Origin of the sequence: Naasia sp. SYSU D00057 (genome assembly GCF_017916505.1) — a bacterium.
Classification (GTDB): Bacteria; Actinomycetota; Actinomycetes; order Actinomycetales; family Microbacteriaceae; genus Naasia.
On sequence record NZ_JAFMSZ010000002.1, the window covers coordinates 112588 to 168646 of the forward strand.

Sequence of the window (56059 nt, forward strand, 5' to 3'; positions counted from 1 at the left end):
ACGAGGGCGAGCTCGTCCCCGTCGACGTCCGCGGGTGGGAGCGGGACGGCCGAGCGGCCCCCGCGTGGCGGCACCGCGACGCGCGGGTCCCGCGCCGGATGGACGCGGCGGCCCTGCTGTCGCCGTTCGATCCGGTCGTGTGGGAGCGCAGCCGCACCGAGCGCATGTTCGGCTTCCACTACCGCATCGAGATCTACACTCCGGCCCCCCAGCGCCGGTTCGGCTACTACGTCCTCCCCGTCCTCATCGGCGACGAGCTGGTGGGCCGGCTCGACCTCAAGAGCGACCGGCAGGCGGGCGTGCTCCGCGTGCAGGCCGCCTGGTCGGAGGACGGGCTCGCGGAACCCGCGGCCGACCGCATCGCCGCGCTGCTCGCCGACGCCGCCGCCTGGCAGGGGCTCGGCGACGTGGTGGTCGAGCCGCGCGGCACCCTCGCGCCGGTCCTCGCCGCCGCCGTCGCCTCCGCCGCCTGACCGGGGAGAACCGCAACCGCCGGTGCAAAACGCAACCGGGGAGCGTTGCGGATTGCGCCGGACGTCGCGTTTCGCCGCTAGAAGCTGCCGCCCATCCGCTCGAGGCGGGCCACGCGCTCCGCGATCGGCGGGTGCGTGCTGAACAGGCGCTCCAGGGCGCCGGGCTTGAGCGGGTCGGCGATCCAGAGGTGGGCCATCGACGAGTTCTGGCGGCGCAGCGGCCTCCCGTACGCCTCGAGCTTCTCGAGCGCGTTGGCGAGGGCGTCCGGGTGGCGGGTGGTCAGGGCGCCGGTGGCGTCGGCGAGGTACTCGCGCTGGCGGGAGATCGCCATCTGCACGAGGGTCGCGACGAGCGGCGCGACGATCATCGCGACCAGCCCGAAGACGAGCACGATCGGGTTCGAGTTGCGGCCACGGCCGAAGAACGCCATCCGCAGCAGGATGTCGGAGAGGATGCCGACCGCGACGACGAGCCCGTAGACGACGAGCGAGACGCGGATGTCGTAGTTGCGGACGTGCCCCAGCTCGTGTGCCATGACGCCCTCGAGCTCGTCGTCGTCGAGCAGCTCCAGCAGGCCGGTCGTCGCGGCGACCACGGCGTGCTGCGGATCCCGGCCGGTGGCGAACGCGTTCGGCGCGGGGTCCGGCACGATGTAGACCTTCGGCATCGGCGTGCCGGTCGCGATCGAGAGGTTCTCGACGATCCGGTACAGGCGCGGCTCGTCCGCCTTCTGGATCGGCCCGATCGCTCCGCTCATCGCGATGGCCTGCCGGTCGGCGAGGAAGTACTGGAAGGCGGCGAACAGGAGGGCGCCGACCACGACGAACACCGTGATGGAGTAGTCGCCCGGCCGCCCGTAGGCGTAGTTCGCGAGCAGGCCGAGTCCGCCGATGAGCAGGACGAAGAACAGCAGGATCAGGACCGTGTTGCGCTTGTTGCGCGCGATCGCTCGGTACACGACGACCTACCGGCCGCGACGCTGCGGGGTCAGAACTGGACCCGCGGCGGCTCTGCGATCGCCGCCGGCTCGGTCACCTCGAAGAACTCGCGCTCGCGGAACCCGAGGGAGCGCGCGAACAGGTTGTTCGGGAAGATCTTGATCTTCGTGTTCAGCTCGCGGACGCCGCCGTTGAAGAAGCGGCGCGACGCCTGGATCTTGTCCTCGGTGTCGACCAGCTCGCTCTGCAGCTGGAGGAAGTTCTGGCTCGCCTGCAGCTGCGGATACGCCTCCGCCACGGCGAAGATGCTCTTCAGCGCGGCCTGCATGTGGTTCTCGGCGGCGGACGCCTCGCCCGGCGTCGATGCGCTCAGCGTCTCCGCCCGCGCACGCGTCACATCCTCGAAGACCCCGCGCTCGTGAGCCGCGTATCCCTTCACCGACTGGATGAGGTTGGGGATCAGGTCGGCCCGACGTTTCAGCTGCACCGTGATGTCGCTCCACGCCTCGTCGACCCGCACCCCGAGGCTCACCAGCGAGTTGTAGGTGGCCCAGAGGTAGATGCCGACGATGAGGACGAGCGCGACCACGATGAGAATCGGGATCAGGATTTCCATGAGCGTCACTATAGCGACGCTCACTTCTGCGGCCCCCGACTCTCAGGGGCCGCGCGGCCAGTGCGCGGCGGGCCCGCAACCCCGGCGATGAGGCGCGGTGCGATCCACCGAGTGCGCCTCGCAGCACCGAGTGCGCCCGTTGCACCGGGTGCACTCGGTGCTTCAGGGAGCACTCGGTGGATGCAGAAAGCGACCGTCCTGCGGACGATCGCTTTCTGCGTACCCCCGGTGGGGTTCGAACCCACACTCGGACGATTTTAAGTCGTCTGCCTCTGCCGGTTGGGCTACGGGGGCGGACGCTACTTGCCCTGGTTCGGCGTCGCGTAGACCGGCGCCGACACGCCCTCCGCACCGGGCAGCTTGTCCTTCGACGTGTCCTTCGCGATCTTCGACTCCTGCGCGACCGGCCCGGGCGCGGCGGCGTCGGCCGCAGGCTTCGGGCGGGAGGCGAACGCCTCGAAGAACGCGCGGGGGTTGTCGAGGTTCTCGATCGGCGCGATGTCGCGGCCGAGCACGAACCCGAACACCCAGTTGCCGATGACGCGGATCTTGCGCTCCCACGTCGGGATGGCGAGACCGTGGTAGCCGCGGTGCATCAGCCAGGCGATCGGACCGGTCAGGCCGATCTTGCCGGACTGGAACGCACCGTGGCCGGGCCCGAGGCCTGCGACGGCGCCGAGGTTCTGGTGGTAGTAGTCCCGCGGCTCCTCGCCGCGGAGGACCGCCGCGATGTTCTTCGCGAGCTGCTTGCCCTGGCGGACCGCGTGCTGGGCGTTCGGCACGCAGAAGCCGCCGACGCCGCCACCCGTGAGGTCCGGGACGGCCGACACGTCGCCGGCGCCCCAGGCGCCCTCGACGATGCCGTCGTCGCCCTCGACCCGGAGGTCGGCGCGGACGCGGAGTCGGCCGCGCTGCTCGACGGGCAGGTCGGTGTTCTTCAGCATCGGGCTCGCCATGACGCCGGCGGTCCAGACGATGACGTCCGACTCGAGGGTCTCACCGGTGGAGAGCTGGCAGACGCCGCCCTCGGCCGACTGGAGCTGGGTGTCGAGGTGCACGTACGCGCCGCGCTCCGCGAGGTTCTTCAGCACCTTGTGGCTGGTCTTCAGCGAGACCTCCGGCATGATCCGGCCCATGGCCTCGATCAGGTGGAAGCTCGTGTCCTCGAAGGTCAGCTGCGGGTAGAACTTCAGCAGCGCGCTGGCGAGGGAGCGCATCTCGGCGAAGACCTCGATGCCGGCGAAGCCGCCGCCGACGACGACGAAGGTGAGGAGACGCTGGCGCTCCGGCCCCGGAGGAAGGGTCGCGGCCTTGTCGAAGTTGGTCATGATCCGGTTGCGGATCTCGACGGCCTCCTCGATCGCCTTCAGGCCGATCGCCTGGTCGGCGACGCCCGGGATGGGGAAGGTGCGGCTCACCGAGCCGGCGGTGACGACGATGACGTCGTAGGTGATGTCCCACGGGTCGCCGACCTCGGGGGTGATCGTGGCGGTGCGCGCCGCGTGGTTGATCTGGGTGACCCGAGCGGTGATGACCGTGCTGCGCTTCAGGTGCTTGCGCTGGGCGACGATCGCGTGGCGGGGCTCGACGTTGCCGCCGACGACCTCGGGCAGGAAGGGCTGGTAGGTGAGGTACGGCAGCGGGTCGACGACCACGATCTCCGCCTCGCCCTTGGCGAGCTGCTTCTCGAGCTTCCACGCGGTGTAGAAGCCGGCGTAGCCGCCGCCGACAATGAGGATTCTGGGCACCGGCCTGCTTCTCCTTGGTTCTGTTCACCCCTACAGGAACTGTCCAAGGGTACTACCTGCGTTCCGCCCGCCTCGCCGCCCGCACCGTGCCGACGACCCCGCCCGCCAGCAGGAGGCCGAATCCGGTGAACAGCCCCGCCGGGAGCACCGCCTCGGAGAGGAGCGATGTGCGGGGCAGCGCCTGCCGCAGCCACTCGGGCAGCAGTTCGACGGGGTCGCGCGGGCCCTGCGGCTCGGCGGGGGCGGGCGCCGCTCCGGCCGTCTCCGATGGCTCGGGCATCGGCGTCTTCGCCTGCCGGTAGAGCTCGACCCACTTCTTCAGGTCGTAGGGCACGGCGAGGGGGTTCGCGTCGACGGCGGGCACCTCGGCGGTGACGGCCGCCTCCGCATCGATCAGGCCGTGGCCGTAGATCGGCCCCGGCACGGGATCGCCCTTCGGCGTCGCGGTGCGGATCAGCCGGTTGATCACGTTGTTCGCGTCCAGCTCCGGATGCGCGGACCGGATGAGAGCGACGACGCCCGAGACGATGGGAGCGGCGCCGCTCGTGCCCGACCAGTACACGGGGTCGCCCTCCGGCACGACGCCGACGAGCTCCTCCGAGGGCGCGGCGACGGCGATCGTGATGCCCTGACTGGACGCGTCGAAGCTCGCGTCGCCCTCCCGGTCGACCCCGGCGACCGCGACGACGCCCGGGATGGTGGCCGGGGCGCCCACCTCGGTGGTGCCCGACCCGCGGTTCCCGGCGGCGGCGACGACCACCACGTCCTTCTCGAACGCGTAGAGGAACGCGTCGTCCCAGCTCTCCGGCCAGTCGAGCGTGTTCGTGGTGAGCGACATGTTGATGACGTCGGCGCCATTGTCGACGGACCAGCGGACCGCCTGCGCGATCTGGTCCTCCACCTCGAGGCCGGCGCCGAAGCCGACCGAGACGGAGAGCAGCTTCGCCTCCGGGGCGACGCCGATCATCCCGGCGCCGGGCGCCGTGCCCCGTCCGGCGAGGATCGTGCCGACGAGGGTCCCGTGCTCCTTCCCGTTGCCGACGGGGGTGCGGCCGTCCGGGCTGCCGGCTCCGGACACGTCGATGCCGCCGACGACCGCCCCCTCGAGCTCGGGCACGTCCGCGATCCCGGAGTCGATGACCGCGACCGTCACGCCGGCGCCGCGCGTGGTCGACCAGGCGTCGCTGATGCCGTAGTCGTCGAGCCAGTACTCGAGGTCGCGCACCGTGTCGGCGTGCGCGGGCAGCGGCGCCGCGAGCAGGAGCGCCGCGGCGCAGACGGCGGCCGCGAGCGCGCGGGGGCCTCGTCTCACGCCTCCATCCTCCCCTCCTCGCACCGGTGGCGGCTCCCGCCTCGCGGGGCGCACTGTTCACGAAGCCGCGCGGTGGCCAGGATGGCGGCATGAGCTTCCCGTTCTTCGACATGGGCGACGGCTACGACCTCGTCCTGCGCGACCTCCACACCGTCGACGCTCTGCACGACCGCATCCGGCGCAACCGTCCTCGCCTGCGACTCATCGAGCCGTGGGCGGCGGAGGAGACGTCCCTCGACGCCGACCGTGCGCACACGCGGGCGCAGCTGGAGGAGTGGATGGAGGGCCGCGCGCTCCCTCTCGCCATCCGCTACCTGGAGGTGCCGATCGGGGCCGTCGGCCTCCGGATCGACCGCGAGATGGGCACCGCGACCCTCGCCTACTGGGTCGACGCCGCTGTGGAGGGACGCGGGGCCGTCACGCGCGCGGTGTCGGCCGTGGTCGCCTACGGCTTCAGCACGCTGGAGCTCGCGCGGATCGAGATCCGCACGTCCGCGTCGAACGAGCGGGCGCGAGCGGTCGCGGAGCGGGCCGGCTTCACTCTCGAGGGGGTGCTCCGCAGCGCCGCGGTGGTCGGCGACGAGCGGCAGGACGTGGCCGTGTACGGTCGGCTGGCGGGAGCCGCCGTGGCCGAGGAGGCGCCGCCCGAGGGCGACTGATCAGGCGGGCCGCCGGTCCCCCGTGGCCGGGTCGCCGGCGCGGCCGTCGTCCGGGCTCCAGTCGGCGAGCTCGAGGGCGAGATCCCCGATCGGGTTCACTCCTGGACCGGCCGCGAGGGAGTGCGCGGCGAGGGCGTGCAGGCATTTCACGCGGTTCGGCATGCCGCCGGCGCTGATGCCCGCCAGCTCCGGGACCACCTGGATGCTGTCGCGGTCGGCGAGGTACGCCTCGTGCGCCGCGCGGTAGCGGTCGCGGAGGTCCTCGTCCTGCTCGAGCCGCTCGTTGAGCTCGCGCATCAGCCCGTCGGCCTCGAGCTGCGAGATCGCGGCCGTGGCGCCCGGGTGGCTGAGGTAGTAGAGGGTCGGGAACGGCGTGCCGTCCGACAGCCGCGGCGCGGTCGCGACCACGGTCGGCGTGCCGGACGCCGTGCGCGCGGCGATGCCGAGCACGTCGCGGGCGGGCCGGCCGAGCTGCTCGGACACCAGCTCGATGTCGATCGGCTCCGGCGCCGGGAACGGCGGCCGGGTCATCCCTGGCCCCCCACCGGGGCGTCGCTGAGCCCCGCCGCGAAGTACGACGACAGCAGGGACGATGCCCAGTCGACCTTCGTCTCCTCGATGCCGGTGCTCGCCGGCTCCGGGTCGACGGCCTCGCCGGCGGCGACGTCGTCGATGATCAGGTACGGGTACTCGCCCGGCATCACGTAGAACAGGCGGTCGCGGGCCTGCGCCTTGATGTAGGCGGGATCGTCCCAGCGGGCGCGCTGCTCCTGCAGGTCCTCGACCGTCTGCCGCTGCTGCTCGAGGCTCGCCTCGAGCTGCGCGATCTCCTGGCGCTGCTCGATGAGCATCCGGAGGCTCGGCGCCAGGACCACGATCGACAGCACGACGAGCGCGAGCACGAGGATCGAGAACCCGGACAGCCGGATGCCGCGGAGCCAGGACTCCGCCGCGCTCTCCCGGGGAAGAGCGGGCGGGACCACGACGCGGGGCTTCGAGCGCTGGGGCATCGATCCCCCTTCTCGCCTCAGGCGGTGTAGCGCGGGAAGGCGGAGCGCCCGGCGTAGACCGCCTGCGTGTCCAGCTCCTCCTCGATCCTCAGCAGCTCATTGTATTTCGCGACCCGCTCGCTGCGGGCAGGCGCACCGGTCTTGATCTGACCGGCGTTCGTCGCGACGGCGAGGTGCGAGATGGTGGTGTCCTCGGTCTCGCCGGAGCGGTGCGACAGGATCGCGGAGTAGCCGTTGCGGTGCGCGAGGGAGACGGCGTCGAGCGTCTCGGTCAGCGTGCCGATCTGGTTCACCTTGACGAGGATCGAGTTGCCGACGCGCTCGCCGATGCCGCGGGCGAGGCGGGTCGGGTTGGTGACGAAGAGGTCGTCGCCGACGATCTGCACCTTCGAGCCGAGCTCGGCGGTGAGGGCGGCGTAGCCCTCCCAGTCGTCCTCGGCCAGCGGGTCCTCGATGGTGACGAGCGGGTAGTTCGCGACGAGGTCGACGAAGTAGGCGGTCATCTCGGCGGAGGACAGCTGCTTGCCCTCGAAGCGGTACGAGCCGCCCTCGAAGAACTCGGTGCTCGCGACGTCGAGGCCGAGCGCGATCTGCGTGCCGGGCGTGTAGCCGGCCTTCTCGATGGCGCCGAGCAGCAGGTCGAGCGCGTGCCGGTTGCTCGGCAGCTCGGGGGCGAAGCCGCCCTCGTCGCCGAGGCCGGTGGCGAGGCCCTGCGACTTCAGCTCGCTCTTCAGCGCGTGGTAGGTCTCGACGCCCCAGCGGAGGCCCTCCGAGAAGGTCTCGGCGCCGAGCGGCACGAGGAAGAACTCCTGGATGTCGAGCGCGGTGTCGGCGTGCGCGCCGCCGTTGATGACGTTGAGCTGCGGCACGGGCAGGATGTGCGCGTTCGGGCCGCCCAGGTAGCGGAAGAGCGGCAGGTCGGAGGAGTCCGCGGCGGCCTTCGCGACGGCGAGGCTGACGCCGAGCATGGCGTTCGCGCCGAGGCGCTGCTTGTTCTCGGTGCCGTCGAGCTCGATCAGGGTCGCGTCCACGAGGCGCTGGTCGGTGGCGTCGAGCCCCTCGATGGCGGGGCCGATCTCATCGAGGACGCCCTCGACGGCCTTCTGCACGCCCTTGCCGAGGTAGCGGCCCTTGTCGCCGTCACGCAGCTCGTACGCCTCGAAGGCGCCGGTCGACGCTCCCGACGGGACGGCGGCGCGGGAGACGGTGCCGTCCTCCAGCAGGACCTCGACCTCGACGGTCGGGTTGCCCCGGGAGTCGAGGATCTCGCGGGCTCCAACGGCGTCGATGCTGGCCACGGTGCGCTCCTTCAAGTCGGTTTCTCTGGCGGTCGCCCGCCCGACACAGCAGTCTAGTGACGGCGCCCCGGGCGCCGCGGCCGAGGGAGGCGCTGATGGCCCACCCGCTGATGTACGGCGAGGACGACTTCGGCCTCGCGGAGGTGCGCCGCATCTGCCTGACGCTGCCCGAGGCGCGGGAGACGATCTCGTTCGGCCGGCCCTGGTTCCGCGTCACGACGGCGTTCGCGATCTACGGCGGTGGCACGAGCGGCCCCGAGAAGCGCGATCTCCCGGCGAGCATCCTGTTCCTGCCGGAGGAGAACACGCGGCGGGCGCTCGACCAGGATCCGCGGTTATACGTGCCCGGCTACCTGGGGCCGAAGGGCTGGCGCGGGCTCGACTTCCGCGCCGCGCCGGTCGACTGGCAGGAGGTGGCCGAGCTCGTCGACGAGTCCTACCGCAACACCGCGCCCCGGCGGCTGGTCGCCCTGCTCGACTCCCCCGCCACCGAGCGCGAGTAGCGCAGCTCTCCGGCCCTGCTCCGCCTGAACGGGATGCCGGCCGGGAGCCGCGAGGATGGGAAGGATGCGCCGATCCCCCCTGCTCATGCTGGCTCTGCTGATGGCGGTGGCGGGGATCGTCCTGCTGCACGCGGTGGGCGCGCCCCCGCTCTTCGTCCTCGGGTTCGCGGCGGTCGTGGTCGTGCCCGCCCTCGTCGTCACCGTCCGGCGCCGTCGCGCGCGCTGAGCGGCCGGGGCCGCCGGGCCCCTCTGCGTCAGCCCCGCTGCGAGAGCCCGCGCAGGGCGCCCAGCGCGTCGTCCGCCCGGTCGAGGGGGACGAGCAGGTGGTCGTGGTGGTAGCCGGCGAACATGTTGCAGGGGATGCCGGCGCCGGCGAGCGCGGCGCTCACCGCGGCCGCCATGCCGACCGCCTCGAGGGACGAGTGCACCGTGAGGGTGATCCAGGCGCCCGTGAAGGCCCCGGCGAGCCGGCGCCGGTCGGCCTCCGGCTGCGTCAGCACGAGCGTGACGCCCTCGGCCTCACGGATCACCGCCGTGGCGGCGGCGAGGTCCTCGGGCGCCGGCTCGCGCACCGTGACGAGCACGTGCGGGTCGGGATGGCGCACCGGCTCGAGGGAGTTCAGCAGCTCGTCGAGGTCGGTGATGCCCGCCATCAGCCGATCGGGCGCTGCTCGCCGAGGTTCCCCTCGGCGTCGAGGGTCGCGAACGACGTGTACCCGGTCGCCGCGACGGTGTCGAGCAGGCCCTTGAGGTTGCGGGGGCGGCGCTCCAGGCGCACCCGGGGCGCCGCGGCGAGCAGCTCGCGCTTGGCCGCGAGAAGCCGATCCGGCGGCACGTCGGCCCCGTGCACGAGCACGACGCCGCCGGCGACCGAGCCGGCGTCGTCGGGCAGGAGATCGAGGATGCGCTCGAAGCCGATGGAGAAGCCGACGGCGGGCACCTCGGCGCCGAGGAATCGGCCGATCATGCCGTCGTACCGGCCCCCGCCCGCGACCGAGCTGCCCGAGCCGGGGTGCGCGATCTCGAAGATCGTTCCCGTGTAGTAGCCCATCCCGCGCACGAGCGTGGGGTCGAACACCAGCTCGGCGGACGGGACGGCGGCGCGGAGCGCGAGCAGGTGCTCGTAGGCGGGGACGTCGAGCCACTCCGGCGTGGCGCCGTCGAGGAGGCTCCAGCCGGCCGACTCGATCAGCCGGAGCGAGTCCGCGATGCCGTCGGTCGGAACGCCGAGGTCGGCCAGCTCGGAGACGACGCCGTCGACGCCGACCTTGTCGAGCTTGTCGATCGTGATGAGGGCCCGCTCGCCGAAGTGCTCCGGGATGCCCCACGAGGCGAGAAGCCGGCTGAGGATGCGCCGGTCGTTGATGCGGACGCTGCTCCCGGTGAGGCCGAGGGCGTCGAGCGCGGCGGTGGTGGCGGTGATGAGCTCGAGCTCGGCGAGGGGACCGGGCTCGCCGAGGATGTCGATGTCGCACTGCACGAACTGGCGGTAGCGGCCCTTCTGCGGGCGCTCCGCGCGCCAGACCGGCCCGGTCTGCAGCGACCGGAACACGGTCGGCAGCTCCGCCCGGTGCGACGCGTAGTAGCGGGCGAGCGGCACGGTCAGGTCGTAGCGGAGGCCGAGGTCCGCGAGGCGCAGCGGATCCGAGGCGGTGGCGGCCTCCGTCAGGTCCTCGGCGGTGAGTCCGCGCTTCAGGACGCTGTACGCGAGCTTCTCGTTGTCCCCGCCCACGCCCGAGTGCAGGCGGGCGATGTCCTCGAGGGCCGGCGTCTCGATCTCGTCGAACCCGTGCTGGGCGTAGACGCGCTTGATGACGCCCAGCGCGCGCTCGCGGCGGGCCTTCTCGACGGGGAGGAAGTCGCGCATGCCGCGCGGCGGATTGACGGGGGAAGCCACCGTCCGATTCTTCCATCCCGCCGGAACGCGCCCTCGCGCGGGTCGTGCGGACGACTGCACCCCGCAGACCGCCGCAGCCCCGCGGCGCGCCGCGAACGCGGTGCCGCGCGCTCCCCGGCGGACCGCTAGCGTGACGCCGTGACCACGGACGCAGCCGCAGCCGGCCCCGCCGAGGGCGCGGCGTCAGCCGGCATCGTCGTCGCCGGGGTCGCCCGCAGCTTCGGCAAGGTCCACGCCGTCCGTGACGCGACGCTGACCGTCCCGTACGGATCCGTCACCGCGCTCGTCGGCCCCAACGGCTCGGGCAAGACGACGCTGCTGCTGATGCTCGCGTCGCTGCTGCGGCCCGACGCGGGACGGATCCTGATCGCCGGCTCCGACCCGGTGACCGATCCGCGGGCGGTGCGGGCGGCGATGGGCTGGATGCCGGACATCCTCGGCTCGTGGGCGAGCCTGACCGTGCGAGTCACCCTCGAGCTGACCGGCCGCCTGCACGGCATGCCGCGCGAGCGCGCCCGGCGCCGGGCGGACGAGCTCGTCGCCCTGGTTGGCCTCGAGGCGCTCGCCGACCAGCCCACGCGGGTGCTCTCCCGCGGCCAGAAGCAGCGGCTCAGCCTCGCCCGGTCGCTCGTGCACGACCCGCGCGTCCTCCTCCTCGACGAGCCGGCGAGCGGCCTCGATCCCGCGGCCCGCGTCGAGCTGCGCACGCTCGTCCGCCGCTTCGCCGACGAGGGGCGCAGCGTCCTCGTCTCGAGTCACGTGCTCGCCGAGCTCGAGGAGATGGCGGATGCGGCCGTCTACCTCGACGCGGGCACCACTGTCAGCGCGGAGCGCATCCGCCGGGCTCGGACCAGCCTGCGGGACTGGCGCATCCGAGCGCTCGACGCCGCCGCCCTCGAGGCTGCGCTCACCCGCCTCGGCGTGCCGGCTCGGCGCGACCACCTCGGCACGCTCGTGGGCGTCCGCTCCGAGACCGACGCCGCGGGGCTGCTCACCCGGCTGGTCGGCGAGGGCGTGCCGGTGGCGGTCTTCACTCCCGCGGTCGGCGAGCTCGAGCACACCTTCCTCGACCTCACCCGCGACGCCGGCGCTCAGCCCGAGATCGGGAGCGAGTCGTGAGCCGCTTCCTCTCCGGCGTCGGCACCGTCCTCGCCCTCGAGCTCCGGCAGCGGGTCCGCGCGCGCGGCTGGTACATCCTGCTCGGCGTCTACGTGCTGCTCATCGGCATCGTCACGCTGCTGCTGAGCCTGTCGCTCGGCACCTTCGCCGGCGGTGACGCCGGCAGCGGAGTGCTGTCGACGATCATCTACTTCGTGCTGCTGCTCGGCACGCTGGTGACGCCCGCCCTCAGCGGCAACGCGATCAACGGCGACCGGACCGACGGAACGCTCGCGACGACACAGGTCACCCAGATCAGCACCGGTCAGCTGGTGGTCGGCAAGTTCGTGGCGGCCTGGGTTTCGGCGCTCGCGTTCCTCGCCGCGAGCGTTCCCTTCCTTCTCGGCGCCGTGCTGCTCGGCGGGGTCCGGGCGGACACTGCGCTCGTGTCGATCGTCGTGCTCGCCGTGGAGCTCGGCGTGGTGGCGGCGATCGGCGTCGGCCTGTCCGGGCTGCTCGCGCGGCCGCTGTTCTCGATCGTCGTCACCTACCTCGTCGTGGCGGCGCTGAGCATCGGCACGCTCATCCTCTTCACCCTCGCGGGGCTCGCCACGCAGAGCACGGTGACGAGCACCTACCGCTACGCCGAGTCGATCGACGAGGACGGCGATCCCGTCTGCAGCGCCGTGCAGGAGGACACCTACACGATCCCGCGCTTCGACCCCTACTGGGGCGTGCTCGTCGCGAACCCCTACGTCGTCCTCGCCGACGCCGTGCCCACGGCCTTCGACGACGACGGGAACCCCGTCGACCTGTTCGGCTTCCTCAAGACGGGGGTGCGACAGGCGCAGATCCCGCCGGACCTCGACGTCGAGTACGACGACTGCGCCGGCGAGTTCCCGCCCTCCCCCACCGCCCAGGAGATCATCGAGCGCACCGTCCCGGGCTGGTTCGTCGGGCTGGGCCTCCACGCCCTGCTGGCGGGCGGCCTGCTGGCGGCCGGCTGGTCCGCGACGCGCACCCCGGCTCGGCGCCTGGCCCGCGGCAGCCGCATCGCCTAGCGCGCGGCGCGGGTCGCGCGGACAGCTGCACACCCCGCAGACCGTCGCGAGTCGTCCGCAGGGCCCGCGCGAGCGGTCAGGAGGCGGCGGGCTCCCCGGCGCGGATCTCGTCCTCGAGGCCGCGGAGCGTGGTGCGCAGTGCCCGCTCGGCGTCGAGTCCGCGAGCGCGGGCGGACAGCACGAGCGCGAGCAGGAGCGGGCCGAGCTCGTCCTCCGACTCGAACGGGACGGCGGCCGCCTCCCCCGCCTCCACGACGCCGACCTGCTCGGCGCGGCCGAGGAGCTTGTCGGCGAGCGCGAGGGCGGACATGCCGCGCGGGATGCCGTCGAGCACGCTCGTCCGGGACGCCTTCTCGCGCGCCTTGACCTCGAGCCACTGCTCGCGGATCTCGTCCGGCGTCGACGCGGCGGAGTCGCCGAACACGTGCGGATGCCGGCGCTTCATCTTCTCGGCGGTCGCGGCGGCGACGTCCTGGATGTCGAAGCCCTCCTCGGCGGCGGCGATGTCGGCGTGGAAGAGCACCTGGTAGAGCACGTCGCCGAGCTCCTCGCGCATGCCGGGCACGTCGTCGGTCTCGATGGCGTCGACGAGCTCGGCGCTCTCCTCGAGCAGGTAGGGCACGAGCGAGCGGTGGGTCTGCTCGCGATCCCAGGCGCACTCGGCACGCAGCCGGGACATGACGGAGACGAGGTCGTCGAGGGCGGTCACTCCCCCATCCTCCCCCGCCTCTCGGCGCCGGTCGCCGTCAGCGCCGCCGCGAACGGTAGGAGTAGCGCGCCGCCTCCGTGAAGCCCGCCCTTGCGTACAGGGCGCGGGCGGGCGCGTTGTCGCCCTCGACCTGCAGGTAGAGCCCCTGAGCGCCCCTCTGCGCGGCCCAGTCGGCGAGAGCTCGGAGGACGGCGCGCGCCGACCCCGTCCGGCGCTCCCCGGGCAGGGTCGCCATGCCGAAGACGCCGGCCCAGCCGTCGTCGAGGACGGCGCGCCCGACGGCGACCGCTTCCCCAGCCGGGAGCGCGGTGGCGTAGGCGGTCGGAAGATCGACCCGCGCCAGCATGGCGGCCTCAGCGATCCGGTCCCCACCGTTCACGGCGTGCCAGGTGTCCAGCCAATCCGGCGTCGGCGCGGTGTCGAGGCGGACGCGACCGGCGTCGCCCGCGCGGAGGCGATCGGCGGGCGCCGTGAGCAGGTGGAGCGGCGCGCCGAGCTCGTAGCCGCGCTCCGCGAGCAGTCCGTCGAGCGCGGCGGCGCAGACGCCGGGCGTGAGCTGGAACGCCGTCGCGGCATCGAAGCGGGCGTAGAAGCGCTCCGCGGCGTCGATCCGCCGGATCAGCTCCCCCTCGGACGCCTCGCCGTGCGCGAGGACGGTGCCCGTCCACCAGGACGGCCCGCCGGTGTGCCGCAGCCACCAGTCCCCGACCCGCTCGACGTGCTCGGCCGGCTGCGCCCGCGCCGCCCGCTCCTGCAGCGCGCGCGCAAGGCCCGCGTCGACGACCTCAGAGGACATGCACTTCCGCGTCCCCTCGCCGAGCCGCCCACTTCTGCGGCGACTCGACGCCGAGTTGCCGCAGAACCGGGCGGGTCACTTCACGGGCGCGGCGAGGAGGGCGACCGTGTAGGCGCCGCCCTTGGTGTGCTGCTCGCCGACGCGGGAGAAGCCCATCCGCTCGTGGAATGCGAGGGACTGCGGGTTCGGCGGCTGCAGGTTGACCTCGCAGGTCACCTCGGGACGGCCGTCCGCCTTCGCCTTCGCGAACACCGCGTCGTAGAGCGCGCGGCCGATGCCGGCGCCGCGGATGTGCCCGTCGACGACGATGCGGTCGATGTAGAGCGACGGCCCGCGCTCGGCGAAGAACCGGTAGTTCTCGCTCTCGTAGTCCGCGCCCGGGTCGAGCGCGAGCAGGAAGCCGACGATCGCCCCCTCGTGCTCGGCGACGAGCGCGAGGCTCGTGTAGCCGGCGAGGCGCGTCAGCTCGGCGACGTCCGCGTTCGGCACGGCGGGGAAGGCGGCGTTGTTGAGCTCGACGACGCGGCCGTAGTCGGTGGGGCGGAGGGGGCGCAGGTGGACCGTGGGCACCGATCGACCCTATCCGGCCCGCCAGGCGGCGAACGCCGCGTCGAAGCCGGCGATCATCCGCTCGAACGACGCGCCCGGGGGACGGCTCAATCCGAAGCCGCCGCCCGCCTCGAGCAGCACGAAGCCGTGCAGGGCGGCGCGAAGGGCGCGAGTGGCGTCGATCGCGTCGTCGCCCTCGAGGCCGTACCCGCGGAGGGCGGCGAACACCGCGGAGGCCGCCCGCTCCGCCTCGGCCTCGTGCTCCGCGTCGCCGGCAGCCGGGGCGACCTGGGTGAGCGGATACCCGCCCGGATGCTCGACCGCGTATCGCCGGTAGGCCTCCGCCATCGCCGTGAGGGCGTCGAGGCCGGAGCGTCCCGCGACCGCCTCGCCGAGGCGCCGCGCGAGCTCGGCGGTGGCGGCGACGGCCATCCGGCGGCGGAGGTCGTCGAGTCCGCCGACGTGCTTGTAGAGGCTCGGCAGCGCGACGCCGAGGCGTGCGGCGAGCGCCGCGAGCGTGAGCCGCTCGAGCCCGCCCTCGTCGGCGAGGTCGAGCCCTCGTTCGACGACGATCGCGGGAGTGAGTCCCGCCCTAGGCACGCCGGGTCACCGCCCGGGCGAAGCGCACCACGGCCGGCCCGACCTGCTCCGGCGCGTCGACCATCGGGTAGTGCCCGGAGCCCTCGACGAGCAGCACCTCCGCCGACAGCCGCTGCCCGATCCAGGCGGCCTCGGCGGCCGGATCCTTCCAGTCGCGGTCGGCTGTGCCCATGACGACGAGGGCCGGAGCCTGCACCTCCGCGATGCGCCGCTCGGCCGGCTCGTGGCTCGTGCGCGTGGTGCGCTGGAAGGACCGCCAGTGCCGGGCGAGGCTGCGGCTCATCGCCTCCCGATGCTCGGCGAAGTCGGCGGGCACCGCGCCCGGGTAGAGCGAGCGGTGGTAGGCGCCCCACACCGCCGGCCCCCACGGCCGCAGCAGAGCGAGGCGGAGCGCTGCCGACCCCAGTGCGGAACCCGGCGGGTTGCGGACGAAGGGGGCGAGCAGGACGAGGCCCGCCACGGCGTCGGGGCGCTCGGCGGCCGCGAGAACGGCGGCGCCGGCGCCCATCGAGTTGCCGACGAGGAGCGCCGGGCCCCCGAGCTCACCGATGAGGGCGAGCACGTCGGCGGCCGCCGCCTGGTCGTCGAAGGAGTCGAAGCCGTCGTCGCTGTCGCCGTGGCCGCGGAGGTCCATGGCGGCGACGCGGAAGCCGGCGGCCGCTAGGTCGGCGGCGAGGAAGCGGAAGGAGCTGCGGAGTTCGCCCATTCCGGGCACGGCCACGACGAGGGGGCCCTCGCCGGTGACCTCGTACGCGATGCGCCGCCCAGCGGCGCCGACGAAGCTAACGTTCATAGCCACCAAGCTAATGCTATTAGCCGCACCTGTCAACCGGCTAGGGTGGCAGGAGGAGAGCCGGGAAGTCTGGTCGGCACCACGCCACCGACCCTTCGGGAGCCTCCGTGCACATCTTCCGCTCCGAGCGCTACGCCGCCGCCCTCCTCCTGGGCGCCGCCGCGCTCGCGCTGCTGCTCGCCAATCTGCCGTTCGGCGGAGCCCTGCTCGGGGCGAGAGACGCGCATCTGCCGATCCCCGCGCTCGGCCTCGACCTCTCGATCGGGCACTGGATCAGCGACGGCCTGCTCGCCGTGTTCTTCTTCCTCGTCGCGATCGAGCTGCGGCACGAGGTGACGAAGGGCGAGCTCGCATCCCCGGCCAAGGCGCTGGTCCCCGCGATCGCCGCCCTGGGCGGCGTTCTCGTCCCCGCGGCGCTCTACCTCGCCTTCGCGGGCCGCAGCGGCTATGCGGAGGGCTGGCCGATCCCGACGGCCACCGACATCGCGTTCGCCCTCGGGGTGCTCGCGATCTTCGGTCCCCGCCTGCCGTCCCGAGTGCGGGCGTTCCTGCTCGCGCTCGCGATCCTCGACGACCTCATCGCGATCCTCATCATCGCGGTGTTCTTCGCGCACGAGCCCGACTTCGTGCTGCTCATCGGTGCCGTCATCGCCGTCGCCGCCTTCGGGCTGCTGAGCCGCCTGGCGTCGCGCCCGGTCCGGGTCCCCGTCGCGATCGCCATGGTCGTCGTCGCCCTGATCACCTGGTACTTCGTCTACGAGTCCGGCATCCACGCGACGATCGCCGGCGTGGCACTGGGGCTCGTGATGAGCCCCAAGCCCGCGCACCGCGCGCACCACGCCATCGAGCCGTGGTCGAACGGCGTCATCCTGCCGCTGTTCGCGTTCTCGGCGGCGCTCGTCGCCATCCCTCAGGTGAGCCTCGCCGAGCTCTCCCCGCCCTTCTGGGGGATCCTCGTCGGCCTGCCGGTCGGCAAGCTGCTGGGGATCACCCTGGCCGGCGCGATCGCGGTCGTGATCGCGCGCCGCCGCGGCAGCCGGGTGCTGGAGCGCGGCGAGATCCTGATCGTCGCGACGCTCGGCGGCATCGGCTTCACCGTGTCGCTGCTCATGAACGAGCTCGCCTTCGCCCGGAGCGAGGAGGTCTCCGACGAGGGGACGCTCGCTGTGCTGCTCGGGTCCGCCGTCGCGATCGTGGTGTCGGCGCTCGTGGTCAGCGCGGCGTCGCGGCGGGCTCCTGCGCGAAGAGAGCGTTCAGAAGGTCCCCCGCCCATCGTATGAGCTCGTCGTCGGCGGGGGTCCGCCCGTCCACCTCGGGCAGCGGCACGAGGATGACGCCGCCCTGGGCGAGCATCCGCGCGCGCGGGTAGAGGCGCTTGAGGCGCACCTGCCGCGAGTCGGCCAGCTCGGCCGGGGCGATGCGGAGGTTGCCGCCCAGCACCACGACCTCGCTGAGCCCGGCCTTCTGGGCCAGGCGCCGCAGCCGGGAGACGGCGAGCAGGTTGACGACCTCGACGGGCGGCTCGCCGTAGCGGTCGGTCAGCTCCTCCAGCACGAGGTCGAGGGCGTCGTCCGCGGCGTTCGGACCGCTCGCCGCCGAGAGCTTCTGGTACGCCTCGAGGCGCAGGCGCTCGCTGTCGACGTAGGACTCGGGGATGCGCGCGTCGACGGGCAGCTCGAGCCGCAGCTCGGTCTGGCCCTCGGCGACCTCGCCGCGGAAGGCGCTCACCGCCTCGCCGATCATGCGGAGGTAGAGGTCGAAGCCGACGCCCGCGATGTGTCCGGACTGCTCGCCGCCGAGCAGGTTGCCGGCGCCGCGGATCTCGAGGTCCTTGAGCGCGACCTGCATGCCGGAGCCGAGGTCGTTGTTCGCCGCGATCGTGGAGAGGCGGTCGTGCGCCGTCTCGGACAGCGGCCTCGTCTCGTCCCAGAGGAAGTACGCGTACGCGCGCTCCCGGCCGCGGCCGACGCGGCCGCGCAGCTGGTGCAGCTGGCTGAGGCCGTACTTGTCGGCCCGGTCGATGATGAGCGTGTTCGCGTTCGGGATGTCGAGGCCGGTCTCGATGATCGTCGTCGACACCAGCACGTCGAACTTCCGCTCCCAGAAGTCGACGATCACCTGCTCGAGCGCCTGCTCGTTCATCTTGCCGTGGGCGACCGCGATGCGCGCCTCGGGGACGAGCTCGGCCAGCTGGGCCGCGACCCTGTTGATGCTCGACACCCGGTTGTGCACGTAGAAGATCTGGCCCTCGCGCAGCAGCTCGCGCCGGATCGCGGCACCGACCTGCTTGTCCGAGTAGGGGCCGACGAAGGTGAGGATGGGGTGCCGGTCCTCGGGCGGGGTGGCGAGAGTCGACATCTCCCGGATGCCGGTCACCGCCATCTCGAGCGTGCGCGGGATCGGGGTCGCACTCATCGCGAGGATGTCGACGTTGGTCTTCAGCTTGGTGAGGGCGTCCTTGTGCTCGACGCCGAACCGCTGCTCCTCGTCGATGATGACGAGGCCGAGATCCTTGAACACGAGGCTGTCGGTGAGGATCCGGTGGGTTCCGATGACGATGTCGACGCTGCCGTCGGTGACGCCCTTGAGCGTCTCCTTGACCTCCTTCTCCGTCTGGAAGCGGCTGAGCGGCCGCAGGTTGACGGGGAAGCCGGCGAAGCGCTCGGAGAACGTCTCGAGGTGCTGGCGGACGAGGAGCGTCGTCGGCACGAGGACCGCGACCTGCTTGCCGTCCTGCACGGCCTTGAACGCGGCTCGGATGGCGACCTCGGTCTTGCCGAAGCCGACGTCGCCCGCGATGAGGCGGTCCATCGGGATGGGCCGCTCCATGTCCGCCTTCACCTCGTCGATGGTGGTCAGCTGGTCCGGCGTCTCCGCGAACGGGAACGCCTCCTCGAGCTCGCGCTGCCAGGGGGTGTCGGGGGCGAACGCGTGGCCCTTCGACGCCATGCGCGCGGAGTAGAGCTTGACGAGCTCCACGGCGATGTCGCGGACCGCCTTGCGGGCCTTGCCCTTCGCGGCGGCCCAGTCGGAGCCGCCCATCTTCGACAGCTGCGGGGCCTCGCCGCCCACGTAGCGGGTGAGCAGGTCGAGCTGGTCGGTGGGCACGTAGAGCTTGTCGCCCGGGTAGCCGCGCTTCGACGGCGCGTACTCGAGCTGCAGGAACTCGCGGCTCGTCTTGACCGCGTTGCGGCCGCCCGTGCTCACCTCGCGGGAGACGAGCTCGACGAACCTGCCGATGCCGTGGGTCTCGTGCACGACGTAGTCGCCGGGCTTCAGCTGCAGCGGGTCGACGACGTTCTTGCGGCGGCTCGCGAGCTTCTTCACCTGACGGGAGTCGTAGCCGGCGGCCCGGCCGAAGAACTCGCGCTCCGTGATCAGCGCGATCTTCGCCTCGGCCTGCTCGAAGCCGAGGTCGATCGCGCCCTGGATCAGGTAGGCGACGCCGGGCTCCGGCTTCTCCGGGAACTCGTCGGCCATCCGACCGGCGAGCTCGCGCTCGGCGAGCACATCTCGGCTGCGCTCGAGGAGACCGGGCCCGGCAGCGGCGACCGCGAGCGACCAGCCGGCGGAGAGCAGTGCGGCGACGTGGTCGAGGGCCGTGCCGCCCTGGGCGACCGGCACCGCCTCCCCGCGGACGCGCACGTAGGCGGCCTCCTCGACGGCGGCGGCGTCGTCCTCGGGGCCCGACTCGAACGAGGTGAACGTCCACCAGGGGCGGCCGTCCGCCGTGGCGTGCAGCTGGTTCAGGGTGAGGAAGTCACCGGCGGCGAGGTCGATCGGCGCCTGCGCGCCCGCGGTCGCCGCGCTCCACGCGGCGGTCAGGAACTCGCGGTTCGTCTCGGCGAGGTCCACGGCGCGGCTCGCGACCCGCTCCGGCGAGACGACGGCGACCGCCGCGCCGGCGGGCAGGTAGGCGGTGACGGGGACGAGCTCGTCGACGAGGGCCGGGGTCAGCGACTCCATGCCCTCGACGGGGATGCCCTCGGCGAGCTTCGCGAGCATTCCGGCGAGGCTCGGGAACTCGTGCTGCATCTCGGCGGCGCGCTGGCGCACCGCGGGTCCGAGCAGCAGCTCGCGGCTCGCGGGCAGCTCGACCTCGCGCACCTCGTCGGGGAGGGAGCGCTGGTCGGCGACGGAGAAGAGGCGCATCGCGTCCACCTCGTCGCCGAAGAAGTCGACGCGCACGGGGTGCTCGGCGGTGGGCGGGAAGACGTCGAGGATGCCGCCGCGGACGGCGAACTCGCCGCGGCGGGTGACCATGTCCACGCGGGCGTAGGCGAGCTGCGGGAGGCGCTGGGCCAGCTCGGTGAGGCCCGCGCCGCGGCCGCCGAGAGTGAGGACGATCGGCTCGAGGTCGGCGAGGTCGGAGGCGAGCGGCTGGAGGGCGGCGCGGACGGCGCCCACGACGACGAGGGGCCGGGAGCCGTCCCACGCGCGCATCCGGCGGAGGGCGTGGATGCGCTGGCCGACCGTCTCGGCGCTCGGGCTGAGCCGCTCGTGCGGGAGGGTCTCCCAGGCGGGGAAGGCGAGGATCTCGGCCTCCGGCAGCAGGCAGCCGAGGGCGGTGCGGAGCGCCTCGGCCTCGCGGCCGGTCGGTGTGATCGCGAAGAGGGCCGCCGGATCGCCCGCCTGGCGCCGGGCGTCGAGGAGCGCGGCGATCAGCGCAGGCTGCAGCCCGGCCGTGGCGGAGAAGTCCGCCTCACGGGCGGCGTAGCGCAGGGCGCCGGAGAACGAGTCGGCGCGGGTGAGGGCATGGGTGAGCCCGGAGAGAGTCACTCACGCGATTCTACCGGCGCGCCCTCGCAGGGACGCGGTGTCCGCCGAGGGCTGACGCAACCCGGCCCTCCGCCGCCGAATTGCCACTTCTCGCCCTCACTCAGGCGGAATAGGGGCGGAAAGTGGCAACTCGGGGGACTCAGGGGACGCGCTCGACGGGAAGCGGTCCGGCTCGAGCGAGGAGGAGCCGAGCGAGGGGAGCGACCCGGCCGCCAGGAGCACCCTCGGGAAACGGGGGTGGAAGGAGATGCTTGCATCGGCTCGTTTTATCGATAACATCGTCCGCGTCGGTGCCCGAGCCGCCGGCGGCAACCCCAACAACCTGTTCAACGGCGAACCTGCGTAGGCGAGCCGGACTGGAGACACGATGAAGTTCTCGAAGCGCACGACCGCCGCGGCGGCCGCCGCGGGTGCGGCCCTCCTGCTGACCGGCTGCGCAGGCGGCGGCGGGAACGCCGCCCAGGATGGCGTGACCACCATCAACTACTGGAGCTGGGACGGTGCGCCCGGGCGCGACATCGTCGAGGCGGTGATCGAGGCCTGCGAGGCCGAGCACCCCGACATCAAGGTGAACTACACCGAGCTCGCCCAGACCGACTACAAGCCGAAGGCGGCGCAGTCCCTGGGCGCCGGTGAGGAGATCGACGTCCTCACCGTGCAGCCCGGCTCCTGGGCGATGGAGGTCGAGGACTACCTCCTGCCGGTGTCCGACTGGTCGAACGGCGACCTCGTCGGGAAGTTCGGCGAGCAGTCGATCACCCAGGCGGAGCGCAACTTCACCGACGGCCTCCTGTCGGCCGTCCCGGTGTACTCGACCGGCTCCGCCGTCGGTGTCTACAACGCGGACATCCTCGCCGAGCTCGGCCTCGAGGCGCCGACGACCTGGGACGAGTTCAAGGCGCTGAGCGACGCTCTGGCGGCGCAGGGCAAGGGCATCCTCCCCGTCACCATGCCCGCGGACGACTGGTTCCAGGACGAGATGGCGCTCACCTTCGTGGGCCAGGAGGACCCGGAGTTCTTCAACTCGGTGCGCTACGACGACGGCTCGTGGGACTCCGACGCCTACGTGACGGGCCTCAGCAACTACGCGGCGATGTTCGAGAACGGCACGTTCGACGCCGCGACGCTCGACATGGACTACACGACCGCGATGACCGCCTTCGACGAGGGCAAGTCTGCGGTCGTGTTCAACGGCTCCTGGGAGGCGGGCCGGATCCTCACCGGCAACTACGGCGTGATCCCCGTGCCGGCCGAGACGGCGGACAAGGCGTCGCTGCGCGCGTTCCTCGACGTGATGCTCGGCATCCCGGCCGAGTCCACCAAGCAGGAGGCCGCGGCCACGTTCATCGACTGCATGTCGACCGGCGCGGGCGTCGACCCCTGGGCCACGGCGCTCAAGGGCATCCCCGCGGTGAGCGACTACGAGCTCCCGGAGGGCACGCTGACCACCGAGCTGCAGCAGCAGAGCTACGACACCCTCGTCGAGCTCATCTCCAACCCGGCGAGCGACCGGAACAACCTCGGCGCGTTCTCCGACCACGTGGGCGCGAACGTCAAGCAGGTCCTGTTCGGCACGATGACCCCGGAGGAGGCCGCGAAGGACGCGCAGGCCGAGTTCGAGCGGGGCACGTTCTAGTAGAACCCCTCCCCCACGTTCGGCGGGCCGCCGCAGCCCGGTGGCTCGCCGAACGCCTTCGACAGGAGTGAAAGAGCCGTGACCACTGACACCCGCACGAGGAAGCGCCGTCGCCGCAGCGACTGGCTCGTCGCCCTCGTCTTCCTCGCCCCGCTGCTCGCCATCTACGCGGTGTACTACCTGTACAGCATCGTCTTCCTCGGCCAGACCAGCATGCAGCGCATCGGCATCTCGCTGCTCCGGCCCGTGCAGGTCGGCTTCGAGAACTTCGCCCTGCTCGCCACCGATCCCGTCTTCCTGGGCTCGATCGTCAACAATCTCGTCTTCGCCGCGGCGAGCATCGTGGTGGCGCTGACGATCGCCTTCTTCATCGCCGTGGCCCTCTCGACCGGGGTCCGCGGCCGCAAGCTGTTCTACCTGGTGTTCCTGCTGCCGGCGCTGATGCCGCTGTCGCTCGTGGCCACCATCTTCGGCTCGATGCTGCAGGAGCGCTTCGGCATCCTGAACGAGACGCTGCGCGCCGTCGGCCTGGGCGACCTCGCACAGTCGTGGCTCACGACCCCTGGCCTCGCCTACACGGCGGTGATCCTGGTCTTCTGCTACCTGATCGGCCTGCCGATCATGTACTACACGGCCGACCTGTCGGCCCTGCCGACCTCCGCACTCGAGGCGGCACTGCTCGACGGCGCGGGCACCTTCCGGATCATGACCCAGGTCATCTACCCGATGATGCGGACCACCCACATCACGGTGATCCTGGCCCTGCTCCTCGGCGCGTTCCGCGGCCTCGAGCAGGTGCTGTTCTCGACCGGGGGCGGCCCCGGCGACACCACCGAGATCGTGGGCACCTACGTCTACGGCTACGTCAACTCCGGGGGCAAGACGATCGGCTACGCCGCCGCCGCGTCGATCGTCGTGCTCCTGATCGGTCTCGTCATCTCGCTCGCGCAGATGTTCGCGACCCGGACGAAGAGGAGCGCACGATGACGACGACCGACCTCCTGCCGCCGGACGTCGAGGCGGACCCCGGCCAGCCCCGTCGGGGCACCGTGCCGAGTCGTGGCGAGGACAACCCCATGCGCGCCGTGATCACCTCGCGCGGCGACAGGATCCTCGTGTACGTGCTCCTCATCGCGATGGGGCTGGTGTTCGCGTTCCCGCTCTACGCCATGGTGGCGAAGTCCCTGCAGGGCGCCGGCATCGCGAACTACACGACGCTGCTCACCCAGCCGGTCGCGGGTGTCAACGTCCTCACGACGTACCTCAACTCGTTCGTCATCGGACTGCTGCACGCCGCCCTCGTGGTCGGGATCGGGTCCATGGCGGGCTACGCGCTGTCGAAGCTCCACTTCCGCGGCCGTGAGCTCGCCTTCGCGCTGATCATCCTGTTCCTGGCCGTGCCCGGCACGGCGCTGCTCATCCCCGTCTTCCACATCACGAACGAGGCGGACCTCTTCAACAACTACCTCGGGGTCGCCCTGCCCGAGGCCGTCCTCACGATCCCGTTCGCGGTGCTGCTGCTCCGCAACTACGGGCACAACCTCGACGACTCCCTGTTCGAGGCGGCGCGGATGGACGGCGCGGGGCACTTCCGGGTGTTCTGGCACATCTTCCTGCCGATGACGCGGCCGGCGATCGCGAACCTGCTCGTGCTCTGCATGATCTGGTCGCTGCAGGACTTCCTGTGGCCCTCGATGCTGTTCACGAACCCCGGCATGACCACCGCGGCGCAGGCGGTGTCCTCGTTCGCGAATGCGCTCGGCCGCAGCGCCGAGGACTTCGGGCGCTACAACGCGAGCCTCGTGCTCCTCGCCGTCCCCGCCGTGCTGTTCGTCCTGTTCGGCCTCCGGTTCATCGTGAACGGCTTCGCCAGCGGAAGCAGCAAGGAGTGACCGGCGCGCACGAGCTCTGGTTCTCCCGCCCCGCCGCGGAGTGGACCGAGGCGCTTCCCCTCGGCAACGGCACGCTGGGCGCGATGGTGTTCGGCGGGCCGCACACGGAGCGGCTCCAGCTGAACGACGGCACGGCCTGGTCGGGCAGCCCGGCGAGCGAGGACGTCCCGCCACGCGTGGATCCCGCGACCGCCGCGGCCGCGCTCACCGAGGCGCGGGAGGCGATCGAGCGAGCGGACTACGCCGCGGCGGATCGCGCGCTGCGCAGACTGCAGCACCGCCACAGCCAGACCTATCTCCCCTTCGCGGACCTCGTCGTCGCGCTCTCCGGCGAGGGGGCGGTCGGCGACTACCGGCGCTCCCTCGACCTCGCGACGGCGACGCACACCACGGCCTACCGGCTGGACGGGGCGGAGGTGCGGCACCGCACCTTCATCAGCCACCGCGATGCGGTGCTCGTGCACGAGCTCGTGTCGGCTGCACCGGGCGGCGTCGCGCTGACCGTGGCGCTGTCGAGCCTGCTCCGTGCGGAGGCGGCCCCGGCCGGCGACGGGACCCTCGGGCTGCTGCTGACGATGCCCGCCGACGTCGCGCCATCGCACGACGACTGGGCCGAGCCTGTGGTGTACTCGGACGCGCCGGGCGCCTCGCTCCGGGGCGCCGTCGCCCTCTCGGTCGAGCACGACGGAACGGCCGTCCCCGCCGCCACGGACGCGGCGGCGCCGGCGCTCCGCATCGAGGGCGCCAGCCGGGTCGTCCTCCGGCTCGCCACCGCGACGACGTTCGCCGGCATCGCCCGCACGCCGGAGGGCACCGCCGAGGGCGCGCACGCCGCGGCCGCTGAACGGGTGCGCCGTGCCGGCTCGCGGACCGTCGACGAGCTGCACGAGCGCCATGTCGCCGAGCATTCGGCGCTCTACGCGCGGACGGAGCTCCAGGTGGGCTCGCCCGTCGACGCACCGCTCGACGAGCGGATCCTCAGTGGCAACGCCCATCCCGGCGGGCCGATCGCCGCGGACCCCGCGCTGGCCGCACTCGCGTTCAACTTCGGCCGCTACCTCCTCATCTCGAGCTCACGCCCCGGGGGCGCCCCCGCCAACCTGCAGGGCATCTGGAACGACTCCCTGCAGCCGCCGTGGAGCTCCAACTACACGACGAACATCAACGTCGAGATGAACTACTGGCTCGCCGAGGCGACCGACCTCCCGGAGTGCGCGGAGCCGCTCTACGACCTCATCGACGGTCTCGCCCGCACCGGGCGCCGGACCGCTCGTGAGCTCTACGCCGCTCCCGGCTGGGTGGCGCACCACAACACCGACGTCTGGGGGTACACGCTCCCCGTCGGCTACGGCACCCACGACCCGAAGTGGGCGTTCTGGCCCATGGCGGGTCCGTGGCTCGTCCGCCACCTGTGGGAGCGGGTGCTGCACGGCGGGAGCGACGAGTTCGCGTGCACGCGAGCGTGGGAGCCGGTGCGCTCCGCCGCCGAGTTCGCGCTGGCCTGGCTGGTGGAGCAGCCGGACGGGACCCTCGGGACGAACCCGTCGACGTCCCCCGAGAACCAGTTCACGACCCCGGACGGCGGGATCGGCTCGGTCGCACGCTCGTCGACGTACGACCTGGTCGTCCTGGCCGACCTGTTCGACATCCTGGTCGGGCTCGCCGACCGCCTGGGACGATCCGACGACCCGATCGTGCGGCAGGCGCGCGCGGCGCGCACCCGGATCCCCGGCCCGCGGATCGGGCGCGAGGGCCTGGTGCAGGAGTGGGCGGACGACTTCGACTACCCGGATCCGACCCACCGGCACGTCGCCCACCTGTACTTCCTGCACCCGAGCGACTGGCGGCCGGACCCGGCGCTGCACGCGGCGACGTCGCGCAGCCTGGACGCGCGCGGCGACGAGTCGACCGGCTGGGCGCTCGCGTGGAAGCTGCTCATGCGCACGCGTCTCCGGGAGCCCGAGAAGGCCTCCGCGCTGCTCAGGCTGTTCTTCCGCGACATGACCGTGGATCGGGGGCCGTGGATCGGCGGCGTCTACCCGAACCTCTTCTGCGCCCACCCCCCGTTCCAGATCGACGGCAACTTCGGGCTCGTCGCCGGACTCGCGGAGTGCCTCGTGCAGTCGCAGTGGGGGACGCTCGACCTGCTCCCCTCGGTGCCCGCCGAGCTCGGCACGGGGCGCGTCCGGGGGCTCATCGCCCGCCCCGGGATCCGGGTCGACCTGGAGTGGAGCGACGAGAGCGGAGAGCCGCGCCTCGTCGAGGCCCGCCTCCAGGCGACGGGACCGTCCGGGGAGGGGACCCACGTCGTGCGCTGCGGCGGGGAGGAGAGGATCATTACTCTCGGGGGCGACGCCGTCCTCCTCACGCCGGACCTGTTCCAGCCGGAGCTCGCCGACGGCACCCGGCGGACGTGACGGCGCCGCCGAAGAGGGGATGCACGTGACCGGCACCGAGCGCACGCGGGCGAAGCGGGCGACGATCTACGACGTCGCCCGGCACGCCGGCGTCTCCCATCAGACCGTCTCCCGCTATCTCCGGGGCTACGAGAACATCCGGCCGGAGACGCGGGAGCGTGTGGAGGCTGCGCTCGGCACGCTCGACTACCGGGCCAACATCCCCGCGCGGAACCTCCGCCAGGGCCGCACGGGCGCCATCTCGCTCGCGGTGCCGAGCCTCAACCAGCCCTACTTCGCGGAGCTCGCCCAGTCGGTGATCAGCGCAGCACGGGAGCAGGGGCTCACCGTGTTCGTCGAGACGATGGAGAACGATCGGCAGAGGGAGCTCGAGGTGCTCTCCCGCTCGCGGGGCAACCTCGTGGACGGGGTGCTCTTCGCACCGACCGTGGTCACCGCCGAGGAGCTCCGGCAGCAGGAGGTCACCTTCCCGCTGGTGCTGCTCGGCGACCGCATCTTCCACAGCGACTTCGACCACGTCGCGATGGCGAACGCCGCCGGCGCCCGCGCGGCGGTTCAGCACCTGATCTCACTCGGCCGCTCGCGGATCGCCGCGATCGGGGTCGAGCCGCCCGGCAGCGCGGGAGCCGCCCAGCTTCGACGGGACGGCTATCGGCAGGCGCTCGAGGAGGCCGGCCTGCCCCTCGATCCCGCGCTCGAGCGGGAGGGCGGCAGCTGGATCAAGGAGAGCGGCGTGCGGTCGGCCGAGGCGCTCCTCGCCTCCGGCGTCGAGTTCGACGCCGTGTTCGGCTTCAACGACGCTCTCGCGCTCGGCGCGCTGCGCGCCCTGCTGCGGGCGGGCGTGCGGGTGCCGGACGACGTCGCAGTGGTCGGCTTCGACGACACGGAGGACGGGCTCTTCTCGACCCCCTCCCTCACGAGCATCTCCCCCGGCCGGGATGAGATCGCCCGCCTCGCGGTCGAGCTGCTCACGCGTCAGTTCGACGGCTCCCCGCACGAGCCGGCACGCGAGGTGGAGGCCTCGTTCTCGCTCAGCGTGCGCGAGAGCACGATGGGGATCGCCGCCGCCTGAGCGGGCCGGCGCGACGAGGCGGGCGAGCCGCACCTAGTCGGTGTGGAAGACCTCCGGGAGCTCCTTCCACCACTCGCCCTCGGCACGGTCGTCGAGGGGGCGCTGCAGAGGCATCTGCACCGCCCACCAGCGCTGCGTCTCGGGGTCGGCCGCGATCGCGGCCATGTCCGCCTCGTAGTCGTCGCCCGTGTACTCGAAGTACGAGAACAGCAGCTCGCCGTGCCGGTAGATCGAGTAGTTGTGCACGTTGCTCCGGGCGAGCCGGTCGAGCACGGCCGGCCACACCGCGGAGTGGTACCGCTCGTACTCCGCTCGGTTCTCGGCGGGCAGGCCGATCACCGAGGCGACGCGCTTCACGCCTGCCTCACCCGGAGGTGGGTGACACCACCGTCGACCTCGAGAGCGGTGCCCGTGGTGGAGCCGGAGGCGGGGCTGGCGAGGTAGAGGATCGCCCCGGCCACCTCCTCCGGCGTCACCATGCGACCGGTCGCCTGCCGGGCGTCGAGCGCCGCGCGCTCGGCGGCCGGGTCGGCGAATCCCTGCAGCATCCGGTCGACGAACGGGGTCGACACCGTGCCGGGGCTCACGCAGTTGACGCGGACGCCCTCCCGCACATGGTCGGTCGCCATCGCGTAGGTGAGCGCGAGGACCGCCCCCTTCGAGGCGGCGTACAGCGCGCGCTGGGGCAGCCCGTTGAGCGCCGCGATCGAGCACAGGTTCACCACGGCGGCGCTGCTCGACTCGCGGAGGAAGGGCAGGGCGGCGGCGGTGACGCGGGCCATGCCGGTCACGTTGATGTCGAGGACCCGCGCCCAGTCCTCGTCGGGCGTCTCCTCCACCGTGCCCACCGCACTGATGCCGGCGTTGTTGACGACGATGTCGATGCCGCCGAACGCCTCGCCGACCTGCGCGATGGCGGCGTCCACCGAGGCGCGGTCGGAGACGTCGGCGACGAAGCCGGTGAGGCGCTCGTCCAGTCCCTCCGGGTTCAGGTCGAGCACGGCGACGCGGGCGCCCCGGTCCGCGAAGGCGAGTGCAGTGGCGAGTCCGATGCCGGAGGCGCCACCGGTGACGACGGCCGTGAGGCCGGCGAACTCGCCGCTCATGCCGGCACCAGCTCCTGCCGCGCCCGGCCGAGGCCGTCGATCTCCAGCTCCACCACATCCCCGCTCCGCAGGTACGGGTTGCCCGGCAGGCCGAGCGCGACGCCCGCGGGCGTCCCCGTGTTGATGACGTCGCCGGGGTGCAGCACCATGAACTGGCTGAGGTACCAGACGACGTGACGCACGCCGAAGATCATGTTGGCGGTGGAGCCGTCCTGGCGGAGCTCGCCGTTCACCCACAGCCGCAGGCCGAGGTCCTGCGGGTCCCCCACCTCGTCGGCGGGCTTCAGCACCGGTCCGAGCGGGTTGAAGGTCTCGCAGCTCTTGCCCTTGTCCCACTGGCCGCCGCGCTCGAGCTGGAACTCCCGCTCGGAGACGTCGTTCGACATCGCGTATCCGGCGATGACGTCGTCCGCGTCCTCGGGCGAGCCGAGGTAGCGGGCCTCGGCGCCGATCACGACCGCGAGCTCCACCTCCCAGTCCGTCTTCTCGGAGTTGCGCGGCACGCGCACCTCGTCGAAGGGGCCGACCATCGTCGACGGGTCCTTCATGAAGACCACCGGCTCTGCGGGAACGGCGGCGCCGGTCTCCTCCGCGTGATCGGAGTAGTTGAGGCCGATGCACACGATCTTGCCCGGCCGCGCGATCGGGGCTCCCACTCGGAGGCCGGCGTCGTCGAGCACGGGGAGCCCGCCCTCGGCCAGTGCTCGGCGCGCGGCGGCGAGGCCGCCCGACGCGAGGAACGCCCCGTCGATGTCGCTCGTGAGCGACCTCAGGTCGTAGTTGACCCCGTCCTGCTGGAGGACGGGGATCTCCGATCCGGCGGGGCCGAGCCTGGCGAATGTCACTGGGACTGCTCCTTGATCCCGAGGGCGACGCCCTCGTGTTCCTGTGATGTGTAGGCGGCCTCGACGACCGCCATCGTGTGCAGCACGTCGTCGACCGCCGTCGGCAGTGTCGGGACGGACCCTTCGACGAAGCGCTGCAGTGCCCCCATGGACCCGATGAACGCATCGGGGAACCACGACCCCTCGAACGGCACCGGCTGCCAGCCGCGCTCCTTCTCGTCGAGCAGCGCGAGCTCGAGGGCGTCGGGGCCGCCCGTCGGGTAGTCGAGCAGGAGTCCCATCTGGGCGCGGATCGCGCCCTTGGTGCCCTCCCACTTGATGAAGCTCTCCTCGTGCCCGGGACCGAAGGCATGGTCGTGGTTCGTGCTCACGGTCACCCGGATCGGCCGGTCGCGGTAGCGCAGGAGGATGGTCGAGCGGGTGTTCGCCACGTCCGTCTTCAGCGGGTGGCGGACGGTGACCGCGCTGACGCCGTCCGGATCGCCGAGGAACGAGCGGACGAGGTCGAGGTAGTGCACGCTGTGCATGTTGATCTCGAGCCGGTCGAGCCCGAACACGTGCGGGAACAGGTGCCACGGGGTGTCGACCGAGACCCGGATCTCGAAGTCGTACAGCTCGCCGATCACGCCCTCGGCGATGAGGCGGCGGGCGGCGGCGACGTAGGGCGCGAACCGCAGCTGCGTGTTGACCGCGGCGACGAGGCCCTTGCTGCGGCAGAGGTCGCGCAGCTCGATGCCCTGCTCGAGGGTGTGCCCGAGCGGCTTCTGGATGAGCACGGGTGCGCCGTCCGGCAGCGCCCGGAGGGTGTCGAGGTACTGCTCCGGCATGAGGGCGATGTCGTAGACCGCGTCCGCCGGCGCCGCCGCGACCGCCTCCGAGACCGACCCGAACACGTTCTCGATGCCGTACTCGTCGGCGAGGGCCTGAGCTCGGGGCACCGTGCGGTTGACGAGCCCCCAGACCGGGTAGCCGGCCTTGCGGTACGCGGGCAGGTGGGCGTCCTTGACGATCCCGCCCGTGCCGAGGATGACGATCGGACGCGGGCTGTTCGGCAGCTCGAGCGTGTAGGCCTTCGCCGGCCGGCGCTCGGGGTAGTCCTCGGGGCTCATCCCTTCACCGCCCCGACCGTCTGACCCCGGATCAGGAATCTCTGAGCGGTGAGGAACACGACCAGCAGCGGAAGCATCGAGATGAACGTCGCGAGGGCGAGCTGCGGCATGTAGAGCTTCACGTCGAGGCCGGCGGCGACGGTCGCGTTGAACAGCGGGCTCGCGCCGATGAGCTCCTGGATGCCGATCGACACCGTCTTGTTCTGCTGACTCGAGGTCAGCAGCGCGAGCGGCAGGAAGAAGTTCGTCCAGTTGGCCACGAAGGAGAAGAAGGCGACCAGGGCCGTGACCTGCTTCGAGATGGGCAGACCCACCTGGAGGAAGATCGCGACCTCGCCGAGACCGTCGATCCGGGCCGCCTCGACCAGCTCCGGCGGCATCGTCGTCATGAAGTGGACGTAGCTGAGGTACACGCCGAACGGGAAGAAGCCCATGATGATCGCGACGGGCCACAGCTGCCCGATCGCCCCGATCGCGTTGACCTCGAGGAACAGCGGGATGACGAGCACCGTGTTCGGCATGACCATCGCGAGCAGGGTCGCGAACAGCCACGCCTTCCGGAGGCGGAACCGCAGCCGGGCCAGCGCGTAGCCGGCGGGCAGCGCCGCGACGAGGCCGAGGACGCCTCCCACGACCGAGACGATCAGCGAGTTCAGAATCCAGCGCGGGAAGAGCCCGCCCCCGCCCGGGCCGAAGCCGACGATCTGGCTCCAGCTGTAGACGGCGTTCTCCCACGACATCCCGCCCAGGCCGAGGAAGCCGTCGGAGCCGGCGGCCACGTTCTCCTGGTTGCGGAACGCCATCGCGATGAAGCCGATGATGGGGATGACGAAGAAGGCGGCGACCAGCAGCATGACCGACACCCGGGCGATCCGACCGGCGCTCCATCGCCTCGATCCGACGACCCGATGCATCTCGACGGCGCTCATCGCCGCTCCTCCTTCTCTCCGAAGAGGCCGCTGCGGAACACGATGACGATGCCGATGGCCAGGGTGATCACGAGCAGGATGATCGACATCGCGGCGGCCGCCGGGAAGTTGCGGTTCGTGAAGGCGAAGGCGTAGCCGAGCTGCGTCGGCGCCCATTCCGCATCCACCGAGCCGGCGGAGATCTGCCGCAGCAGGTAGGGCTCGAGGAAGAGCTGGAATCCGTAGGCCAGGTTCATGAGGGCCGCGTAGCCGATCCACGGGCGGATGAGCGGCAGCTTGACGCGCCAGGCCATGTGCCAGGCGTTCGCGCCGTCGAGGGCCGCGGCCTCGAAGATCTCGTCCGAGATGCCGTTGAGCCCGCCGTTGACGATGACGATCCAGGTGCCGACGCCCTGGAAGAAGAGCATGGCGGTGAGGATGCTCGGCAGGTTCTCGGTGGTCACCACCTCCTTGAGGTTGTCGAGTCCGGCGCCCTGCCAGAGGAAGGCGATGGGCGACTGCGACGGGTTCAGGAGGTAGACCCACAGCACGAAGTTGGCGATGCCGGCCAGGGCCCCGGGCACGTAGTAGATGAAGCGCATGGCGCCGCCGAAGCGCCCCGGGCTGGCGTGCACCAGCAGCGCGAGGCCGACGATGCCGATGATCATCAGCGGCAGCCAGACGATCATGACCGTGAAGATGTTGATGAAGGTGTCGACGAATCGGTAGTCGCTGATCACCGTCACGAACGAGTCCAGGCCGCCGAACCCGGACTGCGGGTTCACGAGGGTCGGCGCCTTCTGCAGGGAGATCCAGAAGGCGTAGCCGATCGGGATCGCCGCGGCGACGAGGAACAGCAGGATGTAGGGGCTCAACAGGATGAGAGCGCCGCGGGCTTCCACCCGGTGGGGGGCCCTGCGCCGCGCTGCCCGCGGTGGCGGCGCGGTGCGCTTCTCTTCCTTCACCAATGTCGTCGTCATGCCTTCATCCTCGAATCGCACTCTGGCCGGGGGAGGTCGCGCTGCGGGGCGCCTGTCGGCACCCCGCAGCGCGATGAGGGTCATTCGGTGACGGTGTACCCGACCGACTTCGCCTGGTTGACGAGCTCCTCGCCGAAGGCCGTGATGGCCTCCTCGACGGAGGAACCGCCGATCAGCGCGGGGCTGACGGTCTCCGTCCACACCGAGCCCGTGTCGTACAGCATGTACGAGTAGGGGCTCACCGCGGACGCGGCCGCCTTGAACGCCTCCTGCGTGGTGGGGATGTCCGCGAAGTAAGCCTCAGCGGCCATGTTGTCGAGCCACGCGTCCTGCACCGGGCCGTAGCCGGGCAGACCGGTGCTCAGCTCGACCTGCCACGCGGGGTCCGTCGCGACGAAGGTCGCGAAGGTCAGCGCGTTCTCGAGCTGCTTGCCCTTGATGTGGGACGAGACGCCCCACAGGCCGCCGCCCTCGTTGCCCGTCGTCGGCTCCGACTCGCCCTCCCAGGCGAGCGGGGCCACCGCGGTCATCTGACCGGCCGGGATCTTCCAGGTGTCGCGGAACAGGTAGTTGCCCCACCACACGGCCCCGGGGCTCATGACGAGGTTCACGCCCGTGCCGGCCGCGTCGCCGTCGAAGATGCCCTGGGTCGACAGCGCCCCGGCGTCGTACATCTGGGTCAGCAGCTCGGTGGCGCGCACGCACGCCGGGTCGCTGAGGTCGATGCGGGCCTCGGACTCCGACACGCGCTCGTTGGTCGGGCAGCCGGAGCCCTGCAGGTACCGGTTGACGGCGTAGGCGTCGCCGAGGAACCCGCTGATCTTGCCGGGGTGCTCCTGCGCGATCTGCACGGCGAGCTCGCCGTACTCCTCCCACGTCGTCGGCAGCTGGTAGCCGTTCTCGTCGAAGAACGCCTTGTTGTACCAGAACACGTCGGGCGCGGCGTCGTTGCGGAGGCACCGGATCCTGCCGTCGATGTCGCAGAAGGACAGGACCGCCGGGTCGTATCCCTCGATGACCTCGGGCAGCAGGTCGGTCAGGTCGGCGGCGTAGTTGCTCGTCGAGTTCGTGGCCCAGGCGATGTCGTCGTTGGACGGGAAGAAGATCGCGTCCGGCCAGCCGGAGCCGGCGGAGTCGAAGTTCGCGAACGCCTGCTTGACGGTCTTGCCGCCGACGGTGCCGTCGATCTGCACGACGTCGATCTCGATCTCCGGGTGCGCCTCCTGGAAGGCCTCGGCCGCGGGGACGCGGGGCGGGTCGACCCAGACGGTGATCTTGCCGCCGGAGTCGGTCTGCTCTCCCCCGCCCGTGCTGCCGCCGCCGCCTTCGCCGCCGCCGCCGCCGGAACAGCCGGACAGGACGAGGGCCGCGCCGGCGACGAGCGCCGAGGTCGCGGTGATGTACCTCTTGGTCTTCATTGACACTCCTTGTGTGAGGTGGCGCTGGATACGCCGTTGTTGTTCTGCCGTGGGTCTGCAGCTGTGCACTGCCACGAGCCACCGCGGTGGCTCTGCGTCCGCCCCGTCCGGAGGACGTCGCGGGCTCGGCGCCGCCGAGGAATGAGTTGCGGCTCGATGGTACTAGAGATCAGATGAATCGGCCTCCGTTTGTCGTCAGTGGTTGCGGGATCGACTGTTATAGGCGGCAGTGGTTGGATTATTGCGCCGCGAGGCTGATGCGGGACGGGTCGATCGAGTAGAAGTCCGCGGCCGTCCTGCCGAGCACCTGCTCGCGATCCGACGCTCCGAGGGAGTCGAACAGCGGCGCGAGCCCCCGCCAGACGCGGGTGTACCCGCCGGCCAGCACGGAGATGGGCCAGTCGCCCCCGTACATGAGACGAGCCGGGCCGAACAGCTCGACCGCCCGGTCGAAGTACGGACGCACGGACTCCGTGGTCCACGACCCCATGTCCGCCGTGGCGGAGTACAGGCCGCTCACCTTCGCGTGGACCAGGGGGTTCTCCGCAGCGGCGGCGATGAGGCTCCACCACGGCTCCCGCGAGTCCAGGCCGATCGGCGGCTTCGAGAGGTGGTCGATGACCATCTTCAGCCGTGGATGGCGCTCGGAGAGGATCGGGACGAGCTCGAGATGCCGCGGCAGCACCGAGACGACGTCGAAAGTGAGCCCGGCCTGCTCGAGCAGCGCCAGCCCTTCGCCGACCTCGGGCCGCAGCAGGAAGTCGGGATCGGGCTGGTTGTGGATGAGCGTGCGCACGCCGACGAGCAGGCTGTTCCCCCGCCAGCCCGCGATCGTCTCCGCCAGCTCCGCCGGACGGTCGATGGGCGCGTAGCCGACGATCGCCGCGACCTCCGGGTGCGCGGCCGCGGACTCCAGCATGATCGCGGTGTCGTCGGCGTTGTCCGCGGACTGCACCTGCACGGTGTACTGCACGCCGGCCGAGGCAAGCTCGGGCTGAAGCTCCTCGAAGCCGATCGCGCGGTTGATCGGAGCGAGGTCGGGGCCGAGCCAGTCGTACTCCGCCCGCTCCGGATCCCACACGTGCTGGTGTGCGTCGATCACGGGAAACGCCACTGTTGCTCCTTCGGTCGATTGTCGGGGTTCAGAGGACGCGGTGCCGGTCCCAGACGGCTCGCAGGGACTCCCCCGCGAGCAGCTCGGCGAGCACGGTGGACTCGCGCGCGGCGCGCTCGCGAGCAAGGCCGAGGACTTCCTCCTCGCGCTCGCGCGGGACCACCACGACTCCGTCGTCGTCCGCCATCACGACGTCGCCCGGGTCGATGCGGACGCCGCCCACGGTGACCGCGACATCGGCGTCGATCACCCGCATGCGCGCCCGGTAGTCGATCGGTCGCCGCGATCGGGAGAAGGCGGGGAAGCCCAGCGCGGCGATCCGGTCGGTGTCGCGGAGGTTGCCGTCGGTGATCACGCCGGATGCCCGTGCGCCGAGCGCGGCGGCGCTGAAGAGCTCACCCCAGAAGCCGGAGTCGTTGCTCTCGTCGGTGGCGATGACGACGAGCTGCCCAGCGGCGATCGAGTCGATGAAGTCGATGGCGTCCCGGTACGGGTCGTCGGGCTGATCCTCGAGCGACGGAGCGAACCGCACCGTGCGCGCCCGGCCGATCGCGCGCGAGCCGGGGACCACGGGAGCGAGGCGGTGCTCGAGCACCTGGTTGCGGAGGCCTGCGGCGTCGCAGGAGTCGCTGAGGATCGCCGTGCTGAGGCGCTCGTCGCCCGGCTCCGGCGTGAATCCCGGGTCAGCGGATGACATGGCCGCCTCCCGGGTGGAAGGGGAAGTCCCGCTCGATCTCGGGGGTGAGTCGCACTCCGAGGCCGGGGGCGGTGGGGGCGACCACTCGACCGTCCCGGAACCCGACGGGCTCGACGAGAAGCGCGTCGCGGAGCGGATTCGAGAGCGTGCAGTACTCGAAGAGCTCGACGTGCGGGTCGGCCAGGACGGTGTGGAGGTTGGCGGAGAAGGTCACCCCGCTCCCCCACACGTGCGGCACGACGGCGACGCCGGCCTCGCGGGCGATGCCGGACACGCGTGCGAAGGCGGCCGGGCCGCCGACGAAGGTGACGTCCGGCTGGGCGATGTCGACGCCTCCCGCCGCGATCAGCTCGGCGAACTCCCGCACGGTGCCGTTCGATTCCACACCCGAGATCGGCACGTCCACCTCGGAGCGGACCCGGGCGTACCCGGCGACGTCGTCCGCCTGGCAGGGCTCCTCGTACCAGCGGGCACCGAGTTCTGCCGCCTTCCGGCCGACGCGGATCGCTTCGTCCACGGGCCACGGGTCGGACGCACAGGCCTGCACTGCGTCGATCACGAAGCGGACGCCATCGGGCAGCCTGCCCGCGACGTGAACGAGGAGCCGGACGGTGGTGTCCGGGTCCGTCATCGCTCGGAACTTGACGGTGCCGAAGCCGGCGGCGATCTGCGCATCGGCCCAGGCCGATACCTCGTCGAACGTCGTGCCGAGCCCGCCGCTCGCGTAGGCCTCGATGGTCGGCCGAGCGAGCCCGCCGAGGAGCTCGTAGGCGGGGACGCCCTCCCGCTTCGCGACGGCGTCGAGCGCCGCGGTCTCGATGGCCCCCGCGACGCCGTTCAGGATGCCACCGCGCGACCAGAAGGCCGTGTAGGCGCGGAGATGGTCCGCGACCTCGAGGGGATGACCGAACCCACGGCCCTCGAGATATGGCCGGAAGGAGTCCACGATGCCCGGCACGGCGAGCGCCGCCATGATGCCCGCGCCGGCCTCTCCGATTCCTCTCGTCCCGTCGGAGAGCGTGACCTCGACGAGAGCCGCATCCCACGACCGGATGGTCCCGCCCACCCAGGTGAGCTCCTCGCCCTTCGGGTAGCGGTGGGAGAGGAGCACGGCTCGCAGCCCCGTCACCGTGAGGGCGGTGTTCATCGGCGGATCCCCTTCGTCGGACATCTAGGCGAGATCAATATAGATCAAACGATTGCTCACCGCCTAGTGATCCGACGATTCGGTCCCGGCCGTACACTGGCCCGCATGACCGACGGCGCCCCCACCGAGGCCTCCCCCGCGCGATCCCAGACGGATGTGGTCATCCAGGGGATCAAGGGGATGCTCACCCGCGGCGAGCTCGGGCCCGGCTCCCGGCTGCCGGTCGAGAAGGACCTCGCGACGGCGCTCGGCGTCTCGCGCGGCTCCCTCCGGGAGGGGGTGCGTGCGCTCGCCACCCTCGGCGTGCTCGAGACGCGCCAGGGCGACGGTACCTACGTCACCGCCCTCGACCCCCGCACCCTGCTCAGTCCCCTCGGGTTCCTGGCCGATCTGCAGCAGCCGGCGCACGCCGCCGACCTCCTCGCGGTGCGCCGCGTGCTCGAGGCGGAGAGCGTCTCCCTCGCCGCGACGCGCCTGACCGACGAGCAGCTCGTCGAGCTCGACGCGGTGCTCGCGACGGTCGACGGCATCCTCGAGAGCGACCCCGACATGGACCTCGAGGCCTTCATCCAGGCCGACACCGAATTCCACCGCCTCATCGCGAGGGCGAGCGGCAACCCGCCGCTCGCCGCGATCATCGACACGCTCGTGGGCCGGACCTTCCGCGCGCGGCTGTGGCGCGCCATCTCGCACCGCGGCTCCGTTCGGGAGACCCAGGCCGAGCACCGTGCCATCCTCGACGAGCTGGCCCGGCGCGATCCCGAACGGGCGCGGCTGCGCATGTCGATCCACCTGCTCGGGGTCGAGGAGTTCAGCGCGGCGCACGCCGATGAGGACCCGGACGCGCCGCTCGCCGAGGCCTGACCGCGGCGGCGGCGCACCCGGCCGTCGTCAGCGGGATGCCCAGTACGAGCCCTCGGGGAACGCGTACTCCTCGACCGACGCGTCGAACATCTGGGCGCTGTAGCCCGGCTGGGTCGGCAGCACGTACGCGCCGTTCTCGACGATGCAGGGGTCGACGAAGTGCTCGTGCAGGTGGTCGACGAACTCGGTGACCCGGTTCTCCAGCGACCCGGACACGCAGACGTAGTCGAAGATCGACAGGTGCTGCACCAGCTCGCACAGGCCGACGCCGCCCGCGTGCGGGCACACCGGCACGCGGAACTTCTTCGCCATGAGGTAGACGGCGATGATCTCGTTGACGCTCGCGAGGCGGGCGGAGTCGAGCTGGCAGTAGTCGATGGCCTCCGCCTGGAACATCTGCTTGAACAGCACCCGGTTCATGCCATGCTCGCCGGTGGCGACGCCGATCGGGGCCACGGCCTTGCGGATCGCCGCGTGGCCGAGGACGTCGTCCGGACTGGTCGGCTCCTCGATCCACATCGGCTTGAACTCGGCGAGCCTCCCGACCCAGTCGATGGCCTGCGGGACGTCCCACACCTGGTTCGCATCGATCATCAGATTCGCGTCCCAGCCGATGACCTCGCGGGCGATCCGCAGCCGGCGGATGTCCTCGTCGACGTCGGCGCCGACCTTGAGCTTCACGTGCCGGTAGCCCTCGTCCACGGCCTCCTGCAGGAGGCGGCGCAGCTTGTCGTCGCTGTACCCGAGCCAGCCGGCGCTCGTGGTGTAGCAGGGGTAGCCGCCGCGCGCCTCGAGGTCGGCGATCCGGTCGGCGCGGGTCGGCGCGAGCTCGGCGAGGAGCTCCACGGCCTCGTCGCGGGTCAGCGCGTCCGAGAGGTACCGCAGGTCGGCGACGTCGACGAGCTGTTCCGGCGTCATGTCGGCGAGCAGCCGCCACAGAGGCTTGCCCGCGACGCGCGCCGCGAGATCCCACATCGCGTTCATGACCGCGGCCATGGCGAGGTGCACCACGCCCTTCTCCGGACCGAGCCAGCGCAGCTGCGAGTCGGAGGCGAGCTCGCGGTAGAGGCCGCCGAGGTCAGCGACCGAGTCCTCGACCGAGCGCCCGACCAGCGGGATGCCGCGCTGCCGCGCCGCCTCGACGCAGAGGTCGTTGCCGCGCCCGATGGTGAAGGTGAAGCCGTAGCCCTTCACCGCGGGGTCGTCGGTGTGCACGACGACGTAGGCGGCGGAGTAGTCGCCGTCCTTGTTCATGGCGTCGGAGCCGTCCATGCTGAGCGACGTCGGGAACCGGACGTCGTGCGCGGTGACTGCGGTGATGGTGGTCATGACGGGATCTCCTGGATCAGGCCGGCGGATACGAGCTCGGTCCACACGGCGTCGGGGACGGATGTCTGGTAGCGGTCGAGGTTCTGCTGCACCTGGCTGCGACCGCGGGCGCCGACGACGACGCTCGTGACCGCCGGGTGCCGGAGGACGTAGGCGATGGCCGCGGCGGGCAGCGTCACGCCGTGGGCCTCGCACACGTCCGCGATGCGATTCGCCCGGTCGATGAGCTCGGCCGGCGCGGGTCCGTAGTCGAAGGTGGCGTCGGCCGCCGGCCGATCGCGGCCGAGCAGGCCGGAGTTGTACACGCCGGCCGCGACGACGCCGACCCCGCGCTCGAGGGCGAGGGGCAGCAGGTCGCGCAGCGCTTCGTCGTCGACGAGTGTGAACCGGCCCGCGCACATGACGAGGTCCACATCGGCGCGCCGGATGAGCTCGGCGAGCGGCGCGGCGTGATTCATGCCGGCGCCGACGGCGGAGACCACTCCCTGCTCCCGCAGCTCGATGAGGGCGCCGACGCCCTCGGTCGAGGCCTGCTCGAAGAAGTCGTCGGGATCGTGCAGGTAGAGGATGTCGAAGCGGTCGAGGCCGGTGCGCCGAAGGGAGTCCTCGACGGAGCGCAGGATGCCGTCGCGGCTGAAGTCCCACTGCCGCCGGGGATCGGCCGGCACGTCGAAGCCCTGCCCGTCCCGCTCGGACGCGGTCTCCGGGCTCGGCACGAGGAGGCGGCCCACCTTGGTCGAGAGAACGAACTCGTTCCGCGGACGCCTCGCGAGCTCCTCCCCGATGCGGCGCTCCGAGAGGCCCACGCCGTAGTGCGGGGCGGTGTCGAAGTACCGGACGCCGCCCGCCCAGGCGGTGTCGATCGACTCCACCGCCTCCTGCGGAGTCGTCTCCCGGTAGAGGTTGCCGAGCTGTGCGGCTCCGTAGCCCAGCTCGGTCAACTCCAGGCCGCGCTTCGTCGCGCGAGTGCGCATCGTGCACCTCCTCAACTGCTCCCTCACCCTAGTCGAAACATTAGATGTATCGCGCTTCGAGGCGCCTTTTCGAGGGGTTTCCACCTCAGCGGGGCCGATTCGTCAGTTCTATCGGCGCGGCGGCGCCGTCGACTCGCGCAGGATGAGCTCCGGCCGAGGATCGTGGACGACGTGGTCGGCGACCGCGCCCGAGGTGATCCGGTCGAAGATGGCCGACATCGCCTGCCGCCCGAGCTCGTACAGCGGCATCTTGATCGTCGTCAGCGGGGGCCACGCGTTCTCCGCCGTCCAGGCGTCGTGCATCGCGACGATGGAGAGGTCCTCGGGGACCCGCAGGCCGAGCCGCCGCGCCTCGAGCAGCGCACCGTGAGCCGCGTTGATGTTGGCGACGACGACGGCGGTCGGCGGGTCGGGAAGGGAGGCGATGCGGTTCAGCGCGGCCCTGCCCTGACGCGGCTCGTAGCCGAGCTCGGTGACGAAGTCGGACGGCACCGCGAGGCCGGCGTCCGCCATCGCACCGGCGAAGCCGAGCCCTCGCCGGCGCGCCGAGTCGGACGTCGGCAGGCCGTTGACGAATCCGATGCGCCGGTGTCCCAGGTCGAGGAGGTGCTGGGTCGCGAGACGCATCCCCAGCTCGTCCTCGAGGGTGACCGAGCCGGCGTGCTCGGGATGGATGGAGTTGATGAAGACGACGGGGAGGCCGCCCTCGAGGAGGGTCGTCAGGTCCTCCTGGCGCATGTTGTCGCCCACCTGCACCAGGACGCCGTCCACGCGGCCCTCGCCGATGAGGCGCGGGATCGACTCCTGGCCCTCGGGCATGCCCTCGGCGCGGGCGATGAGCGCCATGTATCCCCGCTTGAGCGCCTCCTCCTCCACGCCGCGCATGAGCTCCGTGAAGATCGCGTTGGTGAGATCGGGCACGACGAGTCCCACGACGTTGGTCCGCGCGAACTTGAGGGCCCGCGCCGCGAAGTTGGGGCGGTAGTCGAGCTCGCGCGCGGCCTCGTGGATCCGGCGCCGGGTCTCGACGCTGACGCGCGCGCTCGGGGCGTCGCTGAGGACGCGCGACACGGCGGAGACCGACACCCCCGCACGCGCCGCGACGTCGCTCAGTGTGGCCATCGGCTCAGTGTAGGGACGGCGTCGCTCGCCGGTTCACCAGGTAGAGGTGGGTGAGCACGAGCACGGTCTCGCCGCGCTGATTGGTCACCGACACCACCTCGTGGACGTACCCGGACTCGTCGGGACGCTTCGTGTGCGGCGCCTTCTCGGTGATCTCCGCGACCACGGTGATGGTGTCGCCGATGAACACGGGACGGATGAACCGGATGCGGTCGTAGCCGTAGCTCATCGCCTGCGGGTTGATGTCCCCCGCGGTCATGCCGACGGCCACCGACAGGATGAGCGTGCCGTGCGCGATCCGCTGCCCGGCGGGCTGCGTGCTCATCCACTCGGCGTCCATGTGGTGCGGGAAGAAGTCGCCGGTCTGCCCGGCGTGCAGCACGATGTCCGCCTCGGTGATGGTGCGCCCCACCGTCTCCCGGCGCTCCCCGATCTCGTAGTCCTCGTACCAGCGGTCGATCGTCCGCATCAGTGCACCAGCCATTCCGCGACGCCCTCGTCGAGCCGGACGCGCAGCTCGTCGTCCGGGATCCTCCCGAGCAGGGCGTCGGTCACGAGCCCGGAGAGGGAGTTCTGCAGCTCGATGTAGTGCACGAAGCGCGGGCGCAGGTACGCGCCCTCGAGCGTCGCGCGGGTGCCGCGGAAGAAGTCGAGGCTGTCCGCGTTCGTGCGGTCGCTCTCCCAGGCGACCGCGTTGCCGGGCTGCCCGCCGCCGTCGTAGTAGACGCCCTCCTGCACCTCGGCGGAGTCGAGCCAGAACGCGTGCGCGATCGCCTGCTCGGGATGCCGGGTCCGGGCCGACACCGCGATGCCGGCCCCGCCGAGCAGCGAGCCGCTGACGCCGTTCCGCGAGGCGGGGATGTCGGTGTACCGGATCCGGTGCCGCCGGAACCCGGCACGCGAGTAGTTCGTGTAGCCGAAGGCGAGGGGGACGTAGGCGTACCGATCCCCGCTGCTCAGGGCATCGGCGGCCTGGATCGGGTTCCAGCCGGCGTTCTCCTCCGGGACGAGCCGCGCCAGCTTGCGGAGCAGCTCCATCGCCTCCCCCAGGGCGTCGGGACTGAGGAATACGCCGGGCGTGCGCATCGGCTCCTCGCCGTTGCCGCTCGCGACGGTCACGAGGCTCGAGAAGGCGTCGACGGGCTTGTAGGGCCACAGCACCCGGCCCTCCGCCGCGAGCTCGAGCACGCCGGCCCAATCCCGCGGCGGCTCGGGCAGCAGGTCGGGGCGATAGGCGGCCACCTGCGCCGCGGCATCCGTCGCGAGCCCCCACTGCCGATCCTGGTGGCGGTAGCTCTCATGCGATCGGCCGACCGACTGGCCGGCGAGCACGGCGAGCTCGTCGTCGTGACCGGCTCCGTCGAGGGGTGCCAACAGTCCGTGCTCGGCGGCGAGCGGGATGTGCGGGTGGTCGATCACGAGCAGGTCGTAGTCCTCGACGAGCCGCTCGAGCGCCTGGTCGGCGAAGGACTGGAGCGAGCGGTACTCCCAGCGGACCTCGACGTCGGGCTCGACCGCGCGGTACGCCTCTGCCGCCGCGACGACGCTGCCGTAGCCGCGGGCGTGCTCCCAGGTGATGCCCTTGAGGACGACGGTCACGAGACCGCCTCGCTCACGGGGAACTCGGTGCGGACGCGCTCGTCGTCCTCGCCGAGCATCGGCGCGGCCTTCGAGCTGGTGAGGATCTGTCCGTCGATCCGGATCGGGCTCCGCGTGGTGGAGAGCGTCGTCCCGTTCCGCTCCACCTGCTGCGTCATCCGGATGGCGGCGAAGCCGTCCGACTCGAGGAGCTCGTCGAGCGTCAGCACCGGCGCGCACCAGACGTCGGCCGCGTCCAGGATGTCGAGCCACTGCTGGGTGGGGCCGGTCGCGAACTTCGCGGCCAGGATGGCCTCGATCTCCTCCTGCAGGTCCCAGGCCTGACGCGGGTCGGTCATCGCCTCGAGCTCGGGCAGTCCGAGCAGCGAGCCCAGCACGGGGATGGGGTTCATCGCGAGGGCGAGGTAGCCGTCCTGCGTCGGATAGGTGCCGTAGGGGGCGGCGAGGAACGCGTGCGCCGAGTGCTCGCCACCCCGCTTCACGGTGATCGTTTCGTCGTTGAGCCGCGTGCTCAGCAGCTCGAACTGGAGGTCGAGCATCGCCTCCAGCAGGCTCGTCTCGGCGTGCCCGCCGACGCCCGTCCGGAAGCGGCGGACGAGGAGCGCCGTCACCCCCTGGGCGATGTGGCAGCTGACGAGGTGGTCGGCGATGGAGAGGCCGACCGGGACCGGGCCGTCGTCGTGCGATCCGCTGAGCCACGGCAGCCCGGAGATGCTCTGGGCGAGCAGATCCTGGCCCGGGCGGTCCTTCCACGGGCCCGCGTCGCCGTAGCCGGTCGCGCTCGCGTACACGATGCCCGGATTGATCGCCCGGACCGACTCGTAGTCGAGGCCGATGCGCTCCATGACGCCGGGACGGAAGTTCTGGATCACGACGTCGGCCTTGGCGACGAGCTGCTTCACGTACGCCAGGTCGTCCGGCGACTTCAGGTTCGCGGTGATCGACTCCTTGTTGCGGTTCATCGCGTGAAAGGAGATGGTGTCGCCGTCGGCGGTCCGACCCGCGAAGGCGAGCGTCCGCCCGATGTCGCCGACGCCCGGTCGCTCGACCTTGATCACGCGCGCACCGAGATCGGCGAGCCGCATGGCCGCCACCGGGCCGGCGAGGAACTGGCTGAAGTCGAGCACGAGGATGCCCTCGAGTGGTCGTATGTTCTCTGGCGCCATCGTCAGGCCTTCATCTCCCCGGACGCAGCGGCCCTTGTCCTGCTCCGCCGCTGCTGGTGATCAATCGTTTGCTCATCCTACGAGCGGCCTCCCGCGACCGCAAGGCGACAATCGCGGCGCGGGGGTGCACAATGGAGCGCAAGAATTCATCTGATCTATCGAGGAGCACCGGTGCGAACTGCGAGCTATGTGGGCGACCACACCATCGAGGTGTCGGAGGCGGAGGCCACGCCGCCGCGCCCGGGCGAGGTGCAGGTCGCCGTGGCCTACACGGGCCTCTGCGGCACCGACCTGCACATCCTGCACGGGAGCATGGATGCGCGGGTCAGCACGCCGCTCGTGTTCGGCCACGAGATGAGCGGCACCGTCGCCGCGGTCGGCGACGGGGTCGAGGGCTGGTCGGTCGGCGACGGGGTCACCGTGATGCCGCTCGACTGGGACGGCACCTGCCCCGCGTGCCTTGCCGGCAACTCCCACATCTGCCAGAACCTCAACTTCATCGGCATCGACTCCCCCGGCTCGCTGCAGCCGCTCTGGAACGTTCCCCCCGAGACCCTCGTCGCGCTGCCCGCCGGTCTGCGCCTCGACCATGCCGCGCTCGTCGAGCCGGCGGCGGTCGCCGTCCACGACGTCCGCAGAGCCGAACTCGCCCCCGGTCAGAAGGCGGTCGTGATCGGCGGCGGCCCGATCGGCGTCCTCATCGCCTCCGTGGCGCGCGAGTTCGGCGGGGACGTCGTCGTCGTCGAGCTCGACCCCAACCGCCGGGCGCAGGTCGAGGCGCTCGGCTTTCCCACGATCGACCCCCGCGAGGTGGACCAGGTCGAGTGGGTCACGGAGTGGACGGGAGGCGCCGGCGCCGACGTCGTCTTCGAGGTGTCGGGAGCGGCCGGCGCGGTGCTCGGCGCACCCGACCTCGCGAAGGTCCGCGGAACCATCGTGGTCGTGGCCATCCATCCGGAGCCGCGCCCCATCAACCTCCAGCGGGTCTTCTGGCGCGAGCTGCGGATCCTCGGCGCCCGCGTCTACCAGCGGCAGGACTTCGAGACCGCTGTCGAGCTGGTCGCCCGGGGTGTCATCCCGGCCGAGCTCCTCATCACGAAGATCGTGCCGCTCTCCCGCACCCAGGAGGCGTTCGCCGACCTCGAGGCCGGCCGCGCCATGAAGGTCCTCGTCGATGTGGCGGGCCAGGCGTGAGCGGCATGTTCGACCTCTCCGGACGGACCGCCGTCGTCACGGGCGCGAAGCGGGGCATCGGGTTCGCGATGGCCACGGCGCTCGCCGAGGCGGGCGCGGACATCATCGGCGTCAGCGCGACGCTGGAGCCGTCCGGGAGCACCATCGAGAAGGCGGTGATCGCCACGGGCCGGTCGTTCCGCGGCATCGCCTGCGACTTCGCCGACCCGGCCGCGGTGACGGACCTCGTCGCCCAGCTGTCGGGGCAGGACGTCGACATCCTCGTCAACAACGCGGGAACCATCGAGCGGGCACCTGCCGCTGACCACCCGATCGAGCTGTGGGACCGCGTGCTCCAGGTGAACCTCTCGAGCCAGTTCATCCTCGCGCAGGGGATCGGCCGCTCCATGCTCGACCGCGGCCACGGGAAGATCATCTTCACGGCGTCCCTGCTCAGCTTCCAGGGCGGCATCAACGTGCCCGGCTACACGGCGGCGAAGTCGGGGATCGCCGGCCTGACGAAGGCGCTCGCCAACGAGTGGGCTTCCCGCGGCGTCAACGTGAACGCGATCGCCCCCGGCTACATCGCGACCGACAACACTCAGGCGCTGCGCGACGACCCGGACCGCTCGCGGGCGATCCTCGACCGGATACCGGCCGGGCGCTGGGGAACCTCTGACGATCTCGCCGGCGCGACGGTCTTCCTCGCATCATCGGCGTCCGACTACGTCTCGGGCATCGTCCTTCCCGTCGACGGCGGCTGGCTCGGCCGATGACGCCCGCTCGCGCACTGCTCGCGGAGAACCCGATCGTTCCGGTCGTCGTGCTCGACGACGCGGCGAACGCCCCGGAACTCGTCGCCGCGCTGGCGGCAGGCGGCATCCGCTGCGCCGAGTTCACGCTGCGCACTCCCGCCGGCCTCGGCGCCATCGCCGCAGTCGCCGGCACGGCGGACTTCGCGGTCGGCGCCGGGACCGTGCTCTCCCTGGACGACCTCGAGCGCTCGGTCGACGCCGGTGCCACGTTCCTCGTCAGCCCGGGCTTCGACGACGAGCTCGTCGAGCGGGCGATGGAGCGCGGCGTCGCCGTCCTCCCGGGGGTCGCGACCGGCACGGAGGTGCAGCGGGCCGCGAAGGCGGGCCTCGACACCGTCAAGTTCTTCCCGGCGGACCGCCTGGGCGGCCTGCCCACGATCGCGGCGCTCGCCGCACCGTTCGTCGGGATGGGGTTCGTGCCGAGCGGCGGGGTCACCGGCGCCAACGCGCCGGAGTACCTCGCCCATCCCGCGGTGCCCGCCGTGAGCGGAAGCTGGATGGCGCCCCGCTCGCTCATCGGGTCGGGCGACTTCGAGGCGATCGAGCGCCTCAGCAGCGAGGCCGTCGTCGCGATCGGACGGGCATGAGCGGCGGGCTGGTCACCCTCGGGGAGACGATGGCGCTGTTCCGCCCGACCGGGATCGGCTCGCTCGCGCACGAGAGCGAATTCCGGCTCGCGATCGGCGGCGCCGAGAGCAATGTCGCGATCGGCGTCGCGCGCCTCGGCGGCACGGCGGCCTGGATCGGCCGCGTGGGCGCCGACAGCCTGGGCGAGCGCGTGTCCCGCGAGCTGCGCGCCGAGCGCGTCGACGCGCGTGTCGTCGTGGATGGAGGCGCGCGCACCGGCCTGATGATCAAGGAGCGGCGCACCCCTGACCACACCGGGGTCCTCTACTACCGAGCGGGCAGCGCCGGCAGCCGGATCTCCCCCGACGACCTGGATGGCGCGCTCATCCGCGCCGCCGGCGTGCTGCACATCACCGGCATCACGCCGGCGCTGTCCACGAGCGCGGCCGGTGCCGTGTTCGCCGCGGTCGACCTCGCCGACGAGGCGGGCGTCCCGGTGTCGTTCGACGTGAACCACCGCGCGACGCTCTGGTCCGCCGCCGAGGCCGTCCCGGTGTACCAGGAACTGGCGCGGCGGGCCGACCTCGTGTTCGCGGGCGAGGACGAGGCGGCGATGCTGGTCGGCAACGGGCCGCCGGCCGACCTGGCTGCTCGGATCGCCGCTCTCGGGCCGGGTCAGGTCCTCATCAAGCGGGGTGCCGAGGGATGCTTCGCCCTCATCGACGGCGTCGCGCACGAGGTGGCCGCGCGGACGGTCTCCGTCGTCGACACGGTCGGTGCAGGAGACGCCTTCGTCGCGGGGTATCTCGCGGAGCTGCTGGCCGGCGAGCCGGCCGCAGCGCGACTCGCGACGGCGGTGGCGGCGGGCGCCTTCGCCTGCCTGGGCCCGGGCGACTGGGAGAGCCTCCCCCGCCGAGCCGACCTCGCGATGCTCGACCGCACGGATCCGGTCACTCGCTAGCGCCTGCTCTCCCTCGGAGCCGCCGCCGACGGCTGACGCAGCCGGTGCGAGCGCAGCCCCTCCCGCGCCCGAGTTGCCACTTTCCGCCCCTATTTCAGGCGGATGGGGACGAAAAGTGGCATCTCGGACGGCCACGTTACGGGGAGTGGAACTTCTGCTGAGCCGCCGTCAGGCCCTCCGCCGCGATCTGCTGGACCGCGTCCGCGGCGTCGTCGAGCAGGGACGGCAGCACCTCGCGCTCGGCGGACGCGAAGTCCTTGAGCACGAAGTCGGCGGCCGGCTGGCGGCCGGGCGGGCGCCCGATCCCGACCCGGACGCGCACGAAGTCGGGGGTGCCGACCGCCGCGATGATGTCGCGGATGCCGTTGTGGCCGCCGTGTCCGCCGCCCGCCTTGAGCCGCACTGAGTCGAACGGGATGTCCAGCTCGTCGTGCACGACGATGAGGCGGTCCGGCTCGAGCGAGTAGAACGCGAGCAGCTGCGCGACCGGCGAGCCGGACACGTTCATGAACGTGTTCGGCTTCGCCAGCACGAGACGCGGCCCCGCCGGGAAGCTGCGCCCCTCGGCGACGGCCGCGTTCGTCTTGTGCGACTTGAACCGCGCGTCGATGCGGTCAGCGAGGGTGGCGAGCACCATCTGACCGACGTTGTGCCGGTTCCCGGAGTAGCCCGCCCCCGGATTGCCGAGTCCGACGACGAGCCAGGGATCCTCCACAGGAAGGGTCAGCCGTTGTCGGCCGCGGTGTCGGCGTCGGCGGCGGGCTCGGCGGCCGGCTCCTCGGACTCGCCGAGGTCGGCGGCGGTCGCCGCGCCGATCGCGATGACCAGCATCTCCGGGTCGGAGACGAGCTTGGTGCCCTGCGGCAGGGTGAGCTGCGCCGCGGTGATGTGCGTGCCCTCGGTGAGGCCGTCGACGCTCACGGTGACGCGCTCGGGGATGTGGGTGGCCTCGGCGTCCAGCGTGACCGTGGTCGCGTCCTGCGCGACGACGACGTCGCCGGCGGGCTCGCCCTCGACGTGCACCGGGACCTCGACGTGCACGCGCTCGCCGCTGCGGACGACGACGAGGTCGAGGTGCTCGATGATCTGGCGCACCGGGTCCTTCTGCACGTCCTTGACGAGGGCGAGCTGGGTGCGGCCCTCGATGTCGAGCTCGAGCAGCGCGTTCGCGCGGCGGATGACGAGCGACACCTCGTGGCCGGGCAGCGACACGTGCTGCGGCTCGGCGCCGTGGCCGTAGATGACGGCGGGGATCTTGCCGGCGGCACGGAGCTTGCGCGCCGCGCCCTTGCCGAAGCTGCTGCGGGTCTCGGCCTTGATCTGGTCGGCCATTGTGCTCTCCTCGCGGGCCTTACGGCCCAGTCTCGATTCGGGCGCATGGCCCGGGGTTTGTGGGTCAACTCGTGCGCGCAGCGCGTGAGGACAAGCCGGAGCCATCCACCGCGTCGATCACGGATGCGGGTCGCATCCCTCGCCGAAGTCCAGCCAGCGAGTTTAGCGCACCCCCGCGAGCGCGGCGACCGCGGCCCCCGTCAACTCCTTCGGGGTGTGCACGACGTCGAGGACGACGCCCTGCTCGTCGTCCTGCAGCGGCTCGAGGGTCGCGAGCTGCGAGTCGAGGAGCGTGGTGGGCATGAAGTGCCCCTTCCGCGCACCCAGCCGGCTGGCGAGCAGCTCCTTCGTGCCGTGCAGGTGCACGAAGAACACGGGACCGGCGGCCGCGTCGCGGAGGGCGTCGCGATAGACGCGGCGCAGCGCGGAGCAGGCGACCACGATGGAGCGCCCGCCGTCGGTCTCGGCCTTCATGGCGGCGCCGACGATCGCGAGCCACGGCCAGCGGTCCTCGTCGGTCAGCGGCGTGCCGCCGGCCATCTTCTCCTTGTTGGCGGCGGGGTGCAGGTCGTCGGCGTCGAGGAAGTCGACCTGGAGCTCGCCTGCGAGCGCCTCCCCGACGGTCGACTTGCCGCAGCCGGAGACTCCCATGACGACGATCGCGAGCGGCTCCACGGCTTCCACCCTAGGAGGAAGGGGCGCCCGCCGCCGGATCGCGGCGGCGGGCGCCGCGGTTCAGGCGGCGGACCAGCCGCCGTCGGAGGGGAGGATCGCGCCGCTGACGTTCACGCCGTCGTCGCTCAGCAGGAACGTGATCGACGCGGCGAGCTGCTCGGGCAGCACGGGGGTGGGCAGCACGGCCATCGCGCGCTGCACGCGCTCGGCGCCGAGCTCCGACGCGAACTTCGCCTCGATGTTGGTGATGACCGGTCCCGGGGCGACGGCGTTGACGCGGATGCCGCTCGGCCCGTACATGAAGGCGCTGCTCTTGGTGAGACCGACGACGGCGTGCTTCGAGGCGGTGTAGGCCGCGCCGGCGGCGGAGCCGCGCAGGCCGGCCTCGGACGCGACGTTGACGATGGATCCCGCGCCGCGCGCGAGCATGCCGGGCACGACCGCCCTCATCAGCTTCATGGTCCCCGTGACGTTGACCGAGAAGACGCGCTGCCAGACGGCATCCGACACCTCGTGCACAGGCGTCATGTCGTCCATGATCCCGGCGACGTTCGCGAGCCCGTCCACCTGCCCGCCGGCCGCCTCGAGGATCGCGGCGACGGAGTCGTCGTCGGTGATGTCGCCCGCGACGGGGACGATGTCCGCGCCGGGCTGCGAGCCGGCGAACTCGTCGAGGCGCTCCTGGGAGATGTCGACCGCGATGACGCGGCCGCCCTCGCGGGCGATCCGGGAGGCGGTGGCCCGCCCGATGCCGGAGCCGGCGCCGGTCACGATGACGGTCCTCCCCGCGAAGCGGCCGTTCGTCACCTGTTCCTGCCACTGTGCGACCGGAGCGGTGACGCCCTCCTCGGTGTTCTGCCCGTCCTCGGGCTCGCCGTCGACGCCGCCCTCGGCGCGGACGCGCGCGACGAGCCCGTCGACCATCTCGTCACTCATGGCGCCGCCGCTCATCGCAACCAACTGCTTGAGGGGAAGGCCCCGGACGGGCGTGAGGGCGGCGGGCGTCTGGCCGGCCTGGGCGAGGAGCTCGCCGATGATCGGGCCGCCGACGGGGTGGTCGAGCCACGCGCCGATCGAGGAGTCGCGGGTGAGGGTGTGAGCCATGAATGCCTCCATCGAGATTGACCGGACAACCTTGTCCGGTTCTACGCTATACCGGTGCCGGATGCCCCGAGAGTGAACCGAGGTCCGAGCGCCGGACCCGAGAACCGGCGGGCCCTTCTCGCCGCGGCTCGGGAGGTGTTCGCCGAATCCGGCTATTCGGCGCCCCTCAGCGCGGTCGCCCGGCGAGCCGGCGTCGGGCAGGGCAGCCTGTACCGCCACTTCCCCGACCGAATCGCCCTCGCGGCGGCCGTCTTCGAGGACAATCTCGGCGAGCTCGAGGACGTCGCCGCGTCTCCGGACGCCACGCTCGACGACCTGCTCGACCGTGCGGCGGAGCAGGCGTCCGTCGGGGCCGCGTTCTTCGACCTGGTGAGCGGCCATCGGCACGATCCCCGCGTCGAGGCGCTGGGGAACCGCGTGCGCCGGGTCGCCACCGCGCTTCTCGAGCGCGATCGTGAGGCAGGCCGGATCTCGCCCGCGGTGACCGCGGAGGACGTCGAGCTCGCGCTCTTCATGATCGCGAGCGCCCTCGCGCGATCGGAGGCCGCCGAGCGACCGGCCGTCGCCGCCCGAGCGCGCGCGATCCTGCACGCGGCCTTCCGGCTCTGACGGCTCCGACGGCGGGAGGAACCAGCTCGGCTGCAGGCGTTCCCGACCGCGGTGTCCCGTGGCGTCACGGGCCCCCGGCGATCGCGGCGCGGCGGCTACGCTCGGAACGCTCGCGAAATCGAAGGAGACGACGTGTCGGACACGGCAGCAAAGGCGAACATCGGCGTGGTCGGACTGGCGGTGATGGGCTCGAACCTCGCCCGGAACCTCGCCAGCCGCGAAGGCAACACCGTGGCGGTGTACAACCGGACGTGGGAGCGGACCGAGGGTGTGGTCGAGCACTTCCCCGAGGCCGGCTTCCTCCCTTCGAAGACGATCGAGGAGTTCGCCGCCTCGCTGCAGAAGCCGCGCGCGGCGATCATCATGGTCAAGGCCGGTCGCCCCACCGACGCGGTGATCGACGAGCTGACCCGCGTGTTCGAGCCGGGCGACATCATTGTCGACGGCGGCAACGCGCTCTTCACCGACACCATCCGTCGCGAGAAGGCGGTGCGCGAGACGGGCATCAACTTCGTCGGAGCCGGCATCTCGGGCGGCGAGGAGGGCGCCCTCAAGGGGCCGTCGATCATGCCCGGCGGCAGCGCCGAGGCGTGGGAGACGCTCGGCCCGATCTTCAAGTCCATCGCCGCGATCGCCGAGGGCGAGCCGTGCGTGACGCACGTCGGCACCGACGGCGCCGGCCACTTCGTGAAGATGATCCACAACGGCATCGAGTACGCCGACATGCAGCTGATCGGCGAGGCGTACGACCTCATCCGCCGCGGCACCGGCAAGAGCCCCGCCGAGATCGCCGACATCTTCGCCGAGTGGAACCGCGGCGAGCTCGAGAGCTACCTCATCGAGATCACGGCCGAGGTGCTCCGCCAGGTCGACGCCGAGACCGGCAAGCCGCTCGTCGACGTGATCGTCGACCAGGCCGGCGCCAAGGGCACCGGCGCCTGGACCGTTCAGACCGCCCTCGACCTCGGCATCCCGGTGTCCGGCATCGCCGAGGCCGTCTTCGCCCGCTCGCTCTCGTCGAAGCCCGCCCAGCGCGCCGCCGCCGCGGATCTGCCGGGCCCCGCCGAGGAGTGGACGGTCGACGACCCCGAGGGATTCATCGAGGACGTGCGCCGCGCGCTCTACGCGTCGAAGATCATCGCCTACTCGCAGGGCTTCGACGAGATCGTCGCCGGCGCCGAGCAGTACGGCTGGGACATCCAGAAGGGCGACATCGCGAAGATCTGGCGCGGCGGCTGCATCATCCGCGCGCAGTTCCTCAACCGCATCACCGACGCGTACGCCGAGGACCCGGGCCTCGTCGCCCTGCTCACCGCCCCCTACTTCCGGGAGGCGCTCACCGGCGCCGAGGCCGCGTGGCGCCGCGTCGTCATCGCCGCGGTGCAGGGCGGCATCCCCGCGCCCGCGTTCTCGTCGTCGCTCGCCTACTACGACGGCCTCCGCGCCGACCGCCTGCCGGCTGCGCTCATCCAGGGCCAGCGCGACTTCTTCGGCGCGCACACCTACAGGCGCGTCGACAAGGAGGGCACGTTCCACACCCTCTGGAGCGGCGACCGCACCGAGGTCGCGGCGACCGACAGCCACTGATGAACGACCTCGCCGGGCAGGTCGCCGTCGTCACGGGCGCCTCCCGCGGCATCGGCCGCGGGGTGGCGCTCGCCCTCGCCGCTGCGGGGGCGACCGTGGCGGCGACGGCCCGCTCGGCCGAGGACCTCGAGTCCCTCGAGGCGGAGGCGAGCGCCGCGGGCGGGCGCATCGTCACGGTGACCGCCGATCTGGCCGACGTCGGATCGATCCGCGAAGCCTTCGACCGCATCGGGCGCGACCTCGGCCGCGTCGACATCCTCGTCGGCAACGCCGGGCTCGGCTTCAACCACGACGCGCTCGACATCACCGAGGACGACTGGGACGGCATGATGGCCGTCAACCTCAAGGGCCTCTTCTTCGCGTCGCAGGCGGCCGCCCGGCTGATGGCGGAGCGCGGCTACGGGCGCATCGTGCACATGAGCTCGCAGGCGGGGCTCGTCGGCATCCGCCGGCACGCCGTCTACTCGGCGAGCAAGGGCGGCGTGAACATGCTCACCAAGGTGCTCGCCCTGGAGTGGGCGCCGCTCGGCATCACGGTCAACGCCATCGCGCCCACCTACATCCGCACCCCGGGAACCGCCGAGCGGCTCGACCAGCCGGAGATCGCGGGAGACATCCTCGCGCGCATCCCGGTCGGCCGGTTCGGCACCATCGACGATGTCTCGGCCGCTGTGCTCTACCTCGCGTCACCGGCCGCGGGCCTGGTGACGGGCACGATCCTCCCCCTCGACGGAGGCTGGACCGCTCAGTAGGGTCGCCTCCCCCCGGGTGATTGAGGAGCCGGCCGCGGCCGGCGTCTCGAAATCACGCGAGGTGTTCCGGGACGCAGCCACCGCGTAGTCGCGTCCACAGACACGTCACGTGATTTCGAGACGCCCGCTGCGCGGGCTCCTCAATCACCGGGAAGCGGTTGAAACGAACCTACGCGGCGCCCTCGAACATCGACGTGACCGAGCCGTCGTCGAAGACCTCGTGGATGGCGCGCGCGATCAGCGGGGCGATCGGCAGGATCGTCAGCTTCTCGAAGCGCTTCTCCGGCGGCAGGGGCAGCGTGTCGGTGACGATGACGCTGTCGATCTCCGGGCTGTTGAGGATCTCGACGGCAGGCGGCGAGAACACCGCGTGCGTCGCCGCCACGATCACGCCCTTCGCGCCGTTCGCCTTCAGCGCCGCCGCCGCCTTCGCGATGGTCCGGCCGGTGTCGATGAGATCGTCGACGATCAGGCAGACCTGGCCCTCGACCTCACCGACGATCTCGTGCACGGAGACCTCGTTCGGCACCAGCGGGTCGCGGCGCTTGTGGATGATCGCCAGCGGCACACCGAGCTTGTCGCTCCAGATGTCGGCGACGCGGACACGGCCCATGTCGGGCGAGACGACGGTGAGGTCCTGCTTCGGGACGACCTTCTCGATGTGCTCCATGAGCACCGGCATCGCGAACAGATGGTCGACGGGGCCGTCGAAGAAGCCCTGGATCTGCGCGGCGTGCAGGTCGACCGACATGATGCGGTCGGCGCCCGCGGCGGCGTAGAGGTCGGCGATGAGGCGGGCCGAGATCGGCTCGCGGCCGCGGCCCTTCTTGTCCTGGCGCCCGTACGGGTAGAACGGCGAGACGACGGTGATGCGCTTGGCGGACGCGCGCTTGAGGGCGTCGACCATGATGAGCTGCTCCATCAGCCACTGGTTGATGGGCGCCGTGTGCGACTGGATGACGAACGCGTCGCAGCCGCGCACGCTCTCGTCGTACCGGGCGTACAGCTCGCCGTTCGCGAAGGTGCGCGCATCCGTCGGCACGATCGCGGTGTTGAGCTCGGCCGCGATGTCCTGCGCGAGTTGGGGATGGGCTCTTCCGCTGACGATGACCAGGCTCTTCTCGCCGGTCGCCTTGATGCCCGTCACTCGTCCCCGCTCTCTGCCGCGGCGCGCGCGGCATCGGTGCCGGGCCGGTTGGCAGCAACCCAGCCCGCGATATTGCGTTGCGGAGCAACGTTGATGGCGAGCGACCCGGCAGGCACGTCCTTGCGCACCACCGTTCCGGCACCCGTATACGCTCCGTCCCCAATCCTAACCGGGGCCACGAAGACGTTGTGCGACCCGGTGCGGACGTGGGACCCGACGACGGTGGAGTGCTTGTGCACGCCGTCGTAGTTGGCGGTGATCGTTCCGGCACCCACATTCGAGCCGACACCGACCTCGGTGTCGCCGATGTAGGACAGGTGCGGCACCTTCGACCGCTCCCCGATCCGTGCGTTCTTCGTCTCGACGAACGTGCCGATCTTGCCGTCACGGCCGAGCACCGTGCCGGGCCGCAGGTAGGAGAACGGGCCGACGCTCGCACCCTCGCCGATCACGGCGAGGGTCGCGTCGGTGCGCTTGACGGTGGCGCGCTCGCCGATCTCGCAGTCGACGAGGGTCGTGTCCGGCCCGATCACCGCGCCAGTGGCGACGGTGGTGGCGCCCTGCAGCTGCGTGCCGGGCAGGATCTCGACGTCGGGCGCGAGGGTCACGGTGAGGTCGATCCAGGTGGTCGCCGGGTCCTGGATCGTGACGCCGTTCAGCTGCCAGCCCCGCACGATGAGCGCGTTGAGCTTGGCGGCGGCGTCGGCGAGCTGAGCGCGGTCGTTGATGCCCTCGACGAGCCACGGCTCGGCGACGGGCACCGCGGACACCGCGGATCCGGCGTCACGCAGCGCGGCCACCATGTCGGTGAGGTACTTCTCGCCCTGCGCGTTCGACGTCGTGATCGACGCGAGCCGGTCGCGGAGGCCGGAGAGCCCGAACGCGTAGACGCCTGTGTTGATCTCCCCGATCGCGACCTCGTCCTCGCTCGCGTCCTTCTGCTCGACGATGCGCTCGAGGCTGCCGTCGGCTCCGCGGACGATGCGGCCGTAGCCGGTGGGGTCCGGCAGCACGGCGGTCAGCACGGAGCCGGCCGCTCCCCCGCCCCGATGCGCGGCGAGGAACTCCCGGAGGGTCGCCGCGTCGAGCAGGGGCACGTCGC

Annotated in this window: 57 protein-coding genes and 1 tRNA gene (2 of these 58 running past the window's edge); 20 read left to right on the forward strand and 38 right to left on the reverse strand. The window is 71.8% G+C overall.

Going from position 1 to position 56059, the window contains the following annotated elements:
• Positions 1–473 carry the 3' end of a winged helix-turn-helix domain-containing protein gene (locus tag J3P36_RS07755; protein WP_210507805.1) on the forward strand. Its footprint begins 724 nt before the window's first position, so only the last 473 of its 1197 coding nucleotides appear in the window; its start codon lies beyond the left edge, outside the window; it ends in the stop codon at positions 471–473.
• A gap of 77 nt (positions 474–550) precedes the next feature.
• On the opposite strand, the gene J3P36_RS07760 is transcribed toward J3P36_RS07755, so the two are convergent.
• The 5 genes from J3P36_RS07760 to J3P36_RS07780 all read right to left on the reverse strand — a co-directional run bounded on the left by J3P36_RS07760 (position 551) and on the right by J3P36_RS07780 (position 5088).
• Positions 551–1432: a M48 family metalloprotease gene (locus J3P36_RS07760; protein ID WP_210506903.1), complete on the reverse strand. Its 882-nt coding sequence runs from the start codon at positions 1430–1432 to the stop codon at positions 551–553.
• A 29-nt stretch (positions 1433–1461) separates the two neighbouring features.
• Positions 1462–2028 carry a LemA family protein gene (locus J3P36_RS07765; RefSeq protein WP_210506905.1) on the reverse strand — a complete coding sequence of 189 codons (567 nt, stop codon included), beginning with the start codon at positions 2026–2028 and terminating at the stop codon, positions 1462–1464.
• A 220-nt stretch (positions 2029–2248) separates the two neighbouring features.
• Positions 2249–2322: transfer RNA gene (locus J3P36_RS07770), tRNA-Leu, on the reverse strand.
• Positions 2323–2327: 5 nt separating this feature from the next.
• Positions 2328–3776: an NAD(P)/FAD-dependent oxidoreductase gene (locus J3P36_RS07775; protein ID WP_210506907.1), complete on the reverse strand. Its 1449-nt coding sequence runs from the start codon at positions 3774–3776 to the stop codon at positions 2328–2330.
• A gap of 52 nt (positions 3777–3828) precedes the next feature.
• The gene (locus tag J3P36_RS07780; RefSeq protein ID WP_307806994.1) at positions 3829–5088 is read right to left on the reverse strand and encodes a S8 family serine peptidase; all 1260 of its coding nucleotides are present in this window, start codon (positions 5086–5088) and stop codon (positions 3829–3831) included.
• Positions 5089–5177: 89 nt separating this feature from the next.
• Here J3P36_RS07780 and J3P36_RS07785 point away from each other — a divergent pair, with 89 nt between their 5' ends.
• A complete protein-coding gene (locus J3P36_RS07785) occupies positions 5178–5747 on the forward strand; it encodes a GNAT family N-acetyltransferase (RefSeq protein WP_210506911.1) in 570 nt (189 codons plus the stop codon).
• Here the strand turns inward: J3P36_RS07785 and J3P36_RS07790 are convergent, their stop codons facing one another.
• Genes J3P36_RS07790 through eno form a run of 3 tightly spaced genes read right to left on the reverse strand, consistent with a single transcriptional unit; the run spans position 5748 to position 8055 of the window.
• Complete coding sequence (locus tag J3P36_RS07790) at positions 5748–6278, reverse strand: DUF501 domain-containing protein (RefSeq protein ID WP_210506912.1); 531 nt, start codon at positions 6276–6278, stop codon at positions 5748–5750.
• On the reverse strand, positions 6275–6757 hold the full coding sequence (locus tag J3P36_RS07795; RefSeq protein WP_210506914.1) for a septum formation initiator family protein: 483 nt from the start codon (positions 6755–6757) through the stop codon (positions 6275–6277). The genes J3P36_RS07790 and J3P36_RS07795 overlap by 4 nt, the downstream gene beginning before the upstream one ends.
• A 17-nt stretch (positions 6758–6774) precedes the next feature.
• Positions 6775–8055 carry a phosphopyruvate hydratase gene (eno, locus tag J3P36_RS07800; protein WP_210506916.1) on the reverse strand — a complete coding sequence of 427 codons (1281 nt, stop codon included), beginning with the start codon at positions 8053–8055 and terminating at the stop codon, positions 6775–6777.
• A 95-nt stretch (positions 8056–8150) separates the two neighbouring features.
• On the opposite strand from eno, the gene J3P36_RS07805 reads away from it, so the two are divergent.
• Positions 8151–8558, forward strand: a complete 408-nt coding sequence (locus tag J3P36_RS07805) for an MmcQ/YjbR family DNA-binding protein (protein ID WP_246854469.1) — start codon at positions 8151–8153, stop codon at positions 8556–8558.
• A 64-nt stretch (positions 8559–8622) separates the two neighbouring features.
• Positions 8623–8784 (forward strand): hypothetical protein, encoded by a 162-nt coding sequence (locus J3P36_RS07810; protein ID WP_210506918.1) that lies wholly within the window; start codon positions 8623–8625, stop codon positions 8782–8784.
• A 28-nt stretch (positions 8785–8812) separates the two neighbouring features.
• On the opposite strand, the gene J3P36_RS07815 is transcribed toward J3P36_RS07810, so the two are convergent.
• Positions 8813–9211 carry an ACT domain-containing protein gene (locus tag J3P36_RS07815; protein WP_210506920.1) on the reverse strand — a complete coding sequence of 133 codons (399 nt, stop codon included), beginning with the start codon at positions 9209–9211 and terminating at the stop codon, positions 8813–8815.
• Positions 9211–10455 carry a histidine--tRNA ligase gene (gene hisS, locus J3P36_RS07820; protein ID WP_210506922.1) on the reverse strand — a complete coding sequence of 415 codons (1245 nt, stop codon included), beginning with the start codon at positions 10453–10455 and terminating at the stop codon, positions 9211–9213. Before hisS ends, J3P36_RS07815 begins: the two co-directional genes overlap by 1 nt.
• A 138-nt stretch (positions 10456–10593) precedes the next feature.
• Here hisS and J3P36_RS07825 point away from each other — a divergent pair, with 138 nt between their 5' ends.
• The gene (locus J3P36_RS07825) at positions 10594–11574 is read left to right on the forward strand and encodes an ABC transporter ATP-binding protein (RefSeq protein WP_210506924.1); all 981 of its coding nucleotides are present in this window, start codon (positions 10594–10596) and stop codon (positions 11572–11574) included.
• A complete protein-coding gene (locus J3P36_RS07830; protein WP_210506926.1) occupies positions 11571–12614 on the forward strand; it encodes an ABC transporter permease in 1044 nt (347 codons plus the stop codon). The genes J3P36_RS07825 and J3P36_RS07830 overlap by 4 nt, the downstream gene beginning before the upstream one ends.
• A gap of 76 nt (positions 12615–12690) precedes the next feature.
• Here the strand turns inward: J3P36_RS07830 and J3P36_RS07835 are convergent, their stop codons facing one another.
• The 5 genes from J3P36_RS07835 to J3P36_RS07855 all read right to left on the reverse strand — a co-directional run bounded on the left by J3P36_RS07835 (position 12691) and on the right by J3P36_RS07855 (position 16061).
• On the reverse strand, positions 12691–13323 hold the full coding sequence (locus tag J3P36_RS07835) for a MazG family protein (RefSeq protein ID WP_307806995.1): 633 nt from the start codon (positions 13321–13323) through the stop codon (positions 12691–12693).
• Positions 13324–13360: 37 nt separating this feature from the next.
• The gene (locus J3P36_RS07840; RefSeq protein WP_210506928.1) at positions 13361–14119 is read right to left on the reverse strand and encodes a GNAT family N-acetyltransferase; all 759 of its coding nucleotides are present in this window, start codon (positions 14117–14119) and stop codon (positions 13361–13363) included.
• A gap of 75 nt (positions 14120–14194) precedes the next feature.
• Positions 14195–14689: a GNAT family N-acetyltransferase gene (locus J3P36_RS07845; RefSeq protein ID WP_307806996.1), complete on the reverse strand. Its 495-nt coding sequence runs from the start codon at positions 14687–14689 to the stop codon at positions 14195–14197.
• A gap of 9 nt (positions 14690–14698) precedes the next feature.
• Positions 14699–15268, reverse strand: a complete 570-nt coding sequence (locus tag J3P36_RS16770) for a TetR/AcrR family transcriptional regulator (protein WP_210506930.1) — start codon at positions 15266–15268, stop codon at positions 14699–14701.
• The gene (locus J3P36_RS07855; RefSeq protein ID WP_210507813.1) at positions 15261–16061 is read right to left on the reverse strand and encodes an alpha/beta fold hydrolase; all 801 of its coding nucleotides are present in this window, start codon (positions 16059–16061) and stop codon (positions 15261–15263) included. Before J3P36_RS07855 ends, J3P36_RS16770 begins: the two co-directional genes overlap by 8 nt.
• A 107-nt stretch (positions 16062–16168) precedes the next feature.
• On the opposite strand from J3P36_RS07855, the gene nhaA reads away from it, so the two are divergent.
• Complete coding sequence (nhaA, locus tag J3P36_RS07860; RefSeq protein ID WP_210506932.1) at positions 16169–17341, forward strand: Na+/H+ antiporter NhaA; 1173 nt, start codon at positions 16169–16171, stop codon at positions 17339–17341.
• Here nhaA and mfd read toward each other — a convergent pair.
• Positions 17274–20840 carry a transcription-repair coupling factor gene (gene mfd, locus J3P36_RS07865; protein ID WP_210506934.1) on the reverse strand — a complete coding sequence of 1189 codons (3567 nt, stop codon included), beginning with the start codon at positions 20838–20840 and terminating at the stop codon, positions 17274–17276. The two genes, nhaA and mfd, sit on opposite strands and share 68 nt — an antisense overlap.
• Before the next feature lie 367 nt (positions 20841–21207).
• Here mfd and J3P36_RS07870 point away from each other — a divergent pair, with 367 nt between their 5' ends.
• The 5 genes from J3P36_RS07870 (at position 21208) to J3P36_RS07890 (ending at position 27857) form a co-directional block, all read left to right on the forward strand.
• Positions 21208–22476 (forward strand): ABC transporter substrate-binding protein, encoded by a 1269-nt coding sequence (locus J3P36_RS07870; RefSeq protein ID WP_210506936.1) that lies wholly within the window; start codon positions 21208–21210, stop codon positions 22474–22476.
• Between the two features lie 78 nt (positions 22477–22554).
• On the forward strand, positions 22555–23463 hold the full coding sequence (locus J3P36_RS07875) for a carbohydrate ABC transporter permease (protein ID WP_210506938.1): 909 nt from the start codon (positions 22555–22557) through the stop codon (positions 23461–23463).
• Positions 23460–24368: a carbohydrate ABC transporter permease gene (locus tag J3P36_RS07880; protein WP_210506940.1), complete on the forward strand. Its 909-nt coding sequence runs from the start codon at positions 23460–23462 to the stop codon at positions 24366–24368. The genes J3P36_RS07875 and J3P36_RS07880 overlap by 4 nt, the downstream gene beginning before the upstream one ends.
• Positions 24365–26785 carry a glycoside hydrolase N-terminal domain-containing protein gene (locus J3P36_RS07885; protein ID WP_210506942.1) on the forward strand — a complete coding sequence of 807 codons (2421 nt, stop codon included), beginning with the start codon at positions 24365–24367 and terminating at the stop codon, positions 26783–26785. The genes J3P36_RS07880 and J3P36_RS07885 overlap by 4 nt, the downstream gene beginning before the upstream one ends.
• A gap of 25 nt (positions 26786–26810) precedes the next feature.
• The gene (locus J3P36_RS07890; RefSeq protein WP_307806997.1) at positions 26811–27857 is read left to right on the forward strand and encodes a LacI family DNA-binding transcriptional regulator; all 1047 of its coding nucleotides are present in this window, start codon (positions 26811–26813) and stop codon (positions 27855–27857) included.
• Between the two features lie 33 nt (positions 27858–27890).
• Here J3P36_RS07890 and J3P36_RS07895 read toward each other — a convergent pair whose 3' ends face one another.
• The 10 genes from J3P36_RS07895 to J3P36_RS07940 form a co-directional block, all read right to left on the reverse strand.
• Positions 27891–28214: an L-rhamnose mutarotase gene (locus J3P36_RS07895; RefSeq protein WP_210506946.1), complete on the reverse strand. Its 324-nt coding sequence runs from the start codon at positions 28212–28214 to the stop codon at positions 27891–27893.
• The gene (locus J3P36_RS07900) at positions 28211–28963 is read right to left on the reverse strand and encodes an SDR family NAD(P)-dependent oxidoreductase (protein ID WP_210506947.1); all 753 of its coding nucleotides are present in this window, start codon (positions 28961–28963) and stop codon (positions 28211–28213) included. Before J3P36_RS07900 ends, J3P36_RS07895 begins: the two co-directional genes overlap by 4 nt.
• Complete coding sequence (locus J3P36_RS07905; RefSeq protein WP_210506949.1) at positions 28960–29808, reverse strand: fumarylacetoacetate hydrolase family protein; 849 nt, start codon at positions 29806–29808, stop codon at positions 28960–28962. The genes J3P36_RS07900 and J3P36_RS07905 overlap by 4 nt, the downstream gene beginning before the upstream one ends.
• On the reverse strand, positions 29805–30917 hold the full coding sequence (locus J3P36_RS07910; protein ID WP_210506951.1) for a Gfo/Idh/MocA family protein: 1113 nt from the start codon (positions 30915–30917) through the stop codon (positions 29805–29807). The genes J3P36_RS07905 and J3P36_RS07910 overlap by 4 nt, the downstream gene beginning before the upstream one ends.
• Positions 30914–31846, reverse strand: a complete 933-nt coding sequence (locus J3P36_RS07915; protein ID WP_246854470.1) for a carbohydrate ABC transporter permease — start codon at positions 31844–31846, stop codon at positions 30914–30916. The genes J3P36_RS07910 and J3P36_RS07915 overlap by 4 nt, the downstream gene beginning before the upstream one ends.
• On the reverse strand, positions 31843–32805 hold the full coding sequence (locus J3P36_RS07920; protein ID WP_210506953.1) for a carbohydrate ABC transporter permease: 963 nt from the start codon (positions 32803–32805) through the stop codon (positions 31843–31845). Before J3P36_RS07920 ends, J3P36_RS07915 begins: the two co-directional genes overlap by 4 nt.
• An 80-nt stretch (positions 32806–32885) precedes the next feature.
• Positions 32886–34223 carry an ABC transporter substrate-binding protein gene (locus J3P36_RS07925; protein ID WP_210506955.1) on the reverse strand — a complete coding sequence of 446 codons (1338 nt, stop codon included), beginning with the start codon at positions 34221–34223 and terminating at the stop codon, positions 32886–32888.
• A gap of 238 nt (positions 34224–34461) precedes the next feature.
• Entirely contained in the window at positions 34462–35337 is an 876-nt protein-coding gene (locus J3P36_RS07930) for an amidohydrolase (RefSeq protein ID WP_210506957.1), read from the reverse strand.
• 28 nt (positions 35338–35365) lie between these two features.
• Positions 35366–36034, reverse strand: coding sequence for an RraA family protein (locus J3P36_RS07935; RefSeq protein WP_210506959.1), 669 nt, complete (start codon positions 36032–36034; stop codon positions 35366–35368).
• Entirely contained in the window at positions 36021–37181 is a 1161-nt protein-coding gene (locus tag J3P36_RS07940) for a mandelate racemase/muconate lactonizing enzyme family protein (protein ID WP_210506961.1), read from the reverse strand. The genes J3P36_RS07935 and J3P36_RS07940 overlap by 14 nt, the downstream gene beginning before the upstream one ends.
• A 105-nt stretch (positions 37182–37286) precedes the next feature.
• On the opposite strand from J3P36_RS07940, the gene J3P36_RS07945 reads away from it, so the two are divergent.
• Entirely contained in the window at positions 37287–38045 is a 759-nt protein-coding gene (locus J3P36_RS07945; protein ID WP_210506963.1) for a FadR/GntR family transcriptional regulator, read from the forward strand.
• Positions 38046–38072: 27 nt separating this feature from the next.
• On the opposite strand, the gene J3P36_RS07950 is transcribed toward J3P36_RS07945, so the two are convergent.
• The 6 genes from J3P36_RS07950 to J3P36_RS07975 form a co-directional block, all read right to left on the reverse strand.
• A complete protein-coding gene (locus J3P36_RS07950; protein ID WP_210506965.1) occupies positions 38073–39374 on the reverse strand; it encodes an L-fuconate dehydratase in 1302 nt (433 codons plus the stop codon).
• Entirely contained in the window at positions 39371–40348 is a 978-nt protein-coding gene (locus J3P36_RS07955) for an aldo/keto reductase (RefSeq protein WP_210506967.1), read from the reverse strand. The genes J3P36_RS07950 and J3P36_RS07955 overlap by 4 nt, the downstream gene beginning before the upstream one ends.
• A 108-nt stretch (positions 40349–40456) precedes the next feature.
• A complete protein-coding gene (locus J3P36_RS07960; protein ID WP_210506969.1) occupies positions 40457–41470 on the reverse strand; it encodes a LacI family DNA-binding transcriptional regulator in 1014 nt (337 codons plus the stop codon).
• 4 nt (positions 41471–41474) lie between these two features.
• Positions 41475–41954, reverse strand: a complete 480-nt coding sequence (locus tag J3P36_RS07965; protein WP_210506971.1) for a MaoC/PaaZ C-terminal domain-containing protein — start codon at positions 41952–41954, stop codon at positions 41475–41477.
• Positions 41939–43069 carry an extracellular solute-binding protein gene (locus J3P36_RS07970; RefSeq protein WP_210506973.1) on the reverse strand — a complete coding sequence of 377 codons (1131 nt, stop codon included), beginning with the start codon at positions 43067–43069 and terminating at the stop codon, positions 41939–41941. Before J3P36_RS07970 ends, J3P36_RS07965 begins: the two co-directional genes overlap by 16 nt.
• The gene (locus J3P36_RS07975) at positions 43066–44235 is read right to left on the reverse strand and encodes a CaiB/BaiF CoA-transferase family protein (protein ID WP_210506975.1); all 1170 of its coding nucleotides are present in this window, start codon (positions 44233–44235) and stop codon (positions 43066–43068) included. Before J3P36_RS07975 ends, J3P36_RS07970 begins: the two co-directional genes overlap by 4 nt.
• Positions 44236–44406: 171 nt before the next feature.
• Here J3P36_RS07975 and J3P36_RS07980 point away from each other — a divergent pair, with 171 nt between their 5' ends.
• From J3P36_RS07980 to J3P36_RS07995, 4 genes are read left to right on the forward strand one after another with little or no spacing between them, the layout of a single operon-like run.
• The gene (locus J3P36_RS07980) at positions 44407–45429 is read left to right on the forward strand and encodes a zinc-binding dehydrogenase (RefSeq protein WP_210506977.1); all 1023 of its coding nucleotides are present in this window, start codon (positions 44407–44409) and stop codon (positions 45427–45429) included.
• Between the two features lie 5 nt (positions 45430–45434).
• On the forward strand, positions 45435–46184 hold the full coding sequence (locus tag J3P36_RS07985; protein WP_210506979.1) for an SDR family oxidoreductase: 750 nt from the start codon (positions 45435–45437) through the stop codon (positions 46182–46184).
• A complete protein-coding gene (locus tag J3P36_RS07990) occupies positions 46181–46810 on the forward strand; it encodes a bifunctional 4-hydroxy-2-oxoglutarate aldolase/2-dehydro-3-deoxy-phosphogluconate aldolase (protein ID WP_210506981.1) in 630 nt (209 codons plus the stop codon). The genes J3P36_RS07985 and J3P36_RS07990 overlap by 4 nt, the downstream gene beginning before the upstream one ends.
• Positions 46807–47751: a sugar kinase gene (locus J3P36_RS07995; RefSeq protein WP_210506983.1), complete on the forward strand. Its 945-nt coding sequence runs from the start codon at positions 46807–46809 to the stop codon at positions 47749–47751. The genes J3P36_RS07990 and J3P36_RS07995 overlap by 4 nt, the downstream gene beginning before the upstream one ends.
• Before the next feature lie 136 nt (positions 47752–47887).
• Here J3P36_RS07995 and pth read toward each other — a convergent pair whose 3' ends face one another.
• The 4 genes from pth to J3P36_RS08015 form a co-directional block, all read right to left on the reverse strand.
• Complete coding sequence (gene pth / locus J3P36_RS08000) at positions 47888–48466, reverse strand: aminoacyl-tRNA hydrolase (protein ID WP_210506985.1); 579 nt, start codon at positions 48464–48466, stop codon at positions 47888–47890.
• An 8-nt stretch (positions 48467–48474) separates the two neighbouring features.
• A complete protein-coding gene (locus tag J3P36_RS08005; protein WP_210506987.1) occupies positions 48475–49083 on the reverse strand; it encodes a 50S ribosomal protein L25/general stress protein Ctc in 609 nt (202 codons plus the stop codon).
• A 162-nt stretch (positions 49084–49245) separates the two neighbouring features.
• On the reverse strand, positions 49246–49758 hold the full coding sequence (locus J3P36_RS08010) for a gluconokinase (RefSeq protein WP_307806998.1): 513 nt from the start codon (positions 49756–49758) through the stop codon (positions 49246–49248).
• A 60-nt stretch (positions 49759–49818) separates the two neighbouring features.
• Positions 49819–50862, reverse strand: coding sequence for an SDR family NAD(P)-dependent oxidoreductase (locus J3P36_RS08015; RefSeq protein ID WP_210506989.1), 1044 nt, complete (start codon positions 50860–50862; stop codon positions 49819–49821).
• Positions 50863–50934: 72 nt separating this feature from the next.
• Here J3P36_RS08015 and J3P36_RS08020 point away from each other — a divergent pair, with 72 nt between their 5' ends.
• The 3 genes from J3P36_RS08020 (at position 50935) to J3P36_RS08030 (ending at position 53810) form a co-directional block, all read left to right on the forward strand.
• Complete coding sequence (locus J3P36_RS08020) at positions 50935–51471, forward strand: helix-turn-helix domain-containing protein (RefSeq protein ID WP_307806999.1); 537 nt, start codon at positions 50935–50937, stop codon at positions 51469–51471.
• A 132-nt stretch (positions 51472–51603) separates the two neighbouring features.
• The gene (gene gndA / locus J3P36_RS08025) at positions 51604–53058 is read left to right on the forward strand and encodes an NADP-dependent phosphogluconate dehydrogenase (protein ID WP_210506991.1); all 1455 of its coding nucleotides are present in this window, start codon (positions 51604–51606) and stop codon (positions 53056–53058) included.
• Positions 53058–53810: an SDR family NAD(P)-dependent oxidoreductase gene (locus J3P36_RS08030; RefSeq protein WP_210506993.1), complete on the forward strand. Its 753-nt coding sequence runs from the start codon at positions 53058–53060 to the stop codon at positions 53808–53810. The genes gndA and J3P36_RS08030 overlap by 1 nt, the downstream gene beginning before the upstream one ends.
• A 169-nt stretch (positions 53811–53979) precedes the next feature.
• Here the strand turns inward: J3P36_RS08030 and J3P36_RS08035 are convergent, their stop codons facing one another.
• Together J3P36_RS08035 and glmU are read right to left on the reverse strand one after the other, a co-directional pair.
• Positions 53980–54957, reverse strand: a complete 978-nt coding sequence (locus tag J3P36_RS08035) for a ribose-phosphate diphosphokinase (protein ID WP_210506995.1) — start codon at positions 54955–54957, stop codon at positions 53980–53982.
• Positions 54954–56059, reverse strand: partial view of a bifunctional UDP-N-acetylglucosamine diphosphorylase/glucosamine-1-phosphate N-acetyltransferase GlmU gene (glmU, locus tag J3P36_RS08040; RefSeq protein WP_307807000.1) — the 3' portion only. The gene runs 322 nt beyond the window's last position; only the last 1106 of its 1428 coding nucleotides appear in the window; its start codon lies beyond the right edge, outside the window — the gene reads right to left on this strand; it ends in the stop codon at positions 54954–54956. Before glmU ends, J3P36_RS08035 begins: the two co-directional genes overlap by 4 nt.

Bases quoted from the DNA above. Each gene is read 5' to 3' on its own strand.
- J3P36_RS07945 (WP_210506963.1), top strand. From the start codon at position 37,287: ATGACCGACGGCGCCCCCACCGAGGCCTCCCCCGCGCGATCCCAGACG.
- J3P36_RS07765 (WP_210506905.1), bottom strand. From the start codon at position 2,028: ATGGAAATCCTGATCCCGATTCTCATCGTGGTCGCGCTCGTCCTCATC.
- J3P36_RS07855 (WP_210507813.1), bottom strand. From the start codon at position 16,061: ATGAACGTTAGCTTCGTCGGCGCCGCTGGGCGGCGCATCGCGTACGAG.
- J3P36_RS07840 (WP_210506928.1), bottom strand. From the start codon at position 14,119: ATGTCCTCTGAGGTCGTCGACGCGGGCCTTGCGCGCGCGCTGCAGGAG.
- J3P36_RS07940 (WP_210506961.1), bottom strand. From the start codon at position 37,181: ATGAACACCGCCCTCACGGTGACGGGGCTGCGAGCCGTGCTCCTCTCC.
- J3P36_RS07790 (WP_210506912.1), bottom strand. From the start codon at position 6,278: ATGACCCGGCCGCCGTTCCCGGCGCCGGAGCCGATCGACATCGAGCTG.
- J3P36_RS07810 (WP_210506918.1), top strand. From the start codon at position 8,623: ATGCGCCGATCCCCCCTGCTCATGCTGGCTCTGCTGATGGCGGTGGCG.
- J3P36_RS07925 (WP_210506955.1), bottom strand. From the start codon at position 34,223: ATGAAGACCAAGAGGTACATCACCGCGACCTCGGCGCTCGTCGCCGGC.
- J3P36_RS07910 (WP_210506951.1), bottom strand. From the start codon at position 30,917: ATGAGCCCCGAGGACTACCCCGAGCGCCGGCCGGCGAAGGCCTACACG.
- J3P36_RS07915 (WP_246854470.1), bottom strand. From the start codon at position 31,846: ATGAGCGCCGTCGAGATGCATCGGGTCGTCGGATCGAGGCGATGGAGC.
- J3P36_RS07960 (WP_210506969.1), bottom strand. From the start codon at position 41,470: ATGGCCACACTGAGCGACGTCGCGGCGCGTGCGGGGGTGTCGGTCTCC.
- J3P36_RS07985 (WP_210506979.1), top strand. From the start codon at position 45,435: ATGTTCGACCTCTCCGGACGGACCGCCGTCGTCACGGGCGCGAAGCGG.
- J3P36_RS07900 (WP_210506947.1), bottom strand. From the start codon at position 28,963: ATGAGCGGCGAGTTCGCCGGCCTCACGGCCGTCGTCACCGGTGGCGCC.
- J3P36_RS07965 (WP_210506971.1), bottom strand. From the start codon at position 41,954: ATGGCTGGTGCACTGATGCGGACGATCGACCGCTGGTACGAGGACTAC.
- J3P36_RS08030 (WP_210506993.1), top strand. From the start codon at position 53,058: ATGAACGACCTCGCCGGGCAGGTCGCCGTCGTCACGGGCGCCTCCCGC.
- J3P36_RS07815 (WP_210506920.1), bottom strand. From the start codon at position 9,211: ATGGCGGGCATCACCGACCTCGACGAGCTGCTGAACTCCCTCGAGCCG.
- J3P36_RS07975 (WP_210506975.1), bottom strand. From the start codon at position 44,235: ATGGCGCCAGAGAACATACGACCACTCGAGGGCATCCTCGTGCTCGAC.
- J3P36_RS07805 (WP_246854469.1), top strand. From the start codon at position 8,151: ATGGCCCACCCGCTGATGTACGGCGAGGACGACTTCGGCCTCGCGGAG.
- J3P36_RS07955 (WP_210506967.1), bottom strand. From the start codon at position 40,348: ATGCGCACTCGCGCGACGAAGCGCGGCCTGGAGTTGACCGAGCTGGGC.
- J3P36_RS07995 (WP_210506983.1), top strand. From the start codon at position 46,807: ATGAGCGGCGGGCTGGTCACCCTCGGGGAGACGATGGCGCTGTTCCGC.
- J3P36_RS07795 (WP_210506914.1), bottom strand. From the start codon at position 6,757: ATGCCCCAGCGCTCGAAGCCCCGCGTCGTGGTCCCGCCCGCTCTTCCC.
- J3P36_RS07950 (WP_210506965.1), bottom strand. From the start codon at position 39,374: ATGACCACCATCACCGCAGTCACCGCGCACGACGTCCGGTTCCCGACG.
- J3P36_RS07920 (WP_210506953.1), bottom strand. From the start codon at position 32,805: ATGACGACGACATTGGTGAAGGAAGAGAAGCGCACCGCGCCGCCACCG.
- J3P36_RS07785 (WP_210506911.1), top strand. From the start codon at position 5,178: ATGAGCTTCCCGTTCTTCGACATGGGCGACGGCTACGACCTCGTCCTG.
- J3P36_RS07870 (WP_210506936.1), top strand. From the start codon at position 21,208: ATGAAGTTCTCGAAGCGCACGACCGCCGCGGCGGCCGCCGCGGGTGCG.
- J3P36_RS07880 (WP_210506940.1), top strand. From the start codon at position 23,460: ATGACGACGACCGACCTCCTGCCGCCGGACGTCGAGGCGGACCCCGGC.
- J3P36_RS07990 (WP_210506981.1), top strand. From the start codon at position 46,181: ATGACGCCCGCTCGCGCACTGCTCGCGGAGAACCCGATCGTTCCGGTC.
- J3P36_RS08015 (WP_210506989.1), bottom strand. From the start codon at position 50,862: ATGGCTCACACCCTCACCCGCGACTCCTCGATCGGCGCGTGGCTCGAC.
- J3P36_RS07935 (WP_210506959.1), bottom strand. From the start codon at position 36,034: ATGTCATCCGCTGACCCGGGATTCACGCCGGAGCCGGGCGACGAGCGC.
- J3P36_RS08005 (WP_210506987.1), bottom strand. From the start codon at position 49,083: ATGGCCGACCAGATCAAGGCCGAGACCCGCAGCAGCTTCGGCAAGGGC.